This window comes from Sulfitobacter sp. SK012 (assembly GCF_003352085.1).
GTDB lineage: Bacteria > Pseudomonadota > Alphaproteobacteria > Rhodobacterales > Rhodobacteraceae > Sulfitobacter.
The window spans coordinates 2,402,785-2,458,877 of record NZ_CP025804.1 but is presented as its reverse complement, the minus strand read 5'-3'; the positions used below and the strand labels follow the sequence as shown (position 1 = coordinate 2,458,877).

The window sequence follows — 56,093 nt, the reverse complement described above, 5'->3', positions numbered from 1 at the left end:
CGAGCCTTGCGAGTTGGGTCAGATTGACCCCAGAGGGTGCGAGCGGCTACAATACCAGTGTGTCGGACCCAGCTTGGGAGGCGACGACAAAAACGTCGGTCCAACCTGTCATCACACGGGGCATAAAGATTGCACCAATGGCGGAAATGACCAATACGAGCAGCAGTAGAAAACCGGGTTGGCCAGGCTTGAGTGTACCGGCAAGATTTGCCAGCCCGACCCTATGAAAGAGCAACGAGACCCAAAGAGCCACGATGCAGAAGTCCGGCATCGACAGGGTGCCCAGCCCAGTAAGACCAAGCGCGGCAGCACTCCCCAAGGGCATAGACAGAAAGAAACACCACAGCCCACGAACCGGTCCGAGCAGCAAAATAGCGCCAAATAGAAGAAGGGCCAAAGGTGTCGTGGTCAAAAACTGCATGGGCTGCACGCTGTAAGGAAAGCTGAGCAAAGGTTAGCCAGATTGCGGTGAAACTTAAAGGCATCAATGCACTTTATAATTGCACTATAGTCCCGCAATACCTACTATTACGGGTATTCTTTTTGATGAGGCATTGTCTGTGGGATTTCCAACGCGCGATATGACAAAGGCGTTTGTCGGGAAGAATGTCGCGGCCTTTGCCCCTCAAGCACGGTATTCAAGGATGATCCTTGTTCTGTCGCATATGCGGTCAGCGACGACGGCGTTGTCAAATGTGCTATGCAGCCACCCGGCGATTTCAGGGTATGGCGAAACCCATGTGACGCATACCGAAGCAAACAGCCCCGGTCAGGTGTTGGTGAACGTGGCACGGCGACGCGCCTATGAACCGCGCGCAAAGTTCCTGTTTGATAAGGTCCTTCATGACCATCTGGACGTTAAGGCACCCCAAGCGTTTGCTGACGCACGCGCGATATTTCTGGTGCGAGCTCCGGGGCCGGCGGTAGCGTCAATTGTAAAACTCGCAGCGGCGACTTCTTTGCAGGAGGTGCGTGAACCGGGGCAGGCGGCGCTTTACTACGCAAACAGGCTCGAAAGTTTAGCGCAGCGCTGGCAGACGTTTTCACCCGAACGTAGATTTGGTCTAACCGCTGAGCGGCTGCTTGATGATCCCGACAGTGTTGTCGACCAAATCGGCAACTGGTTGGATTTATCACCTCAACTGGAGAACCGCTACGTGAGCCACAAAGCAACTCAGTTAGGTGGTGGTGGAGATCCTACCGCCAGCGCCCGCCTGAGTAAAATCGAAGCACGTCCATCCGCTGCGCCTAGCCCCGTGGTCGGCGTGGATGCTTATCTGAACAAGCGATGTCAGAGTGCTTATGGCGTTCTAGTTGCAGCGTTTGAGCAAAGCGAACCACCCGTTTCACGGTGAGGATTGGGCTATCACATTAAGCATAGCTTCAAAGCAAACCTATGTGCCGTCTGTGACCGTTTCAAAGGTCGAGGCATCACAAGCATAAGGGACAACGCAGCCATTCATGTCACCAAAACCAGACAGATGATGCTGCTGACGATCAAGATACATCCCAGAATTTCGATCTTGTTGATGACTTCTTTGAATATGAAAACGCTCGATGCAAAGCTGAATAACATCTCAATTTGCGCGACAACCTTAACTAAGGCGGCCTGTTGTAAGGTAAACGCCGCGAACCAACCGAATGTCGCTGTAGCACCGACAAAACCAACCATCAGACCGGGCTTCCACGCGCGACGAACGCGGACAAGTTCAGAAGGATCTCGGAGGATCATATAGATCAGCATGACGGTTGTTTGGAATGAAATGCCGATCAAGAGTGTCGTGGATGCCTGAACAAGAAAGAAATCCGAGCCGACGCTGCGCGCCGCCGTTTGAAATCCAACAGCGGCAAGCCCAAACAGCGTGCCCGCACCAAGCCCAATCAGAGCCGTACGGCTGAACAAAGAGGTTACAAGCGTCTGAAGGGTGATCTTGGTTTGCGCGACCGAGATCAAAATGACCCCGACAACCGCGATCCCGATGGCAAAAATCGCACCAATGCTGAACTCAGCTCCAAACAAGACAAAGGCAAAAATGGCCGTCTGCATAGGCTCTGTGCGCGAATACGCCGTGCCCACAGCAAAACTACGCAATGAAAAGAGGTAGACCAAAAGGAATGTCGCCATGATTTGCGCCAATGCGCCGATGACCACCCAAAAGAAGAACCCTAGCGAGAGGGTTGGCGTATTATAGCCCAGCCCCCAAATGAGGATTGCGCAATAGAGCGCCGCAAACGGAACCCCAAAGCCAAACCTGACAAAGGTCGCCCCGGTTGTGCCCATGACGCCGGTGAGGTGCTTTTGCAGGGTTGAACGCAGGTTTTGCAAAAACGCCGCTGCAATCGTGATCGGTATCCAAAGTTCCATGAGGCCTGCGTTCTGCTGTGTTGAGGTGTTGGACCATGCTGTTGTGCAAGGCGTAACGGGTAATGTCGCGGCCGTGGGGAACCGCTACTTATATTTTGTCTTATTGCACTGCTGTCGCAGCAGTGACCACATCGGTTTGAGCAGATCCAGTATTAAGTCGTGACCATGGTTGCCGGCGAACCTCATCGGACTGGCTAGATTCCATTGGCATTACGATCGTCCTCACTTTTGCCAGTACAGCCCTAGGTTCATGCAGATCGCACCGCCCCTGAAACCCGGCGCAAAGTGAATATTCAGCCAAAGAAGGCAAAATCAACTTGGAGAATGTCCTTTCGAGGACTTGATAGGAGCGCAAAGCCAAGGCAAGGTGCGCCAAAACGCGTTCCGCCATTGGGATGTGAAACAAGCCTGTAGATGCATCCCTGCAAGCAAGGTTCTTTGGAGAGACGCTATGAACGGTCACTTTCGCACCAGATCTTTGGTTGCCACGTTCCTTTTGCTTGTTTTGGTCGGATGCTCCCGGGCACCGCAGATTATCGGGATCACCAACGAAGAGATCCCGATTGGTACCGTGGCTAACCTCACAAAGCACCGTATGTTTATCATGTCGACGCGTGGCTCTTCTGAGGTTACCGGCGCATTTTACTCATCGGTCAGGGCACCGGAACTTGGCCTTGCATCGGTAGATGCGACGGTCCCACCGACCCACGTAACCGGGATGTTAGAACGGCCCGATCGGCTTCCGCCTGATCCGCGCACTGAGTTCACGGTCGTTAACCCCATTGTTTATGCAACGGACACCTCTTTTGTTAACCAAATTAACCGTGAGCTTGCCAAGCGTCCGGCGGGTGACCGAGAGCTGCTGATTTTCATCCACGGCTTTAACAACACAGCAAGCGATGCGGTGCTGAGGCTTTCACAATTCGTAGAAGACACTGGTTTCAAAGGTGTGCCTGTGCTGTTCACTTGGGCTTCGGCGGCAAAAGGAAGCCGTTATGTCTACGATCTCAACAGTGCACTTGTCGCGCGCCCACAACTCCAGAAAATGGGTGAAATTTTGGCCAACACACGGGCTGAAAGCGTCGACATATTCGCGCATTCCATGGGTACCTTTCTGACGATGGAAGGTCTCGTGAGCCAGCGAGATACCGCAAAATTTGACGAAGGTTCGCGAATTAACCATATCATCCTCGCGTCCCCGGACATTGACATTGATGTGTTCGAAACACAGATGGCTGTCTTGCCTCATGCGATTACAGAAAAGATGTTCCTTCTGATTTCCAAGGATGACGCAGCGCTTCGGTTGTCTCGTCGCATTGCAGGGGGCGTTCCGCGCGTCGGAGCCGCTGATGGACAGCAGCTTGAAGAACGTTTCGGGGTCACCGTCATCGATCTTGGGCAGGTTGAGGATTCCAACTCAGGCAGTCACTCGAAGTTTGCAGGATCCCCAGAAGTCGTCCAACTGATCGGTGCCGGGCTAAGTTCAAATAGCAATTTTGGCACAACTGGCAGAAGCTCAACTTTCGAAGATCTGCTGGCAAGAACGCCAATTAGAATTCTAAGATAAAAATCTGAGGAATTAGTCTGGCGTCAGCTCATCGGCAAAGCACCTTGGGACCAAACGAAGATCACCAGATGGGTCATCCGAAACACAATTGGGCAGAAAATTAGGCCCTTGGCCCAATAAGAGTAACCAGCCAAGGGTCTTCTTTGGAGTCGGCGATTGTCGAATTGTTTCGCGGCCATATACGCCTCTGATCTCAATCAATCAAAATTCGACAACAACGAAGCGCCACGAAGTATTTCAGGATGAACCGCTGCGAGGTTCTTGTTGAATGGTGCGGGTCGGTCGCACGCAAAAACGTGAGATCGTTCGCCTTTTTTTAGGATTTAGTCGCGACCAGACATAGGAGTTAACTCAACTCTAATCCAGCGTTCATAGTTACTCCCTGCCGAAGTTGGGGACGATTGATGTAGAGCATTGATTGCTACTGCGCATGATGTGCCGAGGCGGAGTGGGACTGAATTGATTTGTTGGCGGGCTGGCTCCGACGAACGAGCCGGACAAAAACCATCACATGGGTGACGATCAACAGCGGAACTAAGAAAGTCGGGATGTACCAGGCGGCACCAAAGTGCGGCACGGCCTCAACTTGGCGCAGCGCATTCAGCAGATCGACTGAGCCAACGATGCTGAAGATCCAAACAAGACCAATGGCTGGCCCCCAGTTTCTATGCAGTGCGACCAGAGCCAATATGGCAAGAAGACCGCTGGCAAAGTCACCGTAGCCTGCCGCAATTGCAAACGAACTTGGCATCGCATCGCTGACGACCGCGGGGGTCAAAAAAGTTAAGCCAATGTGACGAAACGCGTGTGGAAGGATCAATATCGCCAATGCGACCTGCAGTGTTTTTTCAGATAGCCAAGGCGTTACATACCATCTGGCGATGAGCGCAAAGACAATCACGCTCAGGATGAATTGAATGCCAAAGATTTCGACGGTTTCCATTGTAAAAGCTCCTAATGGACAGAATTTGGTAGATGTTCAGACAAGATTTGTGACGTCTTCTTGGCCGCCACCTTGGCTGTAAGGCAGATAAAACTCGATCAAACGTGCCTCGTATGTCTCATACTCAGGCATGGTTCTAAGCAACGCGGGATGGGTTTTCATAGCCGCCCACCACGTCGCATAGCGTGTCCATTCTTGACCTGATGTGGGTAAGACGAAGTCTTTGTAATGCCCCAAGATAAGTTCGATCCGCAGTGCGAATGGGGCGAATGCAAAATCAACGACGTTTGGGGTATGCCCCGCAAAATATGGCCCTTCCGAAGGCATGGCCTTCGCAAGTTTTTGCAAACTGTCCAACATCTGCTCTCTGGCGTGATCAGCCTCGGCACTGCCGCGATCTGCCTTCAGAAAACGATAGAAATATGGAATAATCTCTGTCTTCTGAAGATCTAGCCAGTAACGGGCATCTGCACGGCGCGATGCGCCATTTTCGCCTAATTCAACGCCCTCATTCTGGAGATCATCCAGAAACTCCATGGACCGAAGTGAATCTGGAACACGAAGCGGTTTCCCTTTGTCTTCTGTAATTTCAAGGACCGGAACCTGGCCCGTCCCGCGTGAAATATCCATCCATTCCGGCGATTTATGATACGGGTCCGTTTCACGGTAATTGTACGGAATTTCCAGGTGTTCCAACGTCGCCCATGTCCGTTGAGCAAAGGGGCAATACCAAGCTGAATATAAGGTGAGATGCTCTGACATTTTCGATCTCCTCGCTTTGCAAACATTGAGGTTAGGGCGAATTGAACGCCAACGGTCTTACTAACTTCATTGAGGTGTCTGGGCCGGTCTGAGCCGGCCCAAACGATAAGCAGAGGTGGTTTATGGCTTAGTATTGCGGTCCAAAAATTCATTCATCCGGCCTGCGATCTCATCGCCATATTCCTCAAGCGCGAAGTGGCCCGTATCGAGAAGATGAAACTCCAAATTCTCAAGATCCCGTTTGTAAGGATGAGCGCCGTCAGCTGGGAAAATGTGGTCGTTCTTGCCCCACATCAGCAGCGCCGGTGTTTGATGCTCACGGAACAAGGCTTGCCATTTGGTGTATTCGGCAACGTTTGCGCCGTAGTCCAAAAACATCTCAAGCTGCACTTCTTGGTTACCGGGACGGTCGAGCAAGTACTGAACATGCCAGAAGTTATCAGGGCTGATTGCTTCGGGCTTTTGGGTGCCGTGGGTAAACTGCCACTTGGTCGCATCCATCTCTAGAAACCCGCGCAGCTGGTCGCCATTTTCAGCAGAAGGATCGGCCCAATACGCTTTGAGCGGGTCCCAGAATTCCTTCAACCCTTCCTCGTAAGCGTTGCCGTTCTGGATGATAAATCCAGACACTCTTTCTGGGTGTTCTGCAAACATCCGGAACCCAACAGGTGCGCCGTAATCCATAAGATAAACCGCGTAGTCATCAACGTTCTTTTGATCCAGCAACTGGGTGATGACCTCAGCAGTGTTTGCAAATGAGTATTCGTAATCGGCCGCATCAGGCATGTCTGATGCGCCGTAGCCGGGATAATCAGGGGCGATGACGTGATAGTTTTCCGCCAATTCGGGGATCAGGTTGCGAAACATATGCGACGAGGTGGGAAAGCCGTGCAGCAGTAAAACGGTCGGGTTTGCGGGATCCCCTGCCTCGCGGTAGGCGATGTTTAGGCCATCAATCTGTGCCGAATTGAACCGAACGTTGTTGTCATTGGGTTCAGCGGCAAAACTGGTCGTCGCCATCGGGGCAAAGAGCAACGCAGCGGCGATGACGGCGGAAGAAGCGGTGTTTAAAAATGAGGTTTTCATCGGTTAGTCCTTTCAGGGGTTATGTGTCCAGGTTGGTTAAGCAGCACCTTTCAGTGCGGCATTCTCAGTGGTGAGTTGTGCGATCTGAGTGTGGAGTGCGCTTAGTTCTGGCTCCAATTCTTCGAGCGTGAAACGGCGCGGTATATGGCGGGGGCAATTCCAGTCGATGGCCAAAACCTTGATCACAACGATCTGTTCGATCACCTCTTTGCCGGTGTGGAGTGCCGCGGCGAGTTCAGGTTCTGACGCGGGATCAACGAGCTGCGCCTCTCCCCAAAGCTTGAGACGACGCTGGTTCGGATAATCCACGGCGATCAAAGATATGCGACCCGTATGCTTTAGATTACCGGCGCTGATGTATTGACGGTTTCCGCGCAAATCCGCGTAGGCGATAGTGTTGGCATCAAGCGTTTTGACAAAGCCCGGTGTGCCGCCGCGAAATTGAACATAAGGCCAGCCGGTCTCGGAAACGCTGGCTTGAAAGAAACCATCACGCTCGCCTAGAAACTCTGCTTCGTCCGGGCCAATTTGGTCGCCGCCCCATCGGTCGTCAGACAGGAATTTTGCATATGTATTGGCGGAGCCGAATTTGGCCTGCTCGGCCTGAACCGATGGTGTGAATGCGATTTTTGCAAATGCGAGGGGCATGGGTTTTCTCCTGTTTGCGGATCAGAGGTTTAGGTCTGTGAGGTTGGGGTGATCATCAGGGCGAGGGCCCAGTGGCCAGTGAAACAGCCGATCTTTCGACGCGATCTTCAGGTCATTGATGCTGGCATGGCGGTGACTCATCCGGCCGTCTGGCGCGAACTGCCAATTCTCGTTGCCATAGGAGCGTGTCCAAACCCCTTCAACATCTTGCCATTCATATGCAAAGCGCACGGCGATCCGGTTGCCCGTAACGGCCCATAATTCTTTGATCAGGCGGTAGTTGAATTCGCGTTCCCATTTGCGGGTTAAAAGCGCGTGGATCTGAGCATGGCCGGTCACGAACTCAGCGCGATTTCGCCATGCGCTGTCATCGGAATAGGCAGGAACAACCACATCAGGATTGCGCGTGTTCCATGCGTTTTCGGCCAAGCGGACCTTTTGTGCCGCGGTGTTTGTGTCGAACGGCGGGAAGGGTGGGCGTTCCATCCTGTGGGTATCCTCGGGTTTCAAATTTATCATGTACCGATCTGTACATCTTGTGTTTCTATAAGTGTACCGATCGGTAACTAAAGTCAACACTCAGATTAGAAAAGCCCAGCCTTTGGATCCTGAGAATCTCCTACACCGCTGATTTAAATGGATACATAATTCATTGATTAGGAAGTGGCTTCGCGTCTATTATGTACAGATCGGTAAATTAAGAGAGAATTCCATGCGCCCAAACAAACGCGACGAACTGGTGCGAAAGGCGTTGGAGGTCTTTTATGCGAACGGATTTCACGCCACCGGCATGGACAAACTGGTTGCTGAAACCGGGATATCGAAGACCTCGATGTACAAACATTTTCGCACCAAGGAAGACATCATTCTAGCAACGCTTGAATTGCGCGATGAGAACTTCCGTCATTGGTTATACCGACGGGTTGAAGCTTTGGCAGACACCCCAAAAGGTCAGTTGCTCGCGATATACGACGCTTTGGAGGAATGGTTTGCGCGCCCTGAGTTCCGCGGATGTATGTTCATCAAGGCCAGCGCCGAGTTCCAAGAATTGGATCACCCCATTCATGTGCAATCCGCTGAGCACAAACGCCTTCTGACCGAGCATTTTATCATCGCGGCCAAAGCGGCCGGACTTTCTGAACCAGAAGATTTGACGCGACAATTGATGATACTCAAAGAAGGCGCGATCATCATGGCCGTCATGGGCCACAGCGAAAACCCGGCGATGGATGCAAAGGCCGCGGCGCAAGCTTTGATTGATGCCCACGGTGGGTAAAGCGCGGTAGCTGTGGGTCCTAGGGCGCTAGATCCATCCGCGCCCCTTCATATTCCAAAAACCGACAGTGAAGCTTGCGAAATTGCACAATCTCGTCTGAAGCCATTGCACGTGGCGGCTAAACTTGGCTCTATCACCGGTGATCATATCGGGGGTTAATATGAAGTCGCGCACGAAGGTTGTAGTTATTGGCGGAGGTATCGCCGGGTGTTCAACGCTCTATCATCTCACCCAAGAAGGGTGGAGCGATGTGGTTTTGATTGAGCGCAACGAATTGACCAGCGGCACGACATGGCATTCTGCGGCTCAGGTCACAAATTTTGGCATGAACCAGACGATGGTTGGCCTGAAAACGCACTCGATCAACCTTTATAAGGAACTGGCTGAAGATCCCGATTATCCGATCAACTATCACCATGGGGATGGCGGCATACGCTTGGCGAATTCTGAAACGCATATGGACGGATATCGCCATTTTGTCTCTATGGCACGTGGGATGGATGTTAATTTTGAGGTTATTGATGCGGAGGAATGCGCGCGGCGCCATCCGCTTATCTCGACGGATAACCTTATGGGTGGTCTGTGGGATCCTCTAGACGGTGATATCGACCCTGCACAGTTGTGTCAGGCTCTGGCGCGCCGGGCCAGAAAAGCGGGTGCCGAAGTGTACCGCCATACGCCCGTAACCGCATTGACCCAGCACAAAGATGACACGTGGACAGTGCACACAGGGCAGGGCGACATCGATTGTGACGTCGTCGTAAACGCGGGCGGATACCGGGTGAACGAGGTAGGCGCGATGATGGGGGTTCACCACCCCGTGGCCTCCATGGAGCATCAATACTTCCTGACCGAAGATATCCCGGCCATCAAGGAAGCAGGCTACCGCATGCCGCTGCTGCGCTGCCCTATCAGCGACTACTATTGCCGCCAGGAAAAGAACGGTTTGCTGGTCGGATTCTATGAACAGAACTGCAAGACATGGGGCATGGACGGGATTGACCCCAATTTTGTCAACGCACTGTGTCCTGATGATTTGGACCGTGTCACCGATGTGCTGGAGGGAGCGTTTGAGCGTATGCCGGCGTTGATGGAAACTGGCATCCATACGGTGGTGAATGGTCCGATCACGTACACCATTGATGGGGCACCCTTGGTTGGGCCAATCCCCGGCAAACGAAATGCGTTTTGCATCATTGGCTTGCGCGCAGGCCTTGGTGAAGGGGGCGGCCATGGCTGGCTGCTGGCCCAACAGATTGTCCATGGCGAGGCATGCTTTGACACATGGTGCATAGATCCACGGCGGTTCACGGGACATGCCAATGTGGAACTGACAGGTCTTAAGGCAGTGGAGGATTACCAAAACGAGTTTCGCTTTCACCTCCCGCATGAACATCGCCCAGCAGGGCGCAATGCCAAGACCACGGCTCTGACGCCGGTCATGGCCCAAGAAGGCGCGGAATTTAGCGTAGTAAACGGCTGGGAACGGGTTGATTACATCAAGCCAACACCCGATTTTCACGAAACCCACAGCTTTCGCTTTAACGAAGTTTTTGACGTTGTCGCCAAGGAGGTGGCAAATGTGCAAAACGCCGTTGGGCTGGCTGAAATCAATGGTTTCAACCGGTTCGAGATCACAGGCGCCGACCGTCATGCGTTCCTTGATCGGATGTTCTGCGGCACGGTCACAAAGCGCGCAGGCCGGGTTGGTCTTGGGTATCTGCTGAACCACCAAGGCATGATTAAAGCTGAGGCTACGGTTGCAAACATCCCCGCCAGTGACCGAGGACCTGACCGGGCTTGGTACGGCTCGGCCGCCGCCAGCGAGTTTCACGATATGGACTGGTTGCAGGCCCATCTTGGCGCTGATGAGGACGTGCAGATCCGCTCACTCACAAATGACCAGACCATACTTGTCGTGGCCGGACCCCGTGCGCGCGACGTTCTGTCCTCCTGCGCCCGAGGCGATTGGTCAAAGGAAGCCTTTCCTTGGCTCTCGGTGCGGGAGTGCTTTATTGGCCATGCTCCTGCGACTGTTTTGGGCGTAAGTTTTTCTGGTGAATTAGCATATGAAATTCACCTGCCCAATGCGTCACTTTATGCAGGCTATCTAGCGCTGCGCGAGGCGGGAGAGGCATTTGGCATGACGCTATTTGGGGCGCGCGCTGTTGAATCGATGCGGATGGAGAAAGGTTTTCTGCACTGGAAGGCCGATCTGATTACCGAATTCGACCCATTCGAGACTGGGCTTGAACGCTTTGTCAAACTTGAGAAACCTGACTTTATTGGTAAGGACGCATTGTTAAAACGCCACGCCGAGGGTCGTCACAAGAAACTCGTAACAGTTCAGGTGGCTGCCACCCATGCTCCCGCCCATGGCGGCGCGTCGTTGATGAAAGGCGGGCAGGTGGTCGGCACAGTGACATCTGGGGACTGGGGCCACCGCGTTGGTATGAATCTAGCCTATGCTTATGTCGATCCTGCATTGTCAGAGGCCGGGACGGTCCTACAGCTTGACCTATGCGGAGACCCCACCGAGGTAACCGTTATCGCAAGCTCTCCCTATGACCCCGATTACATTTGGATGCGGGGATAGGTACACACTGCGGCCCGTAGGCCAGCAAGTGAGCGGTTTCGTTACGCAACTGCAGGCAAGCCTTTCTAAGAAAATGTCGATCAGACTGATCGCCGTATCAGCATTACTACGAAGACCCTAAGGCTCGCTCAATACAAATGCCGCGCGCGTATAAACTTGACCGGCGCTCCGATCAGCCATCCAGATCTCAGTTCAAACGAGCTCAACTCTTGGTGGCCACTTCTGTGGTTGCCCCCTCTGTAAACGGTATCAATATCAGTGGTCTGGGCAATATCGAAATCGACATATTCTAAGCGCACAAAGTAGTTGCCAAAAAAGCGGTGCAGCAGGGTTCGCGAGGGCAAAAAGGTGCGACTATCTGTTGCACCGTATGGTTGTTTGGGCTCGGGGTTTCGACCCTAACTTAGCTGATTTTCCCAATTGAACTTTTGCTCCTATTTTGTTTGGCGCAGACAGCTTGTTGAATACTGTATAACCCACATTCGAATACTGCTCACGCTTGTTATAGTTCCGAATTAATGCCGTAGTGGACCAGACCGAAGAATATTTGACTTGAATGGTTACACCCACTTATCGCCGGACGGACACTATCTGCAAATGTCGTGTGTTCGGGCGCAGTCCGCTGTCTCTGGGCTGAGATGCGTCCTATTGAATTGGATGCTATCCGGTCGTTATTCATACGGTCACAGCAAGCACCAACACCGTTTGGGAAATTCCGTCTGCTCTGCTACGTTTTGACCAATGTCAGAATAGAAGGCTCACAATGTCAAAAGTCGAAGATACAGTCGCGCGCCACTATACACACGGGACGCTCAGCGAAATTGTTCGGGGCGGGCTTGAAAAGCTAGGCGCGGAAACGGACACAAACCCCATCGATCTGCTTGCGGCTGTGGACGAATTTCATATGGGTGGGCGCCCCGCCACAAAGGCATTGGCGCAGGCCCTGCAATTTGAACCGGGCTCAACCGTCCTAGACATTGGATGTGGTTTGGGCGGTACAGCGCGCTTTCTGGCCACGACGTATCAATGCCAGGCTGTAGGGATTGATTTGACGCCAGAATACATCTCCGTCGGGGAGGAATTGAACGAAGACCTTGGTTTAACAGATCAAATCAGCCTTCACGTGGCCAGCGCTCTAGATCTACCGCTCGCAGATGCCCAGTTTGATCGGGCCTGCATGTTGCATGTTGGTATGAACATTCAAGACAAACAAAAGCTGATGCAAGAGGCCGCGCGTGTCATTCGCCCGGGTGGTTATTTCGGGGTTTATGACGTGATGCGGACGGGCGATGCCCCGATCATCTACCCGGTCGCATGGGCCGAAGACGAGGGTACATCGTTTGTTTCATCCATTACTGACTATAGACAAACACTGGAGGCCGCAGGGTTTGAGATAATGGATGTGATCGACAAGCGCGACGTGGCAATCAGCTTTTTTGAGGCGATTATGGCGCGGCTGGCACAAGGCGGGCCGCCACCGCTTGGTCTTCATATTGTCATGGGAAATAACGCGAAGATCAAAGTGAAGAACATGTTTACAAACGTTCAGAATGGCACCGTTTCGCCCGTGCAGATTATCGCCAAACGAACCTAGGTTCACGCGCATCGGTGGGCAAAACAGGTGGCGCTGCTGGGGTTACCAAAAGGGCATGCCAAGGGAATAGACCTTTGCAATGGAAGAGGTATTTCGTTCACGTATGCGCGACATGCGGGCTCTAAGGCCCCTGAGCGGTTGCCAATTTCCCAGCAGCATTAGAGGATATGCCCAATTAACCAAGCTAAGGCGGCGCAACAGGGCAGGATTGTAGAGACGTGCTAGGTTTACTAATCGTTTGCGCAGTCACAATGGCGTTTTGCATGCTTGGCAAACGACTTGCATCAACAATTGTCACAGCGCCTATGGTGTTTTTGTCCCTCGGATTGCTGATGTCCGTCACCGGCTTGGTCGATCATGAAAACGCTGAATCTGTATTGCACCCGGTCGCTGAAATAGCACTTGTGATACTGCTCTTTTTGGACGCTGCGCAGACCGATTTGCGCGCATTAAGGCTCCGGCGAACGTGGCCCGCCCGCATGCTGGGTTTTGGCCTTCCACTAGCGATCGTCCTTGGCACACTCGCGGGCTTTGTGTTCTTGACTGATTGGCCGTTTGTAGCTGTCATTTTAATGGCGGCAATCATGGCCCCAACTGATGCCGCGCTAGGGCAAGCGGTTGTGTCCAACCCTGAAGTTCCGATCCGCCCGCGTCGCGCGCTTGTGGTTGAAAGTGGGTTGAACGACGGTCTGGCCCTTCCGGTTATCTTATTCCTAGCGAGCCTTACTTTGGGGGAAATGACCCAGACAAACGGTGCTTGGCTGGTGTTTGTGGCCAAGCAGTTGATCCTTGGCCCCTTGGTCGGGGTCGCAATTGGCTGGATTGGCGGTCAGGTCATGATCTACGCCAAGGACCACGAGCTGACCTCTGAAACCTTTGAGGGGATCGGGGCACTTGCTTTGGCCGGCGCATCATATCTTTTGGCGACCCAGATTGACGGTAACGGCTTTATCGCAGCCTTTGTTGCGGGGCTGGTTTTTGGGGGAATTGCCCAAAGCCGCTGCAAATTCATCTACGAGTTTGTCGAAGGAGAAGGACAGATACTCGCGTGGTCCGCCTTTTTGCTTCTTGGCGCAGCGCTTGTGCCACAAGCGATGATGCATCTTACATGGTCAATGTTTGGCTTGATCATGGTCAGCTTGCTGATTGTGCGTCCGCTCGCGATTTGGCTGTCATTGCTCGGCACCGACACAGCCCCTTTGACCCGACTTTTCTTTGGCTGGTTTGGCCCAAGAGGGCTCGCCACGGCGCTATTTGCCTTGCTGGTCGTCGAGATCATTCCGCATGAACTAGGCGAGCAAGTTCTTCATATTGCTGTGAACACAGTTTGGATCAGCGCAGTCTTACATGGTATTTCGGCGGCACCTGGGGCACGGTGGTACGGTCGAAAGATTGCTGTCATGGGGGAGTGCCCTGAAACGCAGCCAATAGATGACCGAAAGAGACATGCCGCGGCGAATAGCTAAAGACATTGAAACTCGGTTAAATAGTCAGTGGGGACGACCATGAACAAAACGGCCATTTTTAAACTTAGTGCACTTGCTGACCGCGATCCTGAATATGCCATCGTGGGCGAGGTCGACTTGGTGGTTGTCCGTTTTGACGAGGAGGTATCGGTTTTCTACGGTCGCTGTTTACACCGCGGGGCGTTGATGTCGGATGGCCATGTGCGGGGCAACGATCTGATTTGCGGTGTGCACAACTGGGACTACCGGCTTGATAGTGGTGTGTCCGCCTATGCCAACGATGAGAAACTGCCAAAGTTTACATCTTGGCTGGACGGAGACGATGTGTGTGTCGACGCCGACGAGATTAACAGCTGGGGTTTCGACAACCCGCAGCCCTATAACCGCGACGCATATCTGGGCCTTTATGCTGATCCAAGTCACGGGACTGCCGAAGAACCTTACAACGGCATGATCCAAAACTACGCCAAAAACGGTCTATCCAAAACGGGGCATCACGGCATCGTCGATTCAATGGGTGTGTCTCGGGTCGAATTGCCAGATTGGGACGACATTCAACTGTTAACCGCACAGCTCGCCACGCCGCCGCTGTTGGATAACGCTGAAGTTGGCACTGAAATCATCATTGGGCCAAATGCAAAGAAACCCCTGCGGCTAGAGATCCCATTATTTGTGTCGGACATGAGTTTTGGGGCGCTGTCTGAATCTGCCAAGGTGGCGCTTGCCCGTGGCGCAGAACTGGCCGGGACAGGTATCTGCTCTGGTGAAGGTGGCATGCTGCCAGAGGAGCAATCCGAGAACTCCCGTTACTTCTACGAATTGGCCTCGGGTCGGTTCGGCTTTAGCTGGGACAAGCTCGACAAGGTTCAAGCGTTCCATTTCAAGGGTGGCCAAGGTGCTAAAACAGGCACGGGCGGCCATTTGCCGGGCAACAAGGTAAAAGGTAAGATTGCAGGCGTTCGTGGTCTTGAAGAAGGCACGGCCGCCATTTCGCCATCGCGGTTTCCTGAATGGACAGAAGTGAGCCAGATCAAAGAGTTCGCGGATGAAGTTCGCACCCGTACAGGCGGTATTCCCATTGGATACAAGCTGTCAGCCCAGCACATCGAAAAGGATATTGATGCGGCTCTCGCGGTTGGCGTTGATTATGTCATTTTGGATGGGCGCGGGGGTGGCACAGGCGCCGCACCGATCATTTTCCGCGACAATATCTCGGTTCCGACAATTCCAGCTTTGGCCCGTGCTCGTAGGCATTTGGACAAACTGGGGCGCGATGACATCAGCCTTGTGATCACCGGTGGTTTGCGTAAACCCGCGGACTTCATCAAGGCCATGGCCCTTGGGGCGGACGCGATTGCGGTGTCAAATTCGGCCATGCAGGCGATTGGCTGTCTGGCGATGCGGGCCTGTCATACCAACAATTGCCCAGTTGGTATCGCAACTCAGAAACCCCATTTGGTCAATCGATTGATCGCAGAAAAATCAGCGCAACAGCTGGCAAATTTCTTTGGGGCTTCAGTAGAGTTGATGCAGGTCATGGCACGTGCTTGTGGCCATGATCATTTGTCCAAATTCAACCATGATGATCTGACGACGTGGAAAAAAGATATGGCTGATATCTCCGGCGTTACATTTGGTGGCGTGGCATGAACCAAGCCGAACTGATCGTGCTTGTTGTCAAGTTATGGGCCGGCGCGGGTGTGCTTGTTGCAATCCCCTTTCTAATTTTTGGCATGGACCGGTTGGACGAAGACGCGCGCGGTGCCTATGTCTTTCGGCCCTTGCTGGTCCCCGGGATTGTTTTGATCTGGCCGGCTGTTGTGTGGCGCTGGTACGTGCTTGGTTCAGGTAAAGACACCTGGCCGGTCAAATACCGCCCCCGCAGACACAACCATCAATGGTTCGCACTGGCGATGCCGATCGCGATTGTTGCAATCTTGGTCATGGGCCTGTCAGCCCGGCAAATTTGGCCCGTGGACATAGCACCAGTTCAGCTGTCTCCAGCGGCGGAGGTCAGCCAATGAGCGTTAAATATATCCCCGTCCAATGGAACCGTAACAAGTGGCTTTATGATGCGGTCATGCTTGCTGGTGTGATCGTGTTCTTGTGGCTATTTTTGTTCATCAGCCCTGAACTGCTGAGCCACGAGTTTCCCCTCAATCCGCAAATCCACAATGCGCGCGCCTTTGGGGCCTGTGCCTTTGTGATGTTGACCGTGATCCTTTGCATCGGCCCACTTGCCCGCATTGATCGCCGTTTCTTACCGTTGCTGTATAACCGCAGGCATTTTGGGGTGATGACACTCTTTGTGGCGATCACGCATGCCAGTTACATCATGAACTGGTATTTTGCTTTTTCCAGTTCTGACCGGTACGAAGCGCTCCTGTTTGCCAACACCAGTTATGGTCAATTGGCGGGCTTTCCGTTTGAATTCTTTGGTATTTTCTCACTTCTGTGCCTCGCCATTTTAGCCACAACCAGCCACGATTTCTGGATGAAGTTCCTGACCCCACCGGTTTGGAAGCACATCCACAGCCTGATCTATTTCGCTTATGTCTCTGTAGTTGCCCATGTCACGCTTGGGGTCCTGCAAGATCAGCAAAACCACACTTTTACAGTGATCTTCACCGGGGGTGCCTTGGCGGTTGCGGGCCTGCATGCCTATGCGGCCATCTATGAACGTCGCCATGGCGATAGGTTGGGCGTCGATGTGGACGGCTGGATCGATGTTTGCAGTGTGGCCGAAATGCGCGACGGCTTTGCCAAAATCAAGATTTTGGCAAATGGCGAACGTGTTGCTGTCTTTCGCCAAGCCGGAACACTCAGCGCGATCTCCAATGCCTGTGCCCATCAAAATGGGCCTTTGGGTGAGGGCAGGGTCCTTGACTGTCTTGTGACCTGCCCGTGGCATGGTTTTCAATATGATGTGACCAACGGCCGTTCACCGGCACCTTTCACTGAAATGGTCCCGACGTATAACATCCGGCTGAGTGGTGCTGTTGTGCAAGTACACCGGGACGCAAACCCACCGGGGACTTTCGTAGAACCCGTTAAAATCGAGGCCGCAGCATGAGCGATAAAAACACGCCATTTTTCGTGGGCTACCTTGCTGTGCCCGGAGGTTTGCGCCGGTTCTTGATGGTCGCGAGTGTCTTGGTCATTGCGATCTTTGCGGTAAGCGGCGCATTGATCGGCAGCACCCAAGACGCACCGCCTGCGTCTGGCTTCCGGTTCGATTATGGCCGTCAAACTGTCACGGGCGTGATTGAGCTCACCCCTTATCCGCTGCTGCGGGTTACGGAAGGCAATGACCTGATCAAACCGGGCAAAACCCTGATGCTGACAAGCGCCGGAAAATCTGGCGTTGATATGCGGGCAATGGGATTAGACGGAAAACTGGCAACTGTGTCTGGGGTCATCCTGCAACGCGGGACGATTGACATGATGCAACTGCGCGGCGGTGGCCGGGGCCTTAAGGCGGCTGAAGGCATAGCACCTGTAATGGAAACCGAGCAGTTGGGCCGTTGGAAAGTCGCGGGGGAAATCTGCGATGGAAAATGCCTGAATGGCGCCATGCGGCCAGGGCGCGGCTTGGCCCACAAAGCCTGCGCAAATCTGTGCCTGTTGGGAGATATCCCACCCGTGTTCGTTTCAACTCAGCCGATTGACGGGTCTGACTTCATGGTAATCACTGGCCCTGATGGCACACGCCTGCCGACCATGTCCTATGATTATGTAGGTCAATTTATCACGCTTGAGGGCGACCTGGAGCGTCGCGGCGATATCCTTGTTCTGCGGATGGATGATACAACATTGGAGCTGACAGACCAATGAAACGCATCCTACTTCTTGTACTCGTTTTTGTCGTCGGCATCGTCATGTTGTACCTGTCACGCTTTTGGTTTTTGGACCTCTGGCCGCGCAGCGGATTGTTTGGTTGGGAAGCGTTGCGCCCGGGCGGTGGCCTATTGGGTCGTTGGCTGCGCGGCACGCCATTTGCCCCGTTCGAGTTGTTGATTTGGGCGATCGGTATTTTCTTGATCCTGACCTACCTACAAAGATTCATCGACTTCATTTTGGCTAAAACCACTTCCCAGGAGGATGACGCAAATGACCACTGAGAACCTTGATTGGATTTCTGTCGGACAGATCGATGATCTGCCTGAGGGGCGCATCAAAACCGTTACTGCACGCACCACATCCATATGCCTTGTACATTTCGATGGCCAATGGGCTGCAATGAACAACCATTGCCCCCATCAAAAAGGGCCGCTTGGCGAAGGGTCGATTGAAAAGGGCACCGATGACAAGAGCTGGATCCGCTGCCCATGGCATGGCTGGGATTTTGACCCGCTGACAGGCAAACCCCCCGGTGGCCACGAAGATTCCGGCCAAGATATGTACCCGATCGACATCCGAGATGGCGAGATTTTCGTAGGCCTTGAAGCCGAGCCGCCTCATGAGCGCACCGTCACAGATGTGATGGTTGAAACGATGACCAATTGGGGTGTGCAGTCGGTGTTCGGCATGGTGGGACACTCCAACCTTGGTCTGTCCGATGCGATCCGCCGCGCGGTGATTGATAAAAAGCTGAAATACTACGGCATTCGGCACGAAGGCGTCGCAGCCTTTGCAGCCTCTGCTTATGGCAAGCTCACCGGCCGACCCGCGGCTTGTCTTACCATCGCAGGTCCCGGTGCGACCAATCTTTTGACAGGTATGTGGGACGCTAAAGTTGACCGCGCGCCTGTGCTGGCATTGACCGGCCAAGTGCAAACGCAGGTTTTTGGCCCTGGCGCTTTTCAAGACATCAATTTGGGGTCTGCCTTCCAAGCGGTAACGACATTCTCGCAAACGGTTCTGAATAGCTCCAACCATGCAGAGCTTATGTCGCTGGCCTGCAAGAATGCCATTGTTGAGCAAAACGTTGCCCATCTTATCTTTCCTGACGACGTTCAAACCGTCCCCTCAGCAAAACCTGCTGGGACACCAGCAGGCCGGATGGGCGGCACACGGGTAAGACCAGCCCAAGACGATATTGACGCCGCGGTCGCGCTGTTGAATGGGGCAAAACGCCCGATGATTGTCGTAGGTCACGGGGCCTATGCCGCCCGCGATCAGATTATCGCTTTGGCTGAAAAAATTGGTGCCCCGGTGGTGACCACCTTCAAAGCAAAGGGACTGGTTCCAGACAGTCATCCACTGGGCGCAGGGGTGCTTGGACGCTCCGGCACGCCCATTGCAAGTTGGTTCATGAATGAGGCCGATGTTCTAGTTGCCTTCGGCGCAAGCTTCTCGAACCACACCGGCATTGCGTTAAAAGAAAACATCATTCAGGTCGATTATGATCGGATGCAATTGGGCAAGTTCCACCCGGTCAAAGTCCCCGTCTGGGGTGAAATTGGCGCGTTCTGCGAAGCGGCGGCGGGCGCGATAACGCGCAACGCAGATGCGGTGGATCAACATGGCGAATTGGCAGAGCGCTGGCAGATTTGGCGCGATGAAAAACAACGGCGCCTGGCCGAGGAACATGGCAATGGCATCCATTCCTTTGCGATCTTTGAGGCCCTTGGGCGGCTCGCCCCAGATGACGCGATTTTTGCAGTGGACGTCGGTAACAACACCTATTCTTTCGGGCGCTACCTAGAGACCAAGGGGAACCAGCGGGTTTTGATGTCAGGGTATTTGGGGTCCATCGGCTACGGCTTCCCTGCAGGCATTGGCGCGTGGGCCGCAACGCAAGATATCCAAGCACTGCGCGGTCGCAAAGTCATCTCAATCTCTGGCGATGGTGGATTTGGTCAGTACCCGATGGATTTCACCACCGCGGTAAAATACGGCATGGATATAACGCATATCCTTTTGCACAACGGCGAGCTTGGAAAAATATCCAAAGAACAGCGCTCGGGCGAATGGCCAGTTTGGGAAACCAATCTGCATAATCCGTCTTTCGCAGCCTTTGCAAAAATTTGTGGTGGGCATGGGCAAAAGGTCACCAATACGCAGGACATAGACGACGCAATCGAAAAGGCGCTCGCGGTTAAAGGCCCTGCATTGGTAGAACTCATGACCGACGCCGAGTTGGTCTAACCGGTTTTGACACGGCAGTTACACGCGCCAGCAAAGGGCGCGTGTAACCTAACCTGCTCAATCGCTAAGTCCTTTGACGTGCAGCCATCGCATCAAGGTGTTCCGCAAAACCTTGAACGCTCATCCCCTCAGCAATTGCCCGCGCAAAGAGTGCTTGTTGCGTCTCTGGGGCAAGCCCACCCTTTGGCGGATCCCGATCTAGGTTGGTGGGAAAGGAATACCCCTCTGCAGCGGCAGCAATCGCAGCTGTCAGTTCAGATGCACTCAAGGTGGCGTCGGTCTGCGATTTTACCGCATGGGGATAGATCAGTTGGCACATTTTCCGGCGATCCACAGTTTCCATCGCACGACCAAAGGCAGAAGACACCTGCAGCAAGTTGACCATTCGGTGAATGTCGGGGCTCGTGTTGGCTCCTGCTGCGTGAAAGAGCGCCGGGCTGAAAAACACAGCGTCGCCTTTCGCTAAGGGCAGCTGAATATGGCGGTCCTCAAATAGCGCACGGAAATCTTCGCGTCGCCAAGCGGCATAGCCTGCTGCGTAGAGTTGTGAAAAGGGCAATAGCTTGGTCGGCCCACTTGTCAGCGGCACGTCGCAATGGGCAATGCCGCCTTGAAGCGTCAGGGCAGGTGACAGATCATGGACATGCGCAGGATAGTCAGCACTGACTGCGGCCGATTGGAACCCCAAGTGATAGTCCCGGTGGGCCTGTTGGGCAGCCCCGCCGGGGTGCACAAGATTGACTTGTGCAGTCATTTGGTAGTTCGGGCCAAGCCATGCCTCACACACCGCGGCGATGGAGGGATTTGCGAAGTACCGCAAAAACACATCCGGGTCTGCTTCGCATAGCTTTTCCAGGGAATTCCAAATGCGGTCATTGGCACCAGACGCCGCAAAATGGTCACTGCCACCACCGGTATCTTCTTTCTCAGCCTCGATGATTTTTTCATAAATCAAAGTTGCCTCGTCCAGCACATCGGTATCAGCGTAAGCCCCTCGAAGGACCAAAGCGCCTGCACCAGCTTTCAAGACATGCGCCCACTCCGCCATAATTACGCGACGTGCGACGGGGTCTTGGAGGGGTTCACGGAGCTTTGAGACATCGTAAATGGGAACGTTTTTCTGAATATCTGCTGCGTAAGGCACGCAGGATGCCTCGGTCTCTTGATCGATTAATGCCTTGAATACGTTGAGGTCACATGCCTCGGGGTCGAGATACCCGGCACATAGTTCATGTTGGTTGCTCATCAATCAGCTCCTTGGTTCTTTCATTAGGTTGGACCAAAGGCATCTTGATTGGATCGTAAAAATACATCAAGAACACATCAATGACGCATCGTTTCCCCCTAAAAGAAGTTGCCAGACAGGCTGGTCTGAGCACAGCAACCGTTGACCGAGCCATCAACAATCGCGCCCATGTCAGCCCGCAAACCAAAGCGAGGGTTGCCGCCGCGATTTCTGAGCTCGAAGGCCAAGAAGCGCAACTGGCCGCACGCGGGCGGCGCATGTTCTTTGACTTCGTGATCGAGGCTCCAGCCCGGTTTAGCCTTGAGGTGCGCCGTGCGGCTGAACAGGTCGTGCCCAAAATTGGCGTTGCGGTATGCCGACCACGCTTTGTTTTGCAAGAAATCATGAATGAAACGGACATGGTGAAAACACTGGCCCGCATTACCAAACGTGGCAGCCACGGCGTTTGCCTCAAGGCGCGTGACCTGCCTGCTGTGCGCCGCGCGGTTGATACATTAACCGCGTCAGGCATCCCCGTAATCACGCTGGCTACTGACCTTACGGCGACGGGGCGTATTGCCTATGTGGGGCTCGATAACCACAGCGCCGGTCGAACTGCGGCTTACCTGATCGCTAAAACCGTTGGCGATGTTCCCGGTACCGTCCTTACCTCAAGCAGCAACGAACTTTTTCTGGGGGAGGAAGAGCGGCAGGCAGCGTTTGCCCTCAGCCTAAAGCACCTGTGTCCGCAATTGCGCGTAGTGAATGTCAGCGGGGGCAGTGGCGTTCATTTTGAAACGTCGCGCTTGATGCAAAGTGCCGTTGCGGACCTTGGCCAATTGCGCGCGGTCTATTCCATGGGTGGCGGGAACCATACTATTATGGAAGTTCTGAGGTTGAATGGGCTGCACCCCGCGATCTTCGTGGCTCATGATCTTGACAAGGACAACCGGACCCTTATTGAGGCGGGATCCCTGAGTTTTGTGCTGCATCATGACCTTCGCATCGACTTGGAAAACGTCTTTCAAGTCTTCTTACATCACCACAAACTAGTCGCCGATCAGCCCTCTGCGACGATTTCAAACATTCAGGTTGTGACCCCGGAGAATGTCCCACCTCAAGCCCGCAGTTTGTAGGAATTAGGGTGCGTCTCTTAGTCTGACCGGTGTTGTGGCAATACGCTGAGCCCAGACTGAGCCATTGCGATGCTTAGCTCTTCACTCAGCACGTTCCACATTGCATGCAGGCCATCTTCGCCACCTGCAGCGATCGCATATTGCAAAATGCGCCCAAAGAACGCGAAATCAGCGCCCTGAGACATCACCTTGAGCACGTCTTCGCCAGAGCGCAGACCGCTGTCGAAAAACAATGGGAATTCGGGTCCAACCGTTTTTCGGATCTCGGGCAGCATAAGGGCAGGGGATGGCGCACTTTCAAGTTGCCGCGCACCGTGACTGGATACCTGAATGGCATCGACGCCCTTGTCCTTCAGCATTGCAGCATCTTGGGGGTCAAGCACACCCTTAACGACCAGCTTGCCGGGCCAAGCGGCACGCATCTGCTCAAGCGTGCTCCAATCGGCTCGCGCGCGGCTTTCTGTTCGGTCAAACGCGTAGCCGGGCATCTCAAAATTCGCCATCTGCGGTTTGCCGTGGAAAAGCGAGGTCAAAGACCAACGCGGATGCAAAGCAAAATCGATAAACTGCCGCGGGCCGATCCGAAATGGCATTTTGAAGCCATGGCGCAGCTCGCGCGGTCGGCGGCCAACTTCTGGAACATCGACCGTCAGAACAAGTGTCTCGTAGCCTGCGTGGCGTGCACGCTCGATCAGTTTGAAAGTACCAACACCATCGCCTGTGAAGTAGATCTGAAACCACGCATGGCCGTCAGCAACTTCAAGGATTTCTTCAAGCGGTGTCGAGGCGACGGTGGAGACGCCGTGGGGTATTTTATATTTTGCAGCCAGCCGCGCCAACATTAGATCAGCGCCGGGCGCAGACAGGTTACACATACCCATAGGTGCGATACCGAACGGTCGCTCGGCAGGGGCACCAAACAGCGTTGTCGCCATTGAACGTTGGCTCACATCGCGCAAAATGCGGGGCTGCAGGGTGATGGCATCCAATGCGGCACGGTTGCGCGCGGCACCGGTTTCAGCTCCTGCAGACCCGTCTATATAGTCAAACACCATCCATGGCAGGCGGCGGCGGGCAAGCCGCCGCGCGTCCTCAGCAGAATGGATGGCGCTGGCACTCACCCCGCGACGGAGGTCATGAACCGATCACGAATGACCACAGGATCCATGGTGATCACCGGCAGCTTGATATTGCCGCTGTCGCATTTACATACGATCACGGTCATCTTCTTGCCGTCGATGGCCGATTGCAGAACGGGGCCAAGGTCTTTGTCTTGAACCTCGATCACATTCTCGCAGCCACACGCCTTTGCAACTGCCGTCAGCGAGGTTTTCATGCCCGCATAGGTCGGTTGATCGCCGGTTGAGCCATAAGAGCCGTTATCGATGATCAACAGAACATAGTTGTCTGCCACGTTGTTGGCGATTGTAGGCAGCGTGCCAAGGTTGGTCAGGACAGATCCGTCGCCATCAATAGAGATGACGGTTTTGTCTTGTGCCAATGCCAGGCCCAGGCCGATGGAGGATGACAGACCCATGGTGCCCAACATGTAAAAGTTGGTGGGTTGGTCGTCGATCATATGCAGCTCTTGGCTTGGCAGACCGATGTTACAAACGACCAGGTGGTCACGGATGATTGGCGCGATGTCGCGCAGGATTTCTGAACGGATCATTGGTCTCCGTAGCCTCCCCAGAAGTTGGCATCGGTCAGGATCGCGACCGGCTTGTTGCACATGAAAGTGTATTTCAAGATGTTATCGAATTCCTCGACGTCTTTTTGCCAATGGAAATGGTACGTTGGGATGTTCAGCTGCGCCAAGAGAGCCTTGGTGTGAACCGCCATTTCAACCTGACAGGCCACAGGCTCGCGCAGCTCACCGCGATACGAAATCAGCATCGGCAACGGCATGCGGTAGAACTGGGTCAACGTCGCCAGCGTGTTGATCGTGACACCGATGGCGGTGTTTTGCATGATGATCATCGGGCGCTTGCCACCCATGAACGCACCAGCGCACAGGCCCATACCTTCGTTTTCGTTGTTGGATGGAATGTGGAAAATCTCTTTGCGCGCTTCGACTTCTTCGATGACGCCGGCCAGCTGTTTGCAGGGCACGGTTGTCACAAATGAGACGTCATTCGCAATCAGATCATCTGCGATCTTCTTGTCGATATTCATGGGAGTTGGGCCTTTCCGGAGGTGCTAGTTGTAAGATTAATCGATGCTGCGGCGCACATGCACCGCGCAAGAGGCGTGGCGCACAACGCGCGCCGCTGTAGAGCCGAGCAAGAAACGCCCGCGCCCTGGTTTGTGCGAACCGATCACGATGCAATCGACATCGTTGGCATCAGCATAATCGATGATGCCGCGCGCAGAGTGGCCCTTGATCAGAACGGCTGTCACATTCGCCGTGCCGTCAACCTTTGCCTGCAAATCTGCTTGGGCTTTGTCGTAACCCGCCTGCACGACGTCGGCATCCAAATAGGCGCTGACTGAACCCTGAGGGGTCTCATAGACGTGCAATCCGATGATTTCGCCGCCGTCTGCGCGCAACGCCTCGGCAATCGCCAGCGTTTCGGGCGAAATTCCGTGATCCAGAGCCATGGTAACAACGATTTTTTTATACATTGGTAGGGTCCTAATCTAAGGCCAAGGGGTCAGTATGATTTTTGGTTCAGAGACAGCGCCGCGCCGCAAATCCGCAAAAGCAGACCCGCCTTCGGAGAGGCTACGTGTCTGTGTCCAATTCAGCGGACCAAGCCGTCCGTCAAATATGGCCTGCGCCGTATCGCGGAAGTCTTGGGCTGTGTAGGTGTAGGTGCCGATAAACGTCACTTCTTGCAAGGTCATGCGCCGGATATCCAGACCGCCTGTATCCTCGCCCAAACCAACATGGGCCATGACCCCGCCGCTTTGCACGAGGGCGGAGGCAGTTGCCCGCGTGGCAGAGTAGCCAACCGCATCAATCACAATCGGGAACAGGCCTTCCGCCTCAGAGACGACCTGTTGGTCACAGGTGTCTTGCAAAAATGCCCGCCGCGCGGCGTTTGGTTCTACAATGGTGACGTCTTGTGTGCCCATTGCACGCAAGGCAAGAGCCGCGGCCAGACCGATAGCACCGCCGCCAATGACCAGCGCACGCGGCTCAACGCTTGGGTGCAGCGCTTGCAGGCCCAAGCGGACCGTATGCCAACTTACAGCAAGCGGTTCAGCAAGTGCGGCCTTGTCCAAAGACACTGCGGCTGGCACCTCAACAAGGTTTTGATCCGGCATCGTCACGAACTGGGCAAAAGCCCCCTCGCGCGGCTGCATCGATATAATCTGCCGCGTGGGGCATAGGTTTTCGCGCCCCGATGTGCACGCAGCGCATGTTCCGCAGGTCACCAGCGGGTTGACCGTGACGCGTGCCCCATCGCGCGGGCCACCAACGATAACACCAGCAGCCTCATGTCCAAGGATCAGCGGGGCAGGGCGACGCACATCATGGCCCAGATAGGCATGCATGTCCGACCCGCAAATTCCAACGGCTTCGACGCGGATAAGGTGCTCGCCGTCTCGGGGCTGTGGATCAGGGACATCGCGGAAACCAAGCGTTTCAACGCCGTCATAAACAAGAGCTTTCATTTCGCTGTGTACCCCCCATCAACCATCAAAACCTGACCTGTGACAAAGGACGAAGCATCTGAGCATAAAAAGACCAAGGGTCCGTCCATATCTTCAAGCCGTCCGTTGCGGCCGGCACAGGTCTGTTCGGCATTGCGCGCGGCGCGGTCAGGGTCAGAAAATACCGCCTGTGTCAGTTCGGTCGGGAAAAACCCAGGGCCGATGGCGTTGGCTGTAATCCCATCAGCCGACCAGCTTTCGGCCATTGCGCGTGTTAATTGCGCGATCCCGGCCTTGGTTGCTCCGTATGCGATGCCGCCAGGAAACGCCCGAGTTGTCTGCAGGGACGCAAAATTTACGATCCGTCCCCAGCCTTTGGCGCGCATTGCAGGGACCAAAGCCTGTGTCAGGAAAAACGGTGCCGACAGGTTGAGCGCAATGGTCTGGTCCCAGCCGTTTTCTGTGACATCATCCGCAGCCTCGCGGGTGTTGATACCCGCGGCATGGACGATGATGTCAGGGGCACCAAACGGGGCGGTGACCGCATCGCGCAGGGCAGGGATGCCTGATCTGTCCGCGACGTCAGCGGCGACAACAGCGCAGGCGTCGCCAATCTCATCGCGCAATTCTTGCAATGCATCTGCACGGCGCGCAACGCCAACAACTTGAGCACCCGCCGCGGCCAAAGCAACGGCCGCGCGGCGGCCAAGGCCAGAACTGGCCCCGGTTACACACGCAACGCGCCCTGTCAGATCAAAGAGTGACGCCGCATTAGCCATTGGCGGACAAGTCAAAGTTTTCACCGGGGAAGTATTTTGCCAAACGCACATCCGCAGCGCGCGCGTGACCTTCCATTCCTTCTAGACGTGAAATACGTGCCGTTGCTTCAGCTACCGACTTGGAGCCATCGCGGGTGGAACGCTGCCACGTCACGATCTTCATGTACTTATGCACACTCAGGCCACCGGTATAGCTGGCGGCGCCAGATGTTGGCAGCACGTGATTGGTACCAGACGCTTTGTCGCCGTAAGATACGGTGGTTTCTTCACCCAAGAACAGTGAGCCGTAGCAAGTCAAACGCTCCAACCACCAATCCAAATCACCGGCCTGAACTGTCAAATGCTCTGGTGCATATTCATCTGAGCAAGCGGCCATGTCTTCACGATCTTTGCACAAGATAACTTCGGCATAATCGCGCCACGCGGCGAAGGCGTTTTCACGGTTCACATCCGGCAGATCGTCGATCAAACCCGGTACTATTTCCATCACCTTTTCCGCCAGCGCACGGTCGTCTGTGACCAGCCAAACAGGAGAGTTATAGCCATGCTCAGCCTGCGAAACCAAATCCGTTGCCACAATATGCGCGTCTGCATTCTTGTCGGCGAGGATCAAGCTGTCAGTTGGACCCGCAATCATGTCGATGCCAACGCGGCCAAACAAGATCCGCTTGGCTTCGGCCACAAATTGATTACCCGGACCAACAAGGATGTTCGCCTTTGGCAGTCCAAAGAGGCCAAATGTCATCGCAGCAACGCCCTGAACACCGCCCAAAGCCATGATCTTGTCTGCGCCAGAGATATGCGCCGCATAAACAATCGCCGGGTTCACACCAACATCGGGACGCGGCGGAGAACATGCCGTGATATGATGGCATCCAGCAACCTTAGCCGTGGTTACCGTCATGATCGCCGAGGCAATGTGACTGTAGCGCCCACCGGGCACATAGCAGCCCGCCGCATCCACGGGGATCGCTTTTTGGCCAGCGATCATACCGGGCACGATCTCAATCTCGACATCTGACACAGTGGCTTTTTGTGCTTCGGCAAAGCGCTGTACGTTACCTTGGGCGAACTGAATGTCCTGCTTGAGCTTTTCGGGAACCAAAGCGCAAGCGGCTTCAATTTCCTCGGGCGTCAGCATTACATTGCCTTCGTAACGGTCAAACTTCTTTGCATATTCCAGCGCCTTGGCGTCACCCCCAGCTTCGATATCGGCCAGGATCTTTTTGACCGTCTCATGGGTTTCGGATGCATCTGACTCAGCAGTCAGCGTTGCGTTTTTTAGATACTCACGTGTCATTAGTCGGGATCCTATTTATAGCTATCGGGCAGGAAAGTTGTTGAAATTGCAGGTACATAAGCGATGAAGAGAACCACAACGAACATGCACAACACAAAGGGGACAGCTCGGGCAGCGATCTTTAAAATAGACTCCCCCGTAATCCCCGATACGACGAACAAATTCAACCCAAGAGGTGGTGTAATGAACCCCACGCCAAGTGCCGTGATCATCATGATGCAGAACTGAATTTCATTCATACCAATGTTGTCGGCCAGCGGCATGAGGATCGGCGCAAGGATAACGATGTTGGGTGTCGTTTCCATCACGCAGCCTGCTGCAATCAAAATACCGATCATCAGCAGGATCAACAGCCATGGCTCATTCGTAATGCTCGTGATCGATGTCACAAAACCTTGCGGTACGCCCATGATTGCAAGTGCTTCGGCCAAGGGGGCCGAAAAGGCGATAATCGGCAAGATAACACCGTTCACTTTGGCAGAACTTAGAAGCATGGCAGGGAAATCAGCCAGCTTTAGCGTGCCCATGATGAAACCCATCAAGATGGTAACAACAACCGCTGTCGCACCGGCTTCTGTTGGGGTCAGACGGCCTGAGAAGATACCGTAGAAGATGATGCCAGGCACGATAAACGCATACCAGCCAGACTTCAGGCTGCGGCCAAGATTTCCGGACCATTCGCTAAAGCTCATGTTGCCGCCACCTTCATACCCATGAATGCGGTTAACGATCAGGTTGGTGATCAGGATCGCAAACAAGATTGCAAGACCGGGGATCAAGGCTGCTAGGAACAGCGTGGATGCAGATATACCCAGCACAAGGCCGATGATGATATAGGCAATTGATGGTGGGATCAGGATACCAGTACAGGCCCCAGCCGCCACAAGTGCGCAGGCATATGGACGGGGATAACCAGCCTCAACCAACCGCGCGATTGTCATGCGACCCACAGCAGCAGCACCCGCCGCGTCAGACCCCGATATGGCCGCAAACATTCCGCAAACCAAAACCGTGGCAGACCCAAAACCACCTTTGGCAAAGTTGGTCAGCGCCTCAGCCACATCGAGGAATTTTCGACTAAGTCCGGTGCGCACCAGGACGTCGCCCGTTAAGATAAAGAGCGGCACGGCCGTCAGCGCGAAGGCATCAATGCCCGAGAACAGGCTTTCACCCACAAGGCTTAGCGGCAGGTCGCCAGACATCCATAGCATCAAGATCGCAGTGGATCCAATGGCTGCCCAGACCGGGACAGCAAGCCCGATCATTGCGACAAAAAGGAGGACCGGCAGGTAGAAATCCCAACCGAGTTCGACCGTTTGATTAACTGTATTCCAAAGCATGTCGTATCTCCTTAATCAAACAGCGTGTCGCCCTGATAGACGGGTGTACCGTCCTTCAGGCTGCGCAAATCGCGTCTAAAAGATTGCAGCAAGCGCCAGATGATCAACGCAAAACCAAGGGGAACGGACATGAGGAACCACACTTTTGATATCCGCAAACCGTCGGTTACAGATCCAAACTTGGCCGAGATATGGACTGTCTCAAGAGACCAATAGAGCGCGATGATAGCGACAATGAACATGACCAGATCGCCGAAGATATAAAGCAGCGCCTTCGGGCGTGGGGACAGATAATGCATGACGACGTCGATCCGGATGTGCGCGCGTTCTTTGACAGCAGCAGCAGCACCAATCCACGCGAGGTAGATAAAGGCATATCGCACAATCTCCTCACCCCAGATCGATGAGTAGGAGAAAAGCTCTCTGCGCAGGACTTCGACAGCCATGGTCGCAACGAGCATCACATAAAATACCAGCAGAAGCCAAAGCTCGGCATCGCGGTCAATTCGGCGCAAAATTCCCATATCTTTTCCCAAAATCTGGACAGCCCAACGCCTCGCTCAAGAGCGCAAACGATGGAGTTCTGTCAAAAAAGAAAAACCGCGGGCACCACGTCGGGTGCCCGCTTGTCTTTAGGCGTCGTGGACGAAGTATTTGCCTTGCGTGCTCGCAGCTTCTTCGAGCTTGTTGAAGGCGTCCATGGAACCAGCAAGTTCGACCTTGAAGCTATCCCACTCGGTGCGCTGATAGCCGCCGGCTTCTTTCCAAACGTTCAGCTGATCTTCACTCAGAGAGTGGAACTCAACGCCGGCTTTGGACAGTTCGGCCATTGCGTAGGCCCGTGCCGATGGCACTTTGGACAGGTTCTGGTGCGCCGTCATTTCTGCGCCCCACATGATGCCTTCCTGTATGTCGGCAGGCATAGAATTGAACCACTCCAAGTTACATGAGTAAACTTGGCTGTCTGGAACGGCTTGCGTGAACGTAACGTGGCTTAGGATGTCTTTGAAACCAAAGACATAAAGCGCGCCAACGGATGGATCGAGTGCGTCTGCAACACCCTGCTTGATCGCAGAAGGTGTTTCACCCCATGCAACAGGCGTCGGGTTTGCACCAACCATACGGTAGTATTGCTGCAGCATCTTTGAGCCCGGAACGCGGAACTTAACGCCTGCGAGGTCATCCGGCGCAAGTACGGCACCATTGCCGCCTTTACGAACCGCAACAACCCGTGGGTCGATGTTGACGTAAAACAGCGCCTTAAACCCGGCCGCTTCGACCTTGGGGTGTACTTCGGTGTCCCAGTAATCCGACGTCACCAAGTTGGTGAAACGTTGGTTGGAACCACAAAGATAAGGCATGTTGATCAGGTCAACGGTGGAAGCGAAAGGCGCAAAGTTCGAAACAGAATGCTGTGCCGCTTGGATTGTGCCGCCCTGAACCTTTTGAACCAGATTGCCGCCTGCACCGAGCTGCCCACCGGGGGCGAGCTTGACGTAGACTTTGCCGTTGGTTGCGTTCTGGATGTTCTCTTTCAGGTCCAACTGCATGATTGGATAGCTGCGCGACGCACCCAAGACGTAGGCTGTAGCAATTGTCATAACATGCTCAGCGGCCTTTTCACGGTCGCGTTCTTCGTTAGCAGTTTGAGCAGCGGCCTCAGTAGACCAGAGCATTCCGCTCGCGCCCGCAACCATGGCAGCCGTAAAGCCGCCTGTCGCGGTCAGTTTTAGAAAATTGCGGCGCTCGGCGGATGCCAGCTCCTTGCGTTCGTCAGTCATTTCGTTTCCTCCCGGTAGACCTTCAGCTGCCATCTTTATCTTTTTGGTCAGCTTCTTTTTGCAAAATTGCGACGACGAATAAGACCGCTGCCGCAAGCAGAACCAACATCTCACCTACATCTCCTAAGACCGCTGCTTGAAAGAAAGCGCCCAGTGCTACGTTTGTGAAATAGATCGCAAACACGACGATAGATGCCAAAAGAAACATATGGATCACTCCTTGATTCGTGGGTTCCGCTCCCCACCATAAGCTCCTGAATTCGATTCTTGCAAGCGCTTACATTTGAGTGGGATCGATTTACCCCGTTTTTCTTTTTCCTCACTGTGTTATTCGAAAGGTCGGAATATTCTGTAAGGTGTTAAGATGTCAGGCCGCCCATCCATTCCTACTCTTGAAGACGTAGCCAAGACAGCTGGCGTGTCGACGGCAACGGTTTCTCGGTGCCTAAATCTGCCAGACCAAGTAAACAAAACCACACGTGAACGCGTCATGTCGGCGGTTAACGCATTGGGATATACACCAAATTTTGGCGCGCGCGTGATGGCTGTCAAGCGGACCCGCACAATCGGGGCCATTATCCCCACAATGGAAAACGCAATTTTTGCGCGCGGCATACAAGCCTTTCAAGAAGAGCTGCACGAGCTGGGTTACACCTTGCTGGTGTCCAGCACAGGCTACCGGCCCGACGTCGAAGATCAGCAAATACGGGCGCTGGTGGCTCGCGGGGCAGATGGGTTGCTTTTGATCGGCTATGATCGTGAACCCGCGATATATGAATATTTGGAAGGTCGAAATATTCCAGTTCTGCTGGCATGGGCGTTCCAATCTGAAAACAAACAACCCGCCATAGGATTCGATAACCGCGCGTCGATGCAGCTTCTGTGCGAAAAAGTTTGGGAGCTTGGGCACAGGCGCATCGGGATGATTTCCGCGATCGTAAAGGGCAACGACCGCGCCAAAGACCGCCTGCAAGGGGTCATGGACACCGTTTCCGCACATGGGGTCGATCCTGCGACAGTCCCTGTCATAGAGACACCTTATGACATCGAAAACGGTGAGACGGCGTTTAAGCAAATGATGTCGTCCGACGTCACTCCGACCGTGGTGATGTGTGGCAATGACGTGCTTGCCGCTGGGGCCCTGAAGGGTGCCCGAGAAATGGGGCTGCGCGTGCCAGAAGATGTGTCCATCACCGGATTTGACGATATCGACGTGTCCCGGATCGTGACACCAAGCCTGACAACCGTTCACGTGCCGCACCGCGAGATGGGTCGAAAAGCAGCAAAGGAGCTGGTTGCAATCGTCGAGGGGGGCGATGCCGCCGTTTCAGAGGAATTGCAGATTTCTCTTAGGATACGCGACTCCCTTGGCGCGCCCGCTGAATAGGGGCAAACACCCGCTCAATTCAGCGATAACATGCTTCGATAACACTCATCTAAAATCACTGAATAAATATTCATTCAATCATTAATTCAGCATCTTACAGAACGTAGTTCATGTGATCAATGTATATGGTATAGCAGCTCACCCGCGGCTCAAGAGCAGAGCGATCTATTTTATAATTTTGGCTACCGATTAAGCCAGCACCATCAACCAGACCCAAACTGTTCCAATCGACGCAATCGTGGCGATCAACACAGAAGACGCCGCGACCCGGCGCGCGCGGCCATACATGTTTGCAAATATATAGGCGTTAAAACCTGGTGCCATTGCGGCTGTAAGGACGCCAGAGCGGAAGAAATCCTGTGGCAGCTGCAATGTTGTACCAAAGAGCCACACCAGAGAAGGATGCACGATCAGTGCGATGCCACAAACCATCGCGATGGCCTTCATGTCGCCCTCTGGTTTGTATTGGATCAACACGCCCCCTAGGGCAAAAAGAGCTGCTGGCAGCGCTGCGCGTACGATCAATGACAGCGCGTCATCCACAACCTCGGGCATCTGAAAACCCGTTATGTTCACGATAAACCCGGCCGAAATCCCGATCACCAGCGCATTTCGAAACATCGCACGGCCAACGTTGCGTGCGATGGAGCCAACTGATTTGCCGCGGTTTTTGGTGATCTCCATGACGGTGATGCCAAGCGCGTAACAAAATGGCGCATGGAACGCGATGATGACGTAAGTTCCAGTGAGCGCGTCGGGTCCGTAGGCACGCTCTGTTATGGGCAACCCCAAGAGGACCGAATTAGAGAACAGGCAGCAAAAGCCGATGGCGACGCAATCTTCCCAGTCTCGGCGAAAGAGGAGACGCGCGCCGAAGATGCCAAGAGCAAAACAGATCGTCGCCCCACCATAAAAGCTGAGTAGCAAGCGCGGGTCAAAACTGACTGACAGATCAAGCTGGGCGATGGCCTGGAAAAGCAGACAGGGGATGGCAAAACTTTGGGCGAATTTCATCACACCGTCGATGCCAGAGACTGGAAACCATCCGCGCCAGACAGACACATAGCCAAAGCCGATGACGATGAAAACCGGCAGGATGACGTCCAATAGGGTTTGCATAAAAACGGCTTTCGGGGCGAAGTGCCTTAACTGATCGGGAACTCAAGTGTCATGCCGTCAAAGGCGGGGCGGATATGCTCAGGCGTCTCGGCCGCGACGGTCTCGTAATCGAGATCATTGTGCATGTTGGTCAACACGGCTTCGTTGGGGGCCACATCGGCGATCCAATCAAGCGTTTGTGCCAAGTGGCTGTGGGTCGGATGCGGCTCACGGCGCAAGGCGTCCACGATCCAGCATTTCAGGCCCTCCAGTTGCTGCCACGCCGCGTCAGGTAAAGCTGAAACATCAGGTAGATACGCTACATCGTTCATGCGAAACCCAAGCGCGTTCATCCCGCCATGCGCAACTTCAAAGGGTGTAAATCGCAAGGTACCGCCGGGCCCGTCAATATTGATCTCACTATCTATCATGTTGAGATCAAGGATCGGCGGATAGGATGATCCCTCAGGTTGCACAAAAGCATAGCTGAAACGGTCCGTAAGTGCGGCATGGGTAGGGATATCGGCCCAAACAGGCAGTCGCTTGCGCATGTTGATCACGATCATGCGCAAATCATCAATGCCGTGCACATGATCCGCGTGCGAATGGGTATAGATCACCGCATCGAGCCGTCCAACACCTGCATCCAAAAGTTGCGCGCGCATGTCAGGGGAGGTGTCGATCAGAACCGAGGTGATCCCGGTTTCGGCAACCCGCTCCACAAGGATCGAACAGCGGCGACGGTTGTTTTTGGGGTTGTGTGGATCACACGCGCCCCAATGTCCGCCCAAACGCGGCACACCACCCGATGATCCGCAGCCTAAAATTGTGATACGCATCACATCCATCAAGTAGCGGCCTCAAAGCCGGCAACCTTGGTGAAAAGACGTTCGAAATTGGCCTGCGTCTGAGCGGCAAAATCGACGTAATCCATACCAAAGGTTTCTGCGGCACGGGTGGCTGTATGGGCTGTGTAGGCAGGCTCGTTACGTTTGCCGCGAAAAGGTGGCGGCGCAAGGTATGGGCTGTCTGTTTCGACCAAAATCCGGTCTAACGGCGCGCGCGCAAAGATATCGCGCAGCTCTTGGGACTTGGGAAAGGCCGTGATGCCCGACATGCTCAGATAGAAACCCAGATCCAAGGCCGCTTGCCCCAACGCTTCGGACGAAGAAAAGCAATGCATGACACACGTGTATGCACCAGTTTTGTGTTCTTCGCGCAGGATTGCGGCCATATCATCATCAGCGTCGCGCGCGTGAATGATCAGCGGCAGTCCCGTCTCGCGCGCGGCCGCAATGTGAAGCCGCAAAGATGTCTGTTGGTCCTGAGCACTTTCAGCAGTGTAGTGGTAATCCAGACCAGTCTCGCCAATGCCAACCATCTTGGGATGCTGGGCGATCTCTATAAGCTGATCAAGGGTTGCCATCGGCTCCGTTGCCACGCTCATTGGGTGAGTGCCGGCCGCATAGAAAACCGGCGCATGCGCCTCCGCGATGGCCCGCACCGCAGGTTCATTTTTCAGCTTGGTGCAAATGGTGACCATCCGCGTCACACCGGCCTCAGCCGCGCGCGCGATAACGTCGTTTAGCTCGCCTTCGAAATCTGGAAAATCAAGGTGGCAATGGCTGTCGGTGATGGGGGGCGTTTGGGTCATGGGGGTCCGCTTTGGTACGCGGACCACACTTAGCGCGGTGCCGCTTGGCTGATCTTGATCAGGGTATCTAGGACCAACGCGGCAGGGTCAAGGTTGACCGCGATCCCATGACGCGCCCTTGCGGATATTTCAGGGGCCAGATCGGCCCAGATCCGTGCTTGGTGCGGTGATGGCGAAAGGCGGGCAAGCACCTGTGCCTCGCCGGGGACCGCTTCGGGGTCTGGGGGTGACCCTGTCGCACCAGTGCGCGCCAGACGGGCAAGCAGCAAATCCAGCAACACAAAGAGCAAATCGCGTTTGGCCTCAGCCCCGCGGGTCGCAGCCGCATCCGCAAGTCGCAAGGCACGGGGGCGGTCCATGCGCGGCATCGTTTCCATGAGACCAACAAGCTCGCGGTAAATCTGAGCACCGCCCAAGAGAGACAGGCGCATCGCTCCTCCAACCGAACCCCCGGAGAGTGCGGCCAAGCCACCACTTCGGTCCGCATCAACGCCCGCTTGTGCCATCGCTTCGGCCACACCGTCGCTGTCCAGCGTCCGCAAAGCCAACGTGCGACAGCGCGAGCGGATCGTGGGCAAAAGGCTCGATGGCTGGTGGCTGATCAGCAGCAAAACAGCACGAGCAGGGGGTTCTTCGAGCATCTTCAACAACGCGTTGGCGGCCGTCATGTTCATCAAATCAGCATCGTCGATGATGACCACACGGTAGCCGCCATCGGGCGCGGACATCTGAAAAAATTGATTGAGACTGCGAATGTCGTCAGCGACAATCTCTCGACGCAGTTTTTTGGTGTCCGGATTGACCGAACGGGTGACATTACGAATACGCCCTTCGCCACCTGCTGCGATGCGTTGTGCGATTGGGTGATCGGCGGACACTTCCAGTGACGTGGCAGGCTCAGGTGCAAACATGCCGCCCGCATCTGGCGCCGGGGTGGTCAGCAGAAACCGTGCGATACGCCACGCAAGCGTCGCTTTGCCCACGCCACGTGGGCCTGTCAGCAGCCATGCATGATGTAGCCGGCTGGTGTTGAACGCATCGACAAACGCTGCTTCTGCCGCGTCTTGCCCGATCAGACGGACGGTATCACGCGGGTGCGGCGCACCTTCAAGGCGTTCTGGCTGGGGAGGGGTTTCATCGCTCATATCATGCGGTTTAGCATGTTTGCGAGCCGAGGGAATGGGGGATGCGCCATTGTGCATTTTGCCGGGCTTGATACACCCTTGGGGCCTGATCTCCGGCAACTGATCCAAAGGAGCCGACTGATGAAAATGATCCTGCATGTTCTTGCCCTCAGCATCTTCGCAACGTCCGCTTTTGCTCATGCAACGCTTCAACTCAGCACCCCGGCGAATGGGGCCGTATTGCAATCCGTGCCGCCCGAAGTTGCGCTGATTTTTACTGGGAAAATCCGTCTGACTCGAGTTGAGGTCTATCTTGATGGAAAGAAAAACGAAGACATCGCGCTCGATGCGTTGAAAGGGTTTGCGGCCAATATAGCGCTTCCTTTGACGGATCTTGGCCCTGGGACCTACGAACTTGATTGGCGCGCTCTGGGGACCGATGGCCACGCCATGACGGGCGGCGTCAGCTTTACGGTTAAATAATCCGCTGTTGAACGCCGGGAGCCTAGCGTTAGTTGCGACCCAGGCGGCACACCATTTAGGTGTTCTTAAAGCGGCAGGAACAGTCAGTGTTGCAATGCTGTTCGCTTTGACTAGCGTGCTGACTCTGCCGCGTTAACCTTGAATCCGGCTTTCGACCGCACGGGTGATGTCATTTGCCACGTCCGAGATATCTTGGGCGCCGTTAATGACCACGAACCTATCAGAAAATTCTTGGGCCAACGCTAGAAACCCGGCACGCATCTGTGCCTGAAGCGTGCTGCCAAAATCCTCAAATCGCTCTTCATGACCTTGGCGCCCTTTGGCCCGCGCAAGCCCGTCGTCGGGGTCCATATCGATCAACACAGTCAGGTCGGGCTCAACCCCGATCATCAGATCATGTAGTGTGTCGACGGTGCCCCGCAGGTCACCTCGGCTAAGACCTTGGTACATCCGGGTGCTGTCCGCAAATCGGTCACAAATCACAATGCTACCGGCGGCAAGGGCAGGGCGGATCAACCGCTCAAGATGGTCCCGGCGCGCTGCGGTAAAAAGCAATATCTCCGTCTCAGCAGACCAGCGGTCAGGATCGCCCTGCAAAACCAATGCGCGAATTTCTTCGGCACCGGGACTACCGCCGGGTTCGCGGGTTACCACCACATCACGCCCCAAGCCGCGCAGATGCGCCGCGAGCAATGTGACTTGCGTTGATTTTCCGGAGCCGTCGATGCCTTCGAAACTAATGAACAGGCCGTTTGCCGTCACGAAGCGCCCTCGGGCCCCTGATTGATCCGCACCAGCAAATGTTGCGCAGCGGCCAGCATCCGTTCCTTAAAGCCGTAAACCCCGATGTCGCGGTCTGCCAGCAATGGCACGCGCGTCTCGGGCAGGCCTTGCGGTGTTACGACCAATTCGCCCAGCTCATCGCCTTTGCTGATTGGTGCGCGCACAGGGCCCTCGTAGATCACTTCTGCTTTCAGCCCTTCACTTGCATTGGTTGGTACCAAAACACTTAGGTCCTTGGCCAATACCAGGCCCACGGTGGCTTCGGCCCCAATCGTAACATCTGCGTCCGCGATCTTTTGGCCTGCGGTGCCAAGCTCGGTCTGTGCAAACTGGCGAAAGGCCCAATTCACAATCGCTTCGGCTTCTTGGGCGCGGGCCGCGGCGCTATCCAACCCCGACAAGACAAAAATAATCCTCCGGTTGCCCTGCTTGGCTGATCCAGTCAGGCCATAGCCCGCTTCTTGGGTGTGCCCAGTCTTGAGGCCATCAGCCCCGATGCCCAACGTGAGCAGTGGATTGCGGTTAAACCGGTTGCTGGCTTCAGCTTCGTCAAAGAGGAATTCTTTTTCTGCAAACAATGGATAGAACTGTGGGAAATCGGTGATGATGCGGTTGGCCAGCAGTCCCAGATCACGCATCGACATGCGGTGCCCCGCCTTGGGCCATCCGTTGGAGTTTGTGAATGTAGAATTGGTCATGCCAAGCTGTGCGCCGCGCTGGGTCATCAGCCGTGCAAAGCCACCTTCGGTCCCGTCAGGCGAAAGCGCTTCGGCAATCACAACGCAAGCGTCATTGCCCGACAGCACGATGATGCCGCGGAGTAGGTTCTCAACACTAACGCGCTCGCCAGTCCTCAAAAATAGCGTGGAACCCCCATAGCTCATAGCTTGGGCCGATACCGGCAGCAATTCATCCAACTCAAGCCCGCCGTTTGATTTGCCGCGCTCTAGGGCCTCGAACGCCATGTAAAGCGTCATCAGTTTGGACATCGACGCAGGCGGCAGCGGCGTATCGGCATTTTTGGCCAAAAGCACGGTGCCTGTAGTCTGGTCTACAACGTAGGCCGCCGTAGCGCTCGTTTCAAATGCAACGGCCGACAGGGTCGAGGCGACCAGCGCCAAAGTGGCAAGGACTATCCGGATCATAGGGCAAGCTCCCTTGAGTTGAGATCAATTAGTAACGGCGTAAGCATCTGTAAAGCCTTCGGCTTTGATGGCAGACAGGTTCGATTTAAGCTCACCCGAATTGGCCGCAGGGCCAACCAGCACACGCCAAAACGGCTTGCCATTGGTTTCTTGACGTTTGACCGTAGGGGAAAGTCCTGCACTGCGGATTTGTTTCGCCGCACGTGTGGCGTTGGCTTCGACGCTAAAGATGCCGATTTGCACAAATGGCTTGGCCAATGACGATGCCTTGGGCGCGGGTTGAGGCGCTGCTGCCGCAACGGCCGCTGGTTCTGCCGCATCAATCGCAGCCGAGGCGCTCTCGATCGGATCGAGCGGTGCCGCTGTAACATCTGCGGGCGCCGCAATTGCTGCAGTTTCAACGCTAGCTTCATCTGCGGGCTCGGCCTCAGATGGCACCTGAGTTTCTTCACGGCGCAGGGCCGTGACGTTTAACGGGGCAGGGGAACCGGCCAAGATACCCAGCGATGCGGCCGCGTCAGAAGATATCTGTAGTTTGGGACCAGGGATTTCACGCTCGCGCCGAAACAAAGCCCCAACCACGAACTTGCCATTGGCTTCGTTGCGAATGATGACGCGTTCAGGATCGCCTACGTCAGGATGCGCGACCCACACACCGCCCAGGCTTGGCCGCCCGTCCCAAAGCCCCTCATCAGTCACCGCAAAAACCTCCGGTGCTTCGACATCGCGCTCAACGGTTTTGCCGCCCGATGCTTGCGTGGTCGTCTCTGGCGTTGTGGCGTCCTGGCCAAAGGATGGCATTGCGAAATTGCCCGTGTCGTCACAGCCCGCCAACAAAGCCAACGCGAGCGTGCCGCCGATGATGCCGCGGCGCCGCTTTGTGGTTGCCGCTTCGCCCAGAATGATTGCACTGCTCATGGTACTATGTCCTTGCCTGCGGACCGGCTGTCTGCCGATCAGATGCGTCGAGGTCCCCCCGACATGCCTGTTCGCCCCCTGAAAGGGGGTCTTGATGAATACCCTAGCCTGTGCGGACCCGCGCCGACAAGACACAGCAAGGAACATCGGCAAATTTCCCCATTTCCAGCAATTTGAAAGGCAACAGGAAAAGTTTTTTTACTTATGCCCATTTGTCCATTTGCCGAATCGTCCGAGCCGGATTAGGAAAGCGTTCTGCGGAGGCTTGGCAGAGTGGTCGAATGCACCGGTCTTGAAAACCGACGAGGGTGAAAGTCCTCCCAGGGTTCGAATCCCTGAGCCTCCGCCAGACCACAATTCTCATAGATTTCCTAAGATCGTTTTGAGGGACATTTTTGTTTGCATAGGTCGGCTTGGAAATCGTTGTTGTTTGTCTTGAGTTTCTTTCAATAGTTCCGATATTCGTGCCTTGGGTGGTATGGAATGTGATGTTTCGATTGGACCTACCTGGCAAGCTGACACTGAATTTTGGCGTATGGCGGTACAGCAACAGCAGTACGCGCAGATTTCAAAGCACTTCTTGAAGGTGTTCTATGTGATCTTTCCAAGCGCTTTCTGCGAGACGGCGAGAGCATAGCCCAGACAGCCTTCATGCTCGACTTTTCCGACCAGGCAGCATTCTCCGTCGCGTTCAAACGTTGGACGGGCAAAACGCCGGCACGCTACCGGCGCTCCAAAAAGTAAGACGGTTCAGATTGTGGCCCGGCAAATGATGAAAGCTGGGTTGGAGCCTGACTGTACCGAAACTTCCGTTTCTTTGTCAGATCAACACATAGAACTTAGGTTTGCGATGAGCATGTCGCGTTTTTTATCCATTTGTTCCTGGATCTTATGCGCGAGGTCAGCCTCTGGACCGCAACAGATGACAGCAGTTTCCTTCAACTCGCGGTGCGTACGGCTCGACGCGTCGGACATCGCCCGTTGGACGATATCTAAAATCGCTTCCTTCTCGCCGAGAGGGAGGTCGGAAAGAGCGATGTCCAGCTCTTTGGTCACGCGTTTGGATAGTTTCTCAAGGTTCATTCGGTCGTCTCCAATTCTTGCCTGCCGTTCATATCCTACCCGTTGAACTTCGCCAAGCGTCCTGACTTGCAAGCCAGAATGGGTAGTCACAATGGCCCCGGCGGCCGCTTCCGGTCAATTGATATCGTTGGTGCTTGCGCAGCACTTTTCGACTTTAGCATAGGTCCGTAGACAATATTTGAATTCAGTGTGCGCGAACCTGTTTCTATTCCAACTCGTTTAACCCGCGCACCAATGCGTCGCCCATACCGCTCGCCTCCATATGTATCCGCAAACGTTGGTTATACCCACCGGGTGTGTTCAGAGCCTCTATCAAGTCGGCGCTCGCGGTATCAGACAGATTTGAGGCAACGAGCGCCCTCAGAAAAGCCTCACCCTTTGCTTTGTCCGAAACCCGTTCTCCGAGCCATTCCGCCGCATCGTTAACCATCTTTGCTACTGGTGAAAGAACGGCTTGCGCGCATAAATAGGCGGCAATTTCGTGCGCGTCCTTCAGAGGGAATATGCTGTTTCGGTTTCCAAAAATCTCGTGAACAAGCGCGGCATCACCTTGCATCATTATTGGTGTTCCGCCCTTCGAAATCCCAGGAAACGGCATCATTATCGCAACGACGCGCGCGGGCCGCACCATGGCATCCGCCTCCTCGAGCGTAGCGGCAGCCATGAAAGTAATCAATCTTTGGTCATCACGAAACTTAAGCGCACCTAATATCTCTTGGGCGACTTCGGCCATAAGTCCCAGAAAAATCACATCACTTGCATCTACAACGCCCTGATTGTCCGCAATTCTGACATTGTCATAGGTGTCGGCGAGCATGCTGGCGTTGCGAGAACTTCGTTCAGAAACTGTGATCTGATGCCCATCTTGCGCTATCCCATGAATCGCAGCGCTCGCAATCGTTCCACATCCAATGACTCCAATTCGCATATTGCAGCTCCTATTTTGATGTCTCACTTATACTGATCAATAGTGTTTTGTCCGCAAAGCAGGTTTCGGCAGTGTTGGTGTCGCAGTAAGCCAAGGGGGGCAGACCTTCGGCCTGTGCTGTGTACACGTTGGAGGTCGCAAATATCCGTTTTGGGACCGCGTATTCGAACTTTCTACAGCCCAAGTGTTTTGAAATCGTGATCAATCAATATCGGCTCCGCGCCCGAAGCGCACCGGTCGATCAAGGATAGAACGCAAACGTTAGCGTCGTTTCAGAGCGTCTTGATCCCCCCAGGCGCGCAGTGTTTCGATAACAGGCAACAAGCGCTTGCCCTTTTCCGTGAGGCGATATTCTACTTTTGGCGGAACCACCGCGTAGACAGTACGATCAATGATCCCGTCGTTCTCCAGTTCACGTAATTGTTTGGTCAGGCTACGCTGTGTGACAGTGCCTACTTTTCGTTTCAACTCCGAAAACCGATGGGTGCCACTGAGCAGGTGATAAATCACCAACCCTTTCCATTTCCCTGAAATTTGCTCAAGAGCCGCCTCGACGGGACAACCTTCGTTGCAGTCGTAGTCATCAAACCGCGTCGCTTTTGAATCGAGATCTGTCTTCATAGTATCCATTTGGTACCTATAGGCATTTTATGTGCGTACTTGCGATACCTGCCGTTAGGTGAAATCTAGCCATCAAGTGAAACACAAACAACTAGGAAATAGATGATGTCACTTACCATCCTCGCACAAATAACCGCCGTTGTTGGCAAAGAAGACCTAGTTCGTGCGGAACTTGAAAAACTTGTCGACACCACTCGCGCCGAAACAGGCTGTATCCAGTACGACCTGCACAAAGATAACGACCAGCTTGGTTTTTTTGTCTTTTACGAGACATGGGAAAATCGGGAACTGTGGCAAGAACATATGGGCGCTCCTCACCTTGCCGAATACATGGCAGCAACTGATGGTGCCGTCAGCAGCTTTGTTCTCAACGAAATGAGCAAGATTGGTTAAGCCATCTGATCCAGTCCAGCACGACCGGCCGTTTCTGGTGTGATCCAATCTGCCAACGTTACCACCTGTAAGTTAGACACAACATTTGAGGAAAAATTGTATGAAAGCCGTGGCCTTTACACATTACTTACCCGTCGAAAATCCAAATGCATTTCTTGATGTGGAACTCGAAAAACCGATCCCAGCGAACCACGACATATTGGTTGCAGTCAAAGCAGTTGCCGTAAATCCTGTCGACACTAAGGTGCGTTCCCCAAAGGATAAAATTGAACCAAGCCCGCGTGTAATCGGCTATGATGCGTCAGGTATCGTAGAAGCCGTAGGGCCTGATGTGACGGTGTTTAAAGTCGGTGACGAGGTATATTATGCTGGCGACATAACGCGTCCGGGGACCAACCAAGAGTTTCATTTGGTGGACGAACGCATTGTCGGGCACAAACCTACCTTGCTGTCCCACGCCGAAGCGGCAGCACTTCCGCTGACAACAATCACCGCCTACGAGTCGTTTTTTGATCGCTTGGGTATTGACCGTGATGGTGCCGATAAGGGCCAAACGATCCTAATCATTGGTGCCGGCGGCGGTGTTGGTTCTATCGGCATACAACTTGCGAAACAGTCAGGCTTGACCGTCATCGCGACGGCATCGCGGCCAGAAACGCGTTCGTGGGTCAAAGAGCTGGGTGCGGATCACGTGATCAACCACCGCGATGATATGGTGGCACAGGTGCGCGCGTTAGGAATGCAACACGTCGATCATATCGCGATCTTCAACGACATGCGCCATTGGGAAACGGCTGTTGAGTTAATCCGACCACAGGGCGGCATCGTTTCCATTGATGACACAGATCTTCCAATGCCAATGGGCGGGATGAAGATGAAGGCAGCCAGCCTCCACTGGGAGTTTATGTTTGCACGATCCATGCACAAGACCCCTGATATGGCCGAGCAACACAAGCTGCTGACTCATGTTGCCAAAGAAATCGATGCAGGGCGCATTCGAACGACTGTGTCGCAAGTTCTGACGCCGATAAACGCTAACAATATGCGTGAAGCGCATCGGCTCGTTGAAACGGGCAATGCCAAGGGAAAGATTGTGGTTGAAGGCTTCTAAGCGATCGTCGGCAACTCATCTAGAGCGCTAGGTTGCCGAACGTTTTCAATCAAGTAACAGGCCGGGGGAAACTTATTGAACCGCCGTGGTGTCCTGCTCGATGGGCGAAACGCTTGAAACTTCGGGTCTATGCTGGTCACAAAATACTCGTGCGAGTACTGGGCACCTGAAAGCATCTTAATATGATCGTTTTTGGCAGGCGGGTTTGGTTTAGAGATTGTTGACCACAGGCGGTCTTTTCTGGGATAGCGCAGCTAATGGCAGGCTTGTGCCCTATTTGGAAGGGCACAGCTCCGCTCTTGGATCATGCCTGCTGTCGCTTTCGGCCCAAATCCGGCCTTAAGTCGATGTTTTTCACGCGCCATGGCCATTGCCAAACCGGGCATTTTTTGCATCCGCACGTTACGGCTGTCGTCTGCATTGGAACAGACATGGGAATTGCCAGAACTCATTTGCCTAGATCGAATAAATGTCGACTGGATCAGTAAAGCCTTTGAATTGCACCTGGAGGATCGTTTCGCCCTGTGACCCTTCGCCCAATGCGTCATTTGTCGTTTGGTCAATCAAAACCTTATACCCAGCGACTTTGGTGTGCGCCTCAAGTCGGGCAGTAAGATTCACCTTATCACCAATGCAGGTGTATGTCGCACGCTGATGGGTCCCCGCATATCCCGCGACGACTTCTCCAGTCGCGATGCCAATGCCGATTTGACTACCGGTTTTCCATTGGTGATCTGCGTTGGAGGGAAGGCGGATGATTGTTCGTTTCCTATGGAAATCACACCAACCGTGACCCCATCCTAAACCAACGGCACACCAAGCATTGACTGGTAGCCACTGAGGCCTGCCTTCTTCTGCCAATCGTAGGTGGGATCGTTAACTGCATCTTCGATATATGTGGTTTTTCCCAACAGCGCTGTGCGGCCAGTGCAGCTGCCGAAATCTGGGGTAATTGGGTTCACTAACATGTACTCGGTGGATTCCGACCCTTCGCTGAGCAAGGACAGCACATGATAGCGTCCATCTTCAGGATTCAAGAGTGCCACATAAGCATCCTGAAGGCCGCAGATACGCGAAGCCACCTCTAAAATAGCATCCAACACTGGTTGAAGTTCGTTCGGCGAGCGAGAGATGACGCCGAGGATTTCAGATGTCGCTGTTTGATACTCAAGCGCTTCTTGCGTTTCATTGATCAGCCGCGCGTTTTCGATAGCAATACTTGCCTGCGCAGCAAACTTTTGGACCAGTGCAATATGAGGTTCCTTGGGGATATCATCTCCTGACCAAGCCAAAACAATGGCGCCCCAAACTTTATCCTCGTTAAAAATTGGGACACCGACCATGCGCCGAAATCCAAATTCTCTTGCCGTCAAGTATTCACTGAATGTTTCGGCCTGAGCGTCTTTTAACCTTACGACGTCGCCGGTCTTGATTACCTCTCCCGAAACAGAATTCTCCTGCAGAACCCTTGGGTAGAGCGATTTGTGGTCTGAAACCCATTTCGGAGTGAACCCAAAGCTGGCACAATAATGAAACAGCACGCCATCGTATCGTGTCAGCTCGCAGAATTGAGCTCCACAAAGTTCGGTAGCGGCTTTTGCGATTGCATCAAAAACGGGTTGGATATTACTCGATGAATTCTCAATGGCTTTGAGCACATTTGCAGTCGCCTTCGACTGCGCTAGCTGGTCCGCAAGCTCCTGCACTTCTTTAGCAAGAGCACTGTCAGAATGGCGCTGAGTAGGACGTGGCGGCATTGAAATCATTCATTTTTCTAAAATGGAAAAACGCGCGTTGAAGTAAGTCAGGCAAAAGATCCTTTGACTGTAGCGGCGAAACCTTTGATCGCAAAACGAATATTCCGCGGGCGGTTGACAGAACGTAAGATGAGATCGGCCTGAGCTCGCCTTTTTCGGGTCAGCAAACTGATCCGGCTCAGGCGTTGCCCCGACATCAGTTGGGTTTCAGCGTAACACAAACTCGTTTTAGCCTTGGGAATTCGCGCCGATCATCGACGCGTATTGCACTCAATAGAATATTTAATCTACGCCCCGTCGCTTGTTTACCTGGCGTTTGATTAACAGGGCTGCAACCGAGAAAATCATTCGACAAGCATCAGCAAAGCACCATGGCTGACATTGGGTTTATTAGGGCAACTGAATTCCAACGAGTCAATTGTCACAATGCGGATCATCGTTGCAGGACGGCGCAATGGCTGCTGTGTGGAGAAAGTTTCAGCTCGCTGCAGTGCGCCTCATTATGGTCGACCGAATGCCTGTTTATTGGGCCCACAGCTTTTGCCCCCATCCGCATCGCAATGCTCCATAGCTTTGGTGTTACAAATAGTGGATTAGGCGAGCCGCCCAAGGCATATACAATGGCCTGTCTTTCTGGAATGGACCTGATTGTGACTTACCACTACGATCAGAGTTTCAAGCCAGTAAATTATGAAAGGGTCGTGCAATATGATGGACCAAGATATGGAACCAAATGAACGGCGCCGCGAGATGGCCCGTAAAGCGGCAGAAGTTGCCAGCGAAAAAATGGGTGATCTCTGGTGGACGTTCCTCATCAGAGGCATAGCTTTCCTTATTCTGGGGTTGGTTGCACTCTTCTGGCCCTCGAACAGTATTTCCTTGTTGCTCAGAATATTTGGGCTCTTTTTGATCGTTGACGGCGCTCTGAGTTTTATGAGCGCGAGGAGGTCTGAAGGGCAATTTACAGACACCGCCCCTTGGCTTGCATCTGCTGCGCTCGGGCTCGTTTTGTTGTTCTTACCGGGTGCTTCGGTCGGGCTGGCATTCATGCTGTTGGGTCTTTGGGCACTGGTTACAGGCGTCGGGTACCTGATGACATGGTGGAAGATGTCCGAGGTTGATCCAGAACGAGACACCTCTCGTAATATCGGTATCATCGCGCTTGTTGCCGGCGCGATCTTGGTTTTATGGCCCGGTACAGGATCTGTTGCTCTTGGATGGACGCTCGCAATATTGGCCTTTGTAGTCTCAGCAATAATGTTTTTCCTCGCATCCCGTTTCAAAAAAGTGAAAGACCGATTGGCTCGGTGACAGCTGACCCGAACCATCAGCCCGGCCGCGCCATTTGTCTCCGCATTGGGTCCTGACTGGACATTTGTTGCACCAGAACTGCGGTCTACTCTTCGGACAAACCAGCCTGATGAAAATGTTTGGGCTATGAGCACGATTAACTTTAACTTCTGGACACGATTTGGCTTGCCGGGGACACCCCACAGCTTAAGACCGCGCCTCTTTAAGAACTATTTTGCCCGCGAATTCCTAATCTGGAAATTGCAGGATGCAAATAGAACTTGCGCTTCTTCTGCATTCCTTGGCAAACTTTTCAGAACACACAACTCGACTGCCAACGCCAAAAAAGGAATTTGAAAATGGGTTTCACGCAATCGGTCAAGATCTGCCTATCCAAGTATGTCGTCTTTTCAGGTCGCGCACGGAGATCAGAGTATTGGTGGTTTGTTCTGTTCGTAATCCTGGTCAGCATCGGTCTTGCGGTACTGGATACAACCCTGTTTGGCGTTGATCCTGAAACGGGGCAGGGATCAAACCTTCTGAATTCACTTTTCCAGTTAGCGGTATTGCTACCTATGCTCGCCGCAGGCTGGCGCCGGTTACATGATACAGGTCGACCCGGATGGTATCTTTTGCTTCCAGTGGCATTCAGCATCGCAACGATGGTCATGCTGCTGACAGGGGTAGTCGTTTTTTCAGCGCTGGAGACAGGCGTTGAGGACCCAGAGGTGTTGAGAGGGCCGGCAGCGTTTCTTGGCGCTTCAGGACTGATGATCATGTCCGTGATCCAGCTTGTCCTTTCAGTTTTGATGATCTGGTGGCTTTCACGACCTTCACAAGAAGGAACAAATGAATATGGCGCACCATCTTAGGGTCGCACTTTGCATCGTCATCGCCAAAGAACACTAATTGTTCCCGCATTTGGGGGCTTAGGGAGTTGAGAATGAAAAGCACGTTCCTGTCTGCATGCCTGATGTTTTGCATATCGGCGGCACCTGCATTTGCCGAATGGGGCTTCAGCGACAGCCCGTCCCCAAATGCATTTATTCAAACGAATAACATGACGCTTGAGTTACAGTGCGATCGTATTCGGTTTGCCCCTGCTGGGTATCAAGACAGTGAAACCATGATCCAAGAACAAGGTCTTTCAATTCGGTTTATGGAAGATGGTGCGACGGAAGCAGGGTCGTTTCAGGCGGGGCAGGGGAATGCCACGCTGCAGATTGTCGACAACTATCCTGTCGAAGTTGTGTTCCAAGACGCAGCTGACTACCAGTTCGTGTTGGATCAGATTGCGGCCAACGCCGCCATCAATCTGTCGATGACGGATCAGGATGTAAGCTATGGCGTTTTTGACCTTAAAGGGTCGAGCAAGGCAATCAAATCGCTGCGATCCTCATGCGGTTCTGCTCCTCAAACGGCCAGCAGCACAATGGAGGCACCGGAGGGGGTGGTCTTTTGTGGTGGCGGCCAAGTTCAGCGCCAGATCGAGTACCTGATCCTTGATAATCCCAAGGACGAGTGGGATGCGATTGTGACTGTTAACGGCGAGGCCACACGTGCGTTGACGGCCTATAGTTATTTTGGGAATGCGCTGCCACCGCAAGGTTTTGTGGTCGCACTCCTGGGAGAAGACCAATCCGAATTCTTAGTTTTCAAGGATGGTAGCAGGAATTATATCGAACTTGGCGATTACCAGTATGACCAGTGCAACTGATTTATTCGTCGGGACCGTCGATTTCAGGTTAGTGCCCGATTCAGATGTTTTAGTAACCAGTTTGTAAAACCACCAACATGAGAAAAGGAAAACCATCAACATGAATATTACTCTTAAACTGGCTTCGGGCGTGATCTTGGGAACTCTGCTGACGGCCTGCGTGGAAGATACTGCCACCGTGGCCTCAACGCCAAGCCCGGCCGACCAAGCATGTCTAGCAGCGGTTGCTGAAACCACTGGCAACACCGAAGTCCAGCTCATGTCATCCGAGTTTTCCGAGGCAGGGACATTGGTTAAAGTTGGCGTTGGACCCGATGCAGCACCTTGGCAGTGTATTGCCTACGCGGACGGTACCACCGATGGCATCACGTCGTTGACGGACGAAGGCAGCCTGTAAACGGATCGGGTCACGCCGTTGAGCGTGACCCGCTTTGGTTTGAAGCGCTATATTTTTTCGGATCTCGCTTCTTCGACCCAAAAACTGACAAACTATTAGGAAAACTCAGATGCGTCTGTGGACAAAGGTACGGTGAATGCAATGGTTCCATGGATTTCCGCAGCAGGTTCCAGGCCGCGAGATTGGTCGTTCACTTGGGCAAATGCTCTATTGATAAGCGCTCTTGTTGTTTCGACGCCCGCTTGGTCACAAGACAGCACTCAGTTGCCTCCCATCCTTCAACGCATAGTCGAAGAAGCAAGGACGGAATGCGCCGAATTCGACAATGGTGAATTTGATCTGGGATGGGGAAGTGTTCAGAGGATCGATCTAAACGGAGACCAGCGCCACGACTGGGTTCTGAATGATTTCGGGTTCGAATGTTCAACCGCTGCTTCGCTTTATTGCGGTACAGGTGGATGTATGTCCCATTTTCTCATCGAAGATCATGTTGCAACGCAACTAAATCAGGGATGGGAAATGGCAACCATCGGTCCTTATCGGGTTCTTTTGGCTGACGTCCATGGAACGCAATGTGGCGGTATTAACCCTACGCCCTGTTTTACAGCCAGCGTATGGGACGCCGATGAAAGCGTTTGGCGCAGTGCAGGCGCGGAGTGGGAGTAGGAATGAACAGCGGGTTCAAGCAAGTCACTTTTGGGCTGTGCGCACTGTCCACGGCACTTATCTTATTGGGGTGTGCTGAGACGACGCCCGATGTTGCGATCAGCGAACCAGACCCCGACCTTGTCTTTGTGGGCGGCTACCGTGGCCCTGCGGATGACTGCCAGCTTGTCGGCGAAAGTGCGTTCGCCGCCGACTTTCTGGATGACGCCGCCAATTTGGTAGCCTGTCCGACTGGAAGCGTCGCTATGGAAAGCCTTATGGCAGAAACTGGGGCCGCAATCATCACCCAGACAAACAGCTTCACTTTCTTCAGCATTCCCTTTCGCTGAGCAAGCGCGTGCCACTCTGCGAAGCCAACATAAGAAGGCCGAACCATTCGGAGCCAATTCACCAGTTCTTTGGAGTTTGCTGAGAGCCACAGGTTTCTTCCGCAGCTCGATCAAACCCACTATCGCGGGTACTTTCAATCAGGTGGGCACGATCTCTGACTTCACCATTGTACCGCTGCCTATGATGCGAGCAGTCCCAAACAAGCGGTAGTTACCATGAGAAGAAGGGTCGCACTTAGTTGAAACTTTCGCGCTGTTAGTTCGTCATTTTGCATTGGTGCAAGTTCGATCGGGTCGAAGTTTTTATTGCTTTTTTCGGCGGTAAATTGGGTCAACATTCACTCATTCTTTCACTGCGACGGTAAAATCGCTTTTGGTTTAAAAAGGGTCACGCAGACAGTGCTGCGCAACCCGAACTAGTTACTCTCGAGCCAAGTTCTCAACTGAAGGGACGAAGAACAGTCGAGTAGGCTCTATGGCACACTGGATAATCCCAAATGTGCCGTGAGATATGTATGCCCTGTACCGCTCAAGCGGCCAATTACTTGAATATTTATTTATTTAAAACAAATACCTACCGTCTATGTATGATTTGTTTAGGGTCAAATCTCTGAACGATCTCACCTTTTTTGAGACCACTGTTCGGCATCAGTCAACCTCGCACGGTACCGTCACGTTCAGGACAAATTTCTGCCACAATCTGTCAGTGATTCTTCTTGTGTGTGCCGCTAATTCATCGATTGGCCGCTAGGTTCAGAACTGAATTGCTTAGGCCGCGACGCGATGTTGGCAAGGTTTGACGCTGAGTATTTTTCACTCACTCAGACTCAATGCTCTCCACAGGCGCCTTTAGGGACGTCCGTTTGATATGCAGATCCTGCTGCGGATAGGGGATCGATAGTCCCGCAGCGTCGAAATTTTCCTTTATCTGCTGCGTGAGATCCCAGTAGACATCCCAGTAGTCGGGAGTGTTTGTCCAAGGGCGGCAAATGAAGTTAACTGAGCTGTCAGCTAACTCATTCACACGGATCATTGGTTTAGGGTCATCCAAAACCAAAGGGTGCGCTTTCGTGGTCTGCTCAATTACACGCAGCGCATCGGCGATCGAGTCCTCATACGAGATACCGAATACCAAATCGACACGGCGCGTCCGGCTCGCAGTCACGTTGGTGATTACATTTCCCCAGACGTTCTTATTCGGGATAACGATGACCTGATTATCTGGGGTCACGACAGTTGTTGCAACGATACTAACCGAGTCCACGGTTCCCGCGACGCCCCCGACATCCACATAATGACCTTCATCGAAGGGCCGGTTGATCATGATCATCAGACCACTGGCCAGATTTCCCAATGTCTCCTGGAAGGCAAATGCCATGATGAATGACGCCCCACCAATCAGCGCAAACACGGGCGAGATGTCGATGCCTAGTCCAGACAACACGACCATTAGGCCAATGGCCAAAACGAGCCAATAAATGAGCGCGACCAAAAAAGCCTGCAACAGCTTAGAGAGATTTGGAACACGGTCTATCCATCGGCGGGTAAATGCCCGCACGATCTTGGCAGCAAGAAGCAGTCCAATCAGCGAGCTGACGATAACTCCGAATTGGATTGCTATATGAACGCCACCATCGCGATCGGTTGACCAGCGAAGCGCCTCCGCGACCAACGTTTTGACGTCAGATGTGCGTTTCTCTTCTACAATGACCGATGAACGATACGCGCGGTATTCCGACACGAGAGCTGGATCACCACCCTTTTTTTCAAGAGCCGAGATTACTTTCGAAAACTTGCTGAACAAAAGGCCTCTTTCGAGGGCAAGTTCCGCCAGGCTGTCACGGGCTGCATCCTCTACGGCGCCTTCGGTGCGATGGATCGCGATCTGGCCGGACATAACCTCTTCGGTTTTTTCACGGACAATCTCAAGCCACTTCTCGGCGAGGAGTTCGAGTTCGGCCTTAGTCATTGGGATGAGGCGCAATTCGAGTTCGGTAGGGTCGATCTCACTGTTCAGGACTTCGTGGGTCAAACCGGTTTCAGGATCACGCGTCGACTGATCCACCGCCGCAGATGTGACTGCGTCTGCAATCCGTACCGCGGACCGTTCTTCGGCAGTTTGCTGGGCAGTCGCAAACTGTCCCGAAAGGAGCAAGGCAAAAGCCGCAACCAATGAAATGAGGAGGCGAATGCTGCTCGGCGAAAAGCGTTTCGATTCAGGTCGGAGCATTTTTTGGGCCTCATGACTGAAAAATATCAATCAAGATATAGTGCATGTAAGAAATCTGGCAAGCTGCGAAATAGGGCGTTTCGATACGTCGCAAATCGAAGATCAACACAATGCAAAAGTCAATTTTTGCTCAGATTCGAGCAGGCCCTCGCCAAGCACCAATTCAGTTGTAGCTGCGCGAAAAGTGCCTTTGATCAAACTCCCAATCTCGTGGCTTAAGGGAGGCAATATTTACCTAAAGGATGAAAGCACGCATCCGACGAGAAGCCTAAAGCACCATGATCGTGGCTCTACTGAATTCTCGACCTCGAACTTCACCGCCTACGTTCCATTAATGGAAAATCAATTCATCTATGCGGGTTTTCAATGCGTCAGAGACATCGGCGACTACATGAAAGGGTAGAAACTGAAGAGAAAAACTAGTCCTTTTGGCATCCCAGGGACAATTGTCTCAATGAGGTTTTGCTTTGAACCTCAAGCTCGCGAAATAGCGCATGTTCATACCGCTGATACGTAATCTCTACCCCCTATCCGCGAGGTCTACTTGGTCTGTTAGGTAAGGGGTGTTTGGGCTCTGCGCTTAGTTACAAATAACCTTTTCAAAAAAACTAAGCCCGCAGTTTCAATTGCGGGCTTAGAACATGGCACGGGTAGTCTGAATTTTTAGGCCGAAGCAGCCTCGTCACCATCAATGCTGAGCGCCATAGCTAGCGACGATGCCCCATCGGACAAAAGCTGCACCCCCAAAAGTATACCAAGTGCCGAAACTGCAGATACCGGCCAATTCATGAAGATGATTATACCAACGGCTAGCGACGCGATGCCTGACAACAGGACAAGCCAGAAAAACCGGCGATCTTCCAAAGCAAATGCTAACACGACTTTCGCCGCGCCACCGCCAAGACAAAGAATAGCAATCATCGTGGTCAGCGTCATCATACCCTTCAGCGGATGCCCGAGTATCGTTACCCCGAGATATACAGCCAAAGCGCCTAGCAATACTGTCCAAATTTTTGAGCTTGCGCCTTCAACGCGCAATCCGGCCACCACTTGCAAAACGCCAAAAATGATAAACATCCAAGCTACGAAAATCGTCGCTACACCGCTGGCAAACACTGGATTCATCAAGGCGACAACGCCCGCGACAATCGACATGACTGCCGTAAATATCCACAAAACTTTGTTAGTCATTTCTGTAACTCCCCAGATTTTTTCTCATATCAAAGCGTATTAGTTGCTTTAGTTTCAGCAGGTTTATTACTTCGAGCAGATATTGTATTTCAAGCCGTGCTAATTTGGCACTGCCTTTTTTTGTCGATTGCACAAGGTTGAAGTTACGTGCTGGCCTAGGCTGTTGATACGCAAAAAGCCTTTCGTCCCTCTAAGCAGGTGCGACGGAAGGCATGCATCCGATTTTCGCTTCTAGACAAACACCCGTGCAGTGACCCACCATTCGCTAATACAGACGCTCAATCGACCTGAGCCGAAGTCAAAAACAGCCAAGGGTGGCTTTGAGTAAGCCGGTGCATTGGCAGCAATATGCGCCTTGGCTGCTTCAGGACCGATCCGGTTCTTAACACTTCTAGCTCCGGGGCCAATTATGCGGCGCATAACTGAATTTTGTGCCACAGCCGCAGCCTGTCCCTTTTCGTCTTTCAAGCCGTGGGTTTAGCATCAAACTGGAACTGGTCATCCTTGCTGGTTGATTCATGTGCTTAAAAATGAATCAACAGTTTCAGCTAGTGCGTCCCAATCGGTGAATTCTCTCACACCATCTATCAGTTCAACGTCATGGCCCTCGAGTGCAACGTGGCGCACAATTTGACTTTGGTAATAATCGTAACTGCCGGTTCGCACGGCCCCTGCGACAAGTGCTTCCTGTGTTGGCTCGAAACCTGTGCGCATTTCCATCTCGGTCAGATAGTCTTGCGCTTCGTCCATGCTTTCTGGGAACGCCGCCTTGAGACTGACGGAGACCATGAGGGTCGATAGCTTAGCCAGTTCGTGCTTGGCGGCCCCGACCGCAACTTCAAACGCTTTCGGATGCCGGCGCTCGTGTACAGGTGCGGCAAGGATAACCTTACCTGCGCTTTCTAATGATAGATCGACCATTCTATCTGACGTATCGACAGTGGTGACATCGTGACCCGCCGCACGAATTCGAGATGTGATGAATTCAGCTATCTTGCGGGTCTGGCCTTCACCAGTTTCAAAAAGAACAACAATATTCATGGCTCACCTCTTAATGTGAAATTGATTTGCCAGCCAACTTTGCGCGGAATTTGCGCATCTCTCTTTGTTCCAGATCAATCAATCGGGCTTTCTTGGTCAAAAATGAGCGTGGTGGTTCTTTTGGTGTACTGATCTAGATCGATCGGCGCATTATTTGCTGCAGAGCTATAGACGTGCCCTAAAAATATGACCCTGTGCGCGAGCGTTCGCCATCTGAGGATAGTAGTCATCTAGAGGTGAGGGGAATGTAGCGACGATGCAGCGGGTGTATGCGATCCTCTTATAAATCAGGTCGCATGGCGATAGTGATCAGTGCGGATGTATCTCTTCTAGGCATCATGTTGACGCCCTTGAAAAGCACCTACCCACTGAGCTTATCGAGCTAGACACGCCCGCAACAGCAACTTACGCTTCCACTCAGAATTTCCGACAATAGGGGTGTGAGAACATGACAAGAATTTTTGCTTTAACAGTCGCCGCATGCGCGCTGATGACAACAACGGCTATGGCCGATGGGCACTGCGCCGCGGGCAAAACGCTAGACGAGGGCAAGTTCACCATCGCCACCGGTAACCCAGCTTATTATCCTTGGGTCATGGACAATGCGCCTGAAAGCGGCAAAGGTTTTGAGGCAGCCGTTGCCTACTCGGTTGCTGCTGAAATGGGGTTTGCCGCGGACGATGTCGTCTGGGTACGGTCGTCCTTTGATGAGGCCATTCAGCCTGGCGCGAAAAACTTCGATGTTAACATGCAGCAATACTCGATCACGCCGGAGCGTGATGAAATCGTAGACTTTTCTGCTCCTTATTACAGCGCGCCAATGGCTGTGTTGGTCAGCCCTGGTGCAATAGATACCGCACCAACAATGGCCGCCTTGAAGGCGTTGAAATGGGGTGCGGTCGGTTCAACTACTGCTGTGTCCAAATTGGCCGAGGTGGTGAAGCCAGATGGCGATCTTTTACTTTATGGCGACAACGCAGACGTCAACGCTGCGATGACAGCAAACCAAATTGATGCCGCCCTATTTGACCTACCAACCGCACTGTTCCTGAGCGCTGTCATGATCGAGGGATCAAAGGTCATTGGTCAGTTCCCTGCTGATGCGGGCGATAGCCTCGACCAGTTTGGCATGTTGCTAGAAGACGGGAACCCGCTGAAAGCCTGTGTTGATGAGGCACTTGCTGCGATGACAG

59 protein-coding genes and 1 tRNA gene (1 of these 60 running past the window's edge) are annotated in these 56,093 nt (G+C 53.6%); 26 read left to right on the top strand and 34 right to left on the bottom strand.

The features are described 5' to 3' along the window. Nucleotides 1-46: 46 nt before the first annotated feature. Entirely contained in the window at nucleotides 47-421 is a 375-nt protein-coding gene (locus tag C1J03_RS12075) for a hypothetical protein (protein WP_114886816.1), read from the bottom strand. Nucleotides 422-560: 139 nt separating this feature from the next. On the opposite strand from C1J03_RS12075, the gene C1J03_RS12070 reads away from it, so the two are divergent. Beyond that, nucleotides 561-1,355: a sulfotransferase family protein gene (locus tag C1J03_RS12070; RefSeq protein ID WP_114886814.1), complete on the top strand. Its 795-nt coding sequence runs from the start codon at nucleotides 561-563 to the stop codon at nucleotides 1,353-1,355. Nucleotides 1,356-1,459: 104 nt separating this feature from the next. Here the strand turns inward: C1J03_RS12070 and C1J03_RS12065 are convergent, their stop codons facing one another. Next, nucleotides 1,460-2,365: a DMT family transporter gene (locus C1J03_RS12065; RefSeq protein WP_114886812.1), complete on the bottom strand. Its 906-nt coding sequence runs from the start codon at nucleotides 2,363-2,365 to the stop codon at nucleotides 1,460-1,462. A 451-nt stretch (nucleotides 2,366-2,816) separates the two neighbouring features. Between C1J03_RS12065 and C1J03_RS12055 the strand changes: the two genes are divergently transcribed. Further along, entirely contained in the window at nucleotides 2,817-3,932 is a 1,116-nt protein-coding gene (locus C1J03_RS12055) for an alpha/beta hydrolase (RefSeq protein WP_114886808.1), read from the top strand. Nucleotides 3,933-4,353: 421 nt separating this feature from the next. On the opposite strand, the gene C1J03_RS12050 is transcribed toward C1J03_RS12055, so the two are convergent. The 5 genes from C1J03_RS12050 to C1J03_RS12030 all read right to left on the bottom strand — a co-directional run bounded on the left by C1J03_RS12050 (nucleotide 4,354) and on the right by C1J03_RS12030 (nucleotide 7,857). Beyond that, on the bottom strand, nucleotides 4,354-4,875 hold the full coding sequence (locus tag C1J03_RS12050) for a hypothetical protein (RefSeq protein WP_114886805.1): 522 nt from the start codon (nucleotides 4,873-4,875) through the stop codon (nucleotides 4,354-4,356). 36 nt (nucleotides 4,876-4,911) lie between these two features. Next, nucleotides 4,912-5,637 (bottom strand): glutathione S-transferase family protein, encoded by a 726-nt coding sequence (locus C1J03_RS12045; protein WP_114886803.1) that lies wholly within the window; start codon nucleotides 5,635-5,637, stop codon nucleotides 4,912-4,914. 120 nt (nucleotides 5,638-5,757) lie between these two features. Then, nucleotides 5,758-6,723, bottom strand: coding sequence for an alpha/beta fold hydrolase (locus C1J03_RS12040; RefSeq protein ID WP_114886801.1), 966 nt, complete (start codon nucleotides 6,721-6,723; stop codon nucleotides 5,758-5,760). 36 nt (nucleotides 6,724-6,759) lie between these two features. Beyond that, nucleotides 6,760-7,371, bottom strand: coding sequence for a pyridoxamine 5'-phosphate oxidase family protein (locus tag C1J03_RS12035; RefSeq protein WP_114886799.1), 612 nt, complete (start codon nucleotides 7,369-7,371; stop codon nucleotides 6,760-6,762). 21 nt (nucleotides 7,372-7,392) lie between these two features. After that, nucleotides 7,393-7,857, bottom strand: coding sequence for a nuclear transport factor 2 family protein (locus C1J03_RS12030; RefSeq protein WP_114886797.1), 465 nt, complete (start codon nucleotides 7,855-7,857; stop codon nucleotides 7,393-7,395). Nucleotides 7,858-8,083: 226 nt separating this feature from the next. On the opposite strand from C1J03_RS12030, the gene C1J03_RS12025 reads away from it, so the two are divergent. From C1J03_RS12025 to C1J03_RS11980, 10 genes are all read left to right on the top strand, one after another. After that, entirely contained in the window at nucleotides 8,084-8,647 is a 564-nt protein-coding gene (locus C1J03_RS12025) for a TetR/AcrR family transcriptional regulator (RefSeq protein WP_114886795.1), read from the top strand. Between the two features lie 160 nt (nucleotides 8,648-8,807). Next, a complete protein-coding gene (locus C1J03_RS12020; RefSeq protein WP_114886793.1) occupies nucleotides 8,808-11,243 on the top strand; it encodes an FAD-dependent oxidoreductase in 2,436 nt (811 codons plus the stop codon). 763 nt (nucleotides 11,244-12,006) lie between these two features. Further along, nucleotides 12,007-12,837: a class I SAM-dependent methyltransferase gene (locus tag C1J03_RS12015; protein ID WP_114886791.1), complete on the top strand. Its 831-nt coding sequence runs from the start codon at nucleotides 12,007-12,009 to the stop codon at nucleotides 12,835-12,837. A 263-nt stretch (nucleotides 12,838-13,100) separates the two neighbouring features. Continuing rightward, nucleotides 13,101-14,303, top strand: a complete 1,203-nt coding sequence (locus C1J03_RS12010) for a cation:proton antiporter domain-containing protein (RefSeq protein ID WP_216825851.1) — start codon at nucleotides 13,101-13,103, stop codon at nucleotides 14,301-14,303. Nucleotides 14,304-14,342: 39 nt separating this feature from the next. Beyond that, nucleotides 14,343-15,953, top strand: a complete 1,611-nt coding sequence (locus tag C1J03_RS12005; RefSeq protein ID WP_114886787.1) for a glutamate synthase-related protein — start codon at nucleotides 14,343-14,345, stop codon at nucleotides 15,951-15,953. Then, entirely contained in the window at nucleotides 15,950-16,327 is a 378-nt protein-coding gene (locus C1J03_RS12000; RefSeq protein ID WP_114886785.1) for a hypothetical protein, read from the top strand. Before C1J03_RS12005 ends, C1J03_RS12000 begins: the two co-directional genes overlap by 4 nt. Further along, nucleotides 16,324-17,376 (top strand): Rieske 2Fe-2S domain-containing protein, encoded by a 1,053-nt coding sequence (locus C1J03_RS11995; protein WP_114886783.1) that lies wholly within the window; start codon nucleotides 16,324-16,326, stop codon nucleotides 17,374-17,376. Before C1J03_RS12000 ends, C1J03_RS11995 begins: the two co-directional genes overlap by 4 nt. Next, nucleotides 17,373-18,137: a hypothetical protein gene (locus tag C1J03_RS11990; protein WP_114886781.1), complete on the top strand. Its 765-nt coding sequence runs from the start codon at nucleotides 17,373-17,375 to the stop codon at nucleotides 18,135-18,137. The genes C1J03_RS11995 and C1J03_RS11990 overlap by 4 nt, the downstream gene beginning before the upstream one ends. Beyond that, on the top strand, nucleotides 18,134-18,424 hold the full coding sequence (locus C1J03_RS11985; RefSeq protein WP_114886778.1) for a hypothetical protein: 291 nt from the start codon (nucleotides 18,134-18,136) through the stop codon (nucleotides 18,422-18,424). Before C1J03_RS11990 ends, C1J03_RS11985 begins: the two co-directional genes overlap by 4 nt. Beyond that, the gene (locus C1J03_RS11980; RefSeq protein ID WP_114886776.1) at nucleotides 18,414-20,393 is read left to right on the top strand and encodes a thiamine pyrophosphate-binding protein; all 1,980 of its coding nucleotides are present in this window, start codon (nucleotides 18,414-18,416) and stop codon (nucleotides 20,391-20,393) included. Before C1J03_RS11985 ends, C1J03_RS11980 begins: the two co-directional genes overlap by 11 nt. A 64-nt stretch (nucleotides 20,394-20,457) precedes the next feature. Here the strand turns inward: C1J03_RS11980 and C1J03_RS11975 are convergent, their stop codons facing one another. Next, on the bottom strand, nucleotides 20,458-21,639 hold the full coding sequence (locus tag C1J03_RS11975; protein ID WP_114886774.1) for a phytanoyl-CoA dioxygenase family protein: 1,182 nt from the start codon (nucleotides 21,637-21,639) through the stop codon (nucleotides 20,458-20,460). 80 nt (nucleotides 21,640-21,719) lie between these two features. On the opposite strand from C1J03_RS11975, the gene C1J03_RS11970 reads away from it, so the two are divergent. Continuing rightward, entirely contained in the window at nucleotides 21,720-22,754 is a 1,035-nt protein-coding gene (locus C1J03_RS11970) for a LacI family DNA-binding transcriptional regulator (RefSeq protein ID WP_114886773.1), read from the top strand. A 17-nt stretch (nucleotides 22,755-22,771) separates the two neighbouring features. On the opposite strand, the gene C1J03_RS11965 is transcribed toward C1J03_RS11970, so the two are convergent. The 11 genes from C1J03_RS11965 to C1J03_RS11915 form a co-directional block, all read right to left on the bottom strand. After that, entirely contained in the window at nucleotides 22,772-23,875 is a 1,104-nt protein-coding gene (locus C1J03_RS11965) for an alpha-hydroxy acid oxidase (protein WP_114886772.1), read from the bottom strand. Next, nucleotides 23,872-24,426: a sulfopyruvate decarboxylase subunit beta gene (comE, locus tag C1J03_RS11960; RefSeq protein ID WP_114886770.1), complete on the bottom strand. Its 555-nt coding sequence runs from the start codon at nucleotides 24,424-24,426 to the stop codon at nucleotides 23,872-23,874. Before comE ends, C1J03_RS11965 begins: the two co-directional genes overlap by 4 nt. After that, nucleotides 24,423-24,929 carry a thiamine pyrophosphate-binding protein gene (locus C1J03_RS11955; RefSeq protein ID WP_114886768.1) on the bottom strand — a complete coding sequence of 169 codons (507 nt, stop codon included), beginning with the start codon at nucleotides 24,927-24,929 and terminating at the stop codon, nucleotides 24,423-24,425. Before C1J03_RS11955 ends, comE begins: the two co-directional genes overlap by 4 nt. Before the next feature lie 36 nt (nucleotides 24,930-24,965). Next, a complete protein-coding gene (locus C1J03_RS11950; RefSeq protein WP_114886766.1) occupies nucleotides 24,966-25,379 on the bottom strand; it encodes a universal stress protein in 414 nt (137 codons plus the stop codon). A 15-nt stretch (nucleotides 25,380-25,394) separates the two neighbouring features. Beyond that, on the bottom strand, nucleotides 25,395-26,375 hold the full coding sequence (locus C1J03_RS11945) for an alcohol dehydrogenase catalytic domain-containing protein (RefSeq protein ID WP_114886764.1): 981 nt from the start codon (nucleotides 26,373-26,375) through the stop codon (nucleotides 25,395-25,397). Then, on the bottom strand, nucleotides 26,372-27,133 hold the full coding sequence (locus tag C1J03_RS11940) for an SDR family oxidoreductase (RefSeq protein WP_114886762.1): 762 nt from the start codon (nucleotides 27,131-27,133) through the stop codon (nucleotides 26,372-26,374). Before C1J03_RS11940 ends, C1J03_RS11945 begins: the two co-directional genes overlap by 4 nt. Further along, on the bottom strand, nucleotides 27,126-28,433 hold the full coding sequence (hisD, locus tag C1J03_RS11935) for a histidinol dehydrogenase (protein ID WP_114886760.1): 1,308 nt from the start codon (nucleotides 28,431-28,433) through the stop codon (nucleotides 27,126-27,128). Before hisD ends, C1J03_RS11940 begins: the two co-directional genes overlap by 8 nt. Before the next feature lie 11 nt (nucleotides 28,434-28,444). Continuing rightward, nucleotides 28,445-29,773 carry a TRAP transporter large permease gene (locus tag C1J03_RS11930; protein ID WP_114886757.1) on the bottom strand — a complete coding sequence of 443 codons (1,329 nt, stop codon included), beginning with the start codon at nucleotides 29,771-29,773 and terminating at the stop codon, nucleotides 28,445-28,447. 11 nt (nucleotides 29,774-29,784) lie between these two features. Next, nucleotides 29,785-30,297, bottom strand: a complete 513-nt coding sequence (locus C1J03_RS11925; protein ID WP_114886755.1) for a TRAP transporter small permease — start codon at nucleotides 30,295-30,297, stop codon at nucleotides 29,785-29,787. Nucleotides 30,298-30,405: 108 nt separating this feature from the next. After that, nucleotides 30,406-31,554, bottom strand: coding sequence for a TRAP transporter substrate-binding protein (locus C1J03_RS11920; RefSeq protein WP_114888977.1), 1,149 nt, complete (start codon nucleotides 31,552-31,554; stop codon nucleotides 30,406-30,408). A 22-nt stretch (nucleotides 31,555-31,576) separates the two neighbouring features. Continuing rightward, nucleotides 31,577-31,762, bottom strand: a complete 186-nt coding sequence (locus tag C1J03_RS11915; protein ID WP_114886753.1) for a hypothetical protein — start codon at nucleotides 31,760-31,762, stop codon at nucleotides 31,577-31,579. A 156-nt stretch (nucleotides 31,763-31,918) separates the two neighbouring features. On the opposite strand from C1J03_RS11915, the gene C1J03_RS11910 reads away from it, so the two are divergent. Then, entirely contained in the window at nucleotides 31,919-32,941 is a 1,023-nt protein-coding gene (locus tag C1J03_RS11910) for a LacI family DNA-binding transcriptional regulator (protein ID WP_114886751.1), read from the top strand. Between the two features lie 189 nt (nucleotides 32,942-33,130). On the opposite strand, the gene C1J03_RS11905 is transcribed toward C1J03_RS11910, so the two are convergent. From C1J03_RS11905 to C1J03_RS11890, 4 genes are read right to left on the bottom strand one after another with little or no spacing between them, the layout of a single operon-like run. Continuing rightward, the gene (locus C1J03_RS11905) at nucleotides 33,131-34,060 is read right to left on the bottom strand and encodes an AEC family transporter (protein ID WP_114886749.1); all 930 of its coding nucleotides are present in this window, start codon (nucleotides 34,058-34,060) and stop codon (nucleotides 33,131-33,133) included. A 26-nt stretch (nucleotides 34,061-34,086) separates the two neighbouring features. Continuing rightward, nucleotides 34,087-34,887, bottom strand: coding sequence for an MBL fold metallo-hydrolase (locus C1J03_RS11900; RefSeq protein ID WP_114886747.1), 801 nt, complete (start codon nucleotides 34,885-34,887; stop codon nucleotides 34,087-34,089). Beyond that, nucleotides 34,887-35,693, bottom strand: coding sequence for a TatD family hydrolase (locus tag C1J03_RS11895; RefSeq protein ID WP_114886745.1), 807 nt, complete (start codon nucleotides 35,691-35,693; stop codon nucleotides 34,887-34,889). Before C1J03_RS11895 ends, C1J03_RS11900 begins: the two co-directional genes overlap by 1 nt. A gap of 29 nt (nucleotides 35,694-35,722) precedes the next feature. Further along, nucleotides 35,723-36,838 (bottom strand): DNA polymerase III subunit delta', encoded by a 1,116-nt coding sequence (locus tag C1J03_RS11890; protein WP_114886743.1) that lies wholly within the window; start codon nucleotides 36,836-36,838, stop codon nucleotides 35,723-35,725. A gap of 120 nt (nucleotides 36,839-36,958) precedes the next feature. On the opposite strand from C1J03_RS11890, the gene C1J03_RS11885 reads away from it, so the two are divergent. Beyond that, complete coding sequence (locus tag C1J03_RS11885; protein ID WP_162798523.1) at nucleotides 36,959-37,300, top strand: copper resistance CopC family protein; 342 nt, start codon at nucleotides 36,959-36,961, stop codon at nucleotides 37,298-37,300. Between the two features lie 132 nt (nucleotides 37,301-37,432). Here C1J03_RS11885 and tmk read toward each other — a convergent pair whose 3' ends face one another. The 3 genes from tmk to C1J03_RS11870 are packed head-to-tail and all read right to left on the bottom strand — an operon-like array spanning nucleotide 37,433 to nucleotide 40,146. Beyond that, the gene (gene tmk / locus C1J03_RS11880; RefSeq protein ID WP_114886739.1) at nucleotides 37,433-38,062 is read right to left on the bottom strand and encodes a dTMP kinase; all 630 of its coding nucleotides are present in this window, start codon (nucleotides 38,060-38,062) and stop codon (nucleotides 37,433-37,435) included. Continuing rightward, nucleotides 38,059-39,228 carry a D-alanyl-D-alanine carboxypeptidase family protein gene (locus C1J03_RS11875; protein ID WP_114886737.1) on the bottom strand — a complete coding sequence of 390 codons (1,170 nt, stop codon included), beginning with the start codon at nucleotides 39,226-39,228 and terminating at the stop codon, nucleotides 38,059-38,061. The genes tmk and C1J03_RS11875 overlap by 4 nt, the downstream gene beginning before the upstream one ends. Before the next feature lie 24 nt (nucleotides 39,229-39,252). Beyond that, nucleotides 39,253-40,146, bottom strand: coding sequence for an SPOR domain-containing protein (locus tag C1J03_RS11870; RefSeq protein WP_254694031.1), 894 nt, complete (start codon nucleotides 40,144-40,146; stop codon nucleotides 39,253-39,255). 259 nt (nucleotides 40,147-40,405) lie between these two features. Here C1J03_RS11870 and C1J03_RS11865 point away from each other — a divergent pair. Next, a tRNA-Ser gene (locus C1J03_RS11865) sits at nucleotides 40,406-40,495 on the top strand. 179 nt (nucleotides 40,496-40,674) lie between these two features. Beyond that, nucleotides 40,675-40,890, top strand: a complete 216-nt coding sequence (locus C1J03_RS26075; RefSeq protein ID WP_216825850.1) for a helix-turn-helix domain-containing protein — start codon at nucleotides 40,675-40,677, stop codon at nucleotides 40,888-40,890. 81 nt (nucleotides 40,891-40,971) lie between these two features. Here C1J03_RS26075 and C1J03_RS11855 read toward each other — a convergent pair whose 3' ends face one another. From C1J03_RS11855 to C1J03_RS11845, 3 genes are all read right to left on the bottom strand, one after another. Further along, a complete protein-coding gene (locus C1J03_RS11855) occupies nucleotides 40,972-41,229 on the bottom strand; it encodes a hypothetical protein (protein WP_114886733.1) in 258 nt (85 codons plus the stop codon). Between the two features lie 205 nt (nucleotides 41,230-41,434). Then, nucleotides 41,435-42,157, bottom strand: a complete 723-nt coding sequence (locus C1J03_RS11850; RefSeq protein ID WP_114886731.1) for an NAD(P)-binding domain-containing protein — start codon at nucleotides 42,155-42,157, stop codon at nucleotides 41,435-41,437. 261 nt (nucleotides 42,158-42,418) lie between these two features. Beyond that, nucleotides 42,419-42,778, bottom strand: a complete 360-nt coding sequence (locus C1J03_RS11845) for a winged helix-turn-helix transcriptional regulator (RefSeq protein WP_254694030.1) — start codon at nucleotides 42,776-42,778, stop codon at nucleotides 42,419-42,421. Between the two features lie 102 nt (nucleotides 42,779-42,880). Here C1J03_RS11845 and C1J03_RS11840 point away from each other — a divergent pair, with 102 nt between their 5' ends. Together C1J03_RS11840 and C1J03_RS11835 are read left to right on the top strand one after the other, a co-directional pair. Then, complete coding sequence (locus C1J03_RS11840) at nucleotides 42,881-43,171, top strand: putative quinol monooxygenase (RefSeq protein WP_254694029.1); 291 nt, start codon at nucleotides 42,881-42,883, stop codon at nucleotides 43,169-43,171. A gap of 100 nt (nucleotides 43,172-43,271) precedes the next feature. Continuing rightward, the gene (locus tag C1J03_RS11835; RefSeq protein ID WP_114886725.1) at nucleotides 43,272-44,282 is read left to right on the top strand and encodes a zinc-binding alcohol dehydrogenase family protein; all 1,011 of its coding nucleotides are present in this window, start codon (nucleotides 43,272-43,274) and stop codon (nucleotides 44,280-44,282) included. 456 nt (nucleotides 44,283-44,738) lie between these two features. Here the strand turns inward: C1J03_RS11835 and C1J03_RS25955 are convergent, their stop codons facing one another. Then, nucleotides 44,739-45,143, bottom strand: coding sequence for an adenylate/guanylate cyclase domain-containing protein (locus C1J03_RS25955; protein ID WP_114886723.1), 405 nt, complete (start codon nucleotides 45,141-45,143; stop codon nucleotides 44,739-44,741). Continuing rightward, nucleotides 45,083-46,048, bottom strand: a complete 966-nt coding sequence (locus C1J03_RS11825) for a GAF domain-containing protein (RefSeq protein ID WP_114886721.1) — start codon at nucleotides 46,046-46,048, stop codon at nucleotides 45,083-45,085. Before C1J03_RS11825 ends, C1J03_RS25955 begins: the two co-directional genes overlap by 61 nt. Before the next feature lie 699 nt (nucleotides 46,049-46,747). Here C1J03_RS11825 and C1J03_RS11820 point away from each other — a divergent pair. The 6 genes from C1J03_RS11820 (at nucleotide 46,748) to C1J03_RS11795 (ending at nucleotide 50,438) form a co-directional block, all read left to right on the top strand. Then, nucleotides 46,748-47,350, top strand: coding sequence for an HdeD family acid-resistance protein (locus C1J03_RS11820; RefSeq protein ID WP_162798522.1), 603 nt, complete (start codon nucleotides 46,748-46,750; stop codon nucleotides 47,348-47,350). A gap of 338 nt (nucleotides 47,351-47,688) precedes the next feature. After that, nucleotides 47,689-48,201 carry a DUF805 domain-containing protein gene (locus C1J03_RS11815; protein ID WP_114886716.1) on the top strand — a complete coding sequence of 171 codons (513 nt, stop codon included), beginning with the start codon at nucleotides 47,689-47,691 and terminating at the stop codon, nucleotides 48,199-48,201. A gap of 71 nt (nucleotides 48,202-48,272) precedes the next feature. Beyond that, nucleotides 48,273-49,046 (top strand): hypothetical protein, encoded by a 774-nt coding sequence (locus C1J03_RS11810; protein WP_114886714.1) that lies wholly within the window; start codon nucleotides 48,273-48,275, stop codon nucleotides 49,044-49,046. Nucleotides 49,047-49,146: 100 nt separating this feature from the next. Further along, nucleotides 49,147-49,443, top strand: a complete 297-nt coding sequence (locus C1J03_RS11805; protein WP_114886712.1) for a hypothetical protein — start codon at nucleotides 49,147-49,149, stop codon at nucleotides 49,441-49,443. A gap of 462 nt (nucleotides 49,444-49,905) precedes the next feature. Next, nucleotides 49,906-50,109, top strand: a complete 204-nt coding sequence (locus tag C1J03_RS25340) for a hypothetical protein (RefSeq protein ID WP_162798521.1) — start codon at nucleotides 49,906-49,908, stop codon at nucleotides 50,107-50,109. 2 nt (nucleotides 50,110-50,111) lie between these two features. Next, nucleotides 50,112-50,438, top strand: coding sequence for a hypothetical protein (locus C1J03_RS11795; protein ID WP_114886708.1), 327 nt, complete (start codon nucleotides 50,112-50,114; stop codon nucleotides 50,436-50,438). 817 nt (nucleotides 50,439-51,255) lie between these two features. Here C1J03_RS11795 and C1J03_RS11790 read toward each other — a convergent pair. From C1J03_RS11790 to C1J03_RS11775, 3 genes are all read right to left on the bottom strand, one after another. Next, complete coding sequence (locus C1J03_RS11790) at nucleotides 51,256-52,668, bottom strand: mechanosensitive ion channel family protein (protein WP_114886706.1); 1,413 nt, start codon at nucleotides 52,666-52,668, stop codon at nucleotides 51,256-51,258. Nucleotides 52,669-53,331: 663 nt separating this feature from the next. Further along, entirely contained in the window at nucleotides 53,332-53,859 is a 528-nt protein-coding gene (locus C1J03_RS11780; RefSeq protein WP_114886701.1) for an HdeD family acid-resistance protein, read from the bottom strand. A 516-nt stretch (nucleotides 53,860-54,375) separates the two neighbouring features. Further along, nucleotides 54,376-54,900, bottom strand: coding sequence for a flavodoxin domain-containing protein (locus C1J03_RS11775; protein WP_114886698.1), 525 nt, complete (start codon nucleotides 54,898-54,900; stop codon nucleotides 54,376-54,378). A gap of 448 nt (nucleotides 54,901-55,348) precedes the next feature. On the opposite strand from C1J03_RS11775, the gene C1J03_RS11770 reads away from it, so the two are divergent. Further along, on the top strand, nucleotides 55,349-56,093 hold the 5' portion of the coding sequence (locus tag C1J03_RS11770; protein ID WP_114886696.1) for an ABC transporter substrate-binding protein. The gene runs 71 nt beyond the window's last position; the window shows 745 of its 816 coding nt (coding positions 1-745); its start codon is at nucleotides 55,349-55,351; its stop codon lies beyond the right edge, outside the window.

Coding starts and splice junctions, on each gene's coding strand:
- C1J03_RS12075 (WP_114886816.1), bottom strand. CDS start 421: ATGCAGTTTTTGACCACGACACCTTTGGCCCTTCTTCTATTTGGCGCT.
- C1J03_RS12065 (WP_114886812.1), bottom strand. CDS start 2,365: ATGGAACTTTGGATACCGATCACGATTGCAGCGGCGTTTTTGCAAAAC.
- C1J03_RS12055 (WP_114886808.1), top strand. CDS start 2,817: ATGAACGGTCACTTTCGCACCAGATCTTTGGTTGCCACGTTCCTTTTG.
- C1J03_RS12050 (WP_114886805.1), bottom strand. CDS start 4,875: ATGGAAACCGTCGAAATCTTTGGCATTCAATTCATCCTGAGCGTGATT.
- C1J03_RS12045 (WP_114886803.1), bottom strand. CDS start 5,637: ATGTCAGAGCATCTCACCTTATATTCAGCTTGGTATTGCCCCTTTGCT.
- C1J03_RS12040 (WP_114886801.1), bottom strand. CDS start 6,723: ATGAAAACCTCATTTTTAAACACCGCTTCTTCCGCCGTCATCGCCGCT.
- C1J03_RS12035 (WP_114886799.1), bottom strand. CDS start 7,371: ATGCCCCTCGCATTTGCAAAAATCGCATTCACACCATCGGTTCAGGCC.
- C1J03_RS12030 (WP_114886797.1), bottom strand. CDS start 7,857: ATGGAACGCCCACCCTTCCCGCCGTTCGACACAAACACCGCGGCACAA.
- C1J03_RS12025 (WP_114886795.1), top strand. CDS start 8,084: ATGCGCCCAAACAAACGCGACGAACTGGTGCGAAAGGCGTTGGAGGTC.
- C1J03_RS12020 (WP_114886793.1), top strand. CDS start 8,808: ATGAAGTCGCGCACGAAGGTTGTAGTTATTGGCGGAGGTATCGCCGGG.
- C1J03_RS12015 (WP_114886791.1), top strand. CDS start 12,007: ATGTCAAAAGTCGAAGATACAGTCGCGCGCCACTATACACACGGGACG.
- C1J03_RS12010 (WP_216825851.1), top strand. CDS start 13,101: ATGCTTGGCAAACGACTTGCATCAACAATTGTCACAGCGCCTATGGTG.
- C1J03_RS12005 (WP_114886787.1), top strand. CDS start 14,343: ATGAACAAAACGGCCATTTTTAAACTTAGTGCACTTGCTGACCGCGAT.
- C1J03_RS12000 (WP_114886785.1), top strand. CDS start 15,950: ATGAACCAAGCCGAACTGATCGTGCTTGTTGTCAAGTTATGGGCCGGC.
- C1J03_RS11995 (WP_114886783.1), top strand. CDS start 16,324: ATGAGCGTTAAATATATCCCCGTCCAATGGAACCGTAACAAGTGGCTT.
- C1J03_RS11990 (WP_114886781.1), top strand. CDS start 17,373: ATGAGCGATAAAAACACGCCATTTTTCGTGGGCTACCTTGCTGTGCCC.
- C1J03_RS11985 (WP_114886778.1), top strand. CDS start 18,134: ATGAAACGCATCCTACTTCTTGTACTCGTTTTTGTCGTCGGCATCGTC.
- C1J03_RS11980 (WP_114886776.1), top strand. CDS start 18,414: ATGACCACTGAGAACCTTGATTGGATTTCTGTCGGACAGATCGATGAT.
- C1J03_RS11975 (WP_114886774.1), bottom strand. CDS start 21,639: ATGAGCAACCAACATGAACTATGTGCCGGGTATCTCGACCCCGAGGCA.
- C1J03_RS11970 (WP_114886773.1), top strand. CDS start 21,720: ATGACGCATCGTTTCCCCCTAAAAGAAGTTGCCAGACAGGCTGGTCTG.
- comE (WP_114886770.1), bottom strand. CDS start 24,426: ATGATCCGTTCAGAAATCCTGCGCGACATCGCGCCAATCATCCGTGAC.
- C1J03_RS11955 (WP_114886768.1), bottom strand. CDS start 24,929: ATGAATATCGACAAGAAGATCGCAGATGATCTGATTGCGAATGACGTC.
- C1J03_RS11950 (WP_114886766.1), bottom strand. CDS start 25,379: ATGTATAAAAAAATCGTTGTTACCATGGCTCTGGATCACGGAATTTCG.
- C1J03_RS11945 (WP_114886764.1), bottom strand. CDS start 26,375: ATGAAAGCTCTTGTTTATGACGGCGTTGAAACGCTTGGTTTCCGCGAT.
- C1J03_RS11940 (WP_114886762.1), bottom strand. CDS start 27,133: ATGGCTAATGCGGCGTCACTCTTTGATCTGACAGGGCGCGTTGCGTGT.
- hisD (WP_114886760.1), bottom strand. CDS start 28,433: ATGACACGTGAGTATCTAAAAAACGCAACGCTGACTGCTGAGTCAGAT.
- C1J03_RS11930 (WP_114886757.1), bottom strand. CDS start 29,773: ATGCTTTGGAATACAGTTAATCAAACGGTCGAACTCGGTTGGGATTTC.
- C1J03_RS11925 (WP_114886755.1), bottom strand. CDS start 30,297: ATGGGAATTTTGCGCCGAATTGACCGCGATGCCGAGCTTTGGCTTCTG.
- C1J03_RS11920 (WP_114888977.1), bottom strand. CDS start 31,554: ATGACTGACGAACGCAAGGAGCTGGCATCCGCCGAGCGCCGCAATTTT.
- C1J03_RS11915 (WP_114886753.1), bottom strand. CDS start 31,762: ATGTTTCTTTTGGCATCTATCGTCGTGTTTGCGATCTATTTCACAAAC.
- C1J03_RS11910 (WP_114886751.1), top strand. CDS start 31,919: ATGTCAGGCCGCCCATCCATTCCTACTCTTGAAGACGTAGCCAAGACA.
- C1J03_RS11905 (WP_114886749.1), bottom strand. CDS start 34,060: ATGCAAACCCTATTGGACGTCATCCTGCCGGTTTTCATCGTCATCGGC.
- C1J03_RS11900 (WP_114886747.1), bottom strand. CDS start 34,887: ATGGATGTGATGCGTATCACAATTTTAGGCTGCGGATCATCGGGTGGT.
- C1J03_RS11895 (WP_114886745.1), bottom strand. CDS start 35,693: ATGACCCAAACGCCCCCCATCACCGACAGCCATTGCCACCTTGATTTT.
- C1J03_RS11890 (WP_114886743.1), bottom strand. CDS start 36,838: ATGAGCGATGAAACCCCTCCCCAGCCAGAACGCCTTGAAGGTGCGCCG.
- C1J03_RS11885 (WP_162798523.1), top strand. CDS start 36,959: ATGAAAATGATCCTGCATGTTCTTGCCCTCAGCATCTTCGCAACGTCC.
- C1J03_RS11875 (WP_114886737.1), bottom strand. CDS start 39,228: ATGATCCGGATAGTCCTTGCCACTTTGGCGCTGGTCGCCTCGACCCTG.
- C1J03_RS11870 (WP_254694031.1), bottom strand. CDS start 40,146: ATGAGCAGTGCAATCATTCTGGGCGAAGCGGCAACCACAAAGCGGCGC.
- C1J03_RS11855 (WP_114886733.1), bottom strand. CDS start 41,229: ATGAACCTTGAGAAACTATCCAAACGCGTGACCAAAGAGCTGGACATC.
- C1J03_RS11850 (WP_114886731.1), bottom strand. CDS start 42,157: ATGCGAATTGGAGTCATTGGATGTGGAACGATTGCGAGCGCTGCGATT.
- C1J03_RS11845 (WP_254694030.1), bottom strand. CDS start 42,778: ATGAAGACAGATCTCGATTCAAAAGCGACGCGGTTTGATGACTACGAC.
- C1J03_RS11840 (WP_254694029.1), top strand. CDS start 42,881: ATGATGTCACTTACCATCCTCGCACAAATAACCGCCGTTGTTGGCAAA.
- C1J03_RS11835 (WP_114886725.1), top strand. CDS start 43,272: ATGAAAGCCGTGGCCTTTACACATTACTTACCCGTCGAAAATCCAAAT.
- C1J03_RS11825 (WP_114886721.1), bottom strand. CDS start 46,048: ATGATTTCAATGCCGCCACGTCCTACTCAGCGCCATTCTGACAGTGCT.
- C1J03_RS11820 (WP_162798522.1), top strand. CDS start 46,748: ATGATGGACCAAGATATGGAACCAAATGAACGGCGCCGCGAGATGGCC.
- C1J03_RS11815 (WP_114886716.1), top strand. CDS start 47,689: ATGGGTTTCACGCAATCGGTCAAGATCTGCCTATCCAAGTATGTCGTC.
- C1J03_RS11810 (WP_114886714.1), top strand. CDS start 48,273: ATGAAAAGCACGTTCCTGTCTGCATGCCTGATGTTTTGCATATCGGCG.
- C1J03_RS11805 (WP_114886712.1), top strand. CDS start 49,147: ATGAATATTACTCTTAAACTGGCTTCGGGCGTGATCTTGGGAACTCTG.
- C1J03_RS25340 (WP_162798521.1), top strand. CDS start 49,906: ATGTCCCATTTTCTCATCGAAGATCATGTTGCAACGCAACTAAATCAG.
- C1J03_RS11795 (WP_114886708.1), top strand. CDS start 50,112: ATGAACAGCGGGTTCAAGCAAGTCACTTTTGGGCTGTGCGCACTGTCC.
- C1J03_RS11790 (WP_114886706.1), bottom strand. CDS start 52,668: ATGCTCCGACCTGAATCGAAACGCTTTTCGCCGAGCAGCATTCGCCTC.
- C1J03_RS11780 (WP_114886701.1), bottom strand. CDS start 53,859: ATGACTAACAAAGTTTTGTGGATATTTACGGCAGTCATGTCGATTGTC.
- C1J03_RS11775 (WP_114886698.1), bottom strand. CDS start 54,900: ATGAATATTGTTGTTCTTTTTGAAACTGGTGAAGGCCAGACCCGCAAG.